The sequence below is a fragment of the Microbispora siamensis genome, from assembly GCF_016863095.1.
GTDB lineage: Bacteria > Actinomycetota > Actinomycetes > Streptosporangiales > Streptosporangiaceae > Microbispora > Microbispora siamensis.
The window spans coordinates 111,649-169,319 of record NZ_BOOF01000028.1; the positions used below are offsets into that span (position 1 = coordinate 111,649).

A 57,671-nucleotide genomic window follows, 5' to 3' on the forward strand; every position below is an offset into this window, starting at 1 on the left:
GAGACCCAGGCCATGGCGACCAGCACCCCGACGCACAAGGTGAGGGAACCGGCCCGCCCGCCGGACATCGCCCATCCGTTGCCCAGCAGGAGAGCCAGGCCGCCGAGACGGGAGGCGACCGCGTGCCCGGCCCGCCCCGCACGGGCGAAGTGCCGGCCGAGGACGAAGCAGGCCGCGATGAGCGCGGTGAAGGCCACCGAGCCGGCCGCCATGTGCAGCATCGCGTGCCAGCTCATCCCGGCCGGGGCCCCCAGCGGGGTGCCCGCGGGGAAGCCGTCCCCCGGGTCCATGCTGAAAACTCCGGCCGCTGCCAGTCCGGCGCCCTCGACGAGCAGCAGCCTCGGCGCCCACGTCCCTCCGGGAGTGCCGCGCATGACCCTGCGCAGTCCGATCGCCCCGGCGACCGTCAGGAGGGCGGTGATCCAGAAGTTGCCGATCTGCAGCCAGCCGAGATCGCCGGTGCTGAGCATGCTGAGCGGGTGACGGAGCAGGTCGAACCCCTCGCGGGTGAACGCCTGCGTCAGCGAGACGACCCCGAAGACGGGCGTGGTGAGCACGGCGCAGGTGAGCAGCGCACGCGTCGAGCCCCGCGTGGGGCGCGGCGCGGTCGGCTGCGGGGTGATCTGGGTGCTGATCTGAGTGGTGTCCTGCGTCGCGGTCATCGCCGTTCCCTTCTTCGGTGTCCCGGGCTTCGGTGGTCCGGGCTTCGGTGGTCCCGGCCGGTGTGGTGGCCGGCCTCGCTGACGCGTCGAACGGCGGCCGCGCGATTCGACCGTCCGCGCCCACTCGTGCCGCCCGCCTGCCGCCCAGCCCCGTCCACCTGCGGCGTCGGCCAGGAGTGCGCATTCCCTGTCACATGCGCATTCCCTGTCACATCACGGCAGAGGCCCAGGTCACGACGTGTCAGGATCGGAGCGTGTCGAGTCCGGCTCGTCCCGTACGACGTGTAGGTGACGGCGGGACCGGCGACCGGCCCGCCGGCCGAAGGATCAGAAAGAAGGAGATCGACGATGCGGTTCCTGATGACCACCAAGGGCGGCTCCCGGACGCCGGACGCGGCGATGATGGCCGAGATGGGCGCCTTCATCGAGGAGATGACCAGGGCGGGCGTGCTGCTTGCCACCGGCGGGCTGGAGCCGGGCGGCCTGCGGATGGTCTCCTCCGGCGGCGAGATCACCGTGACCGACGGCCCCTTCACGGAGGCGAAGGAGGCGATCGTCAGCTTCGCCCTGATCGAGGCGCGGTCCCGCGAGGAGGCGGTGGAGCTGGCCCGCCGCTTCTGGAAGATCGTCGGCGACGGTGAGAGCGCGATCCAGCAGGTGTTCGGCCCCGAAGACGGCCCCGACGCCGGCTCCCGCTGACGGCGTGATCAGGCAGGTGTCCGGCCCGCAGGCGTCCCCGGTGACGTACGCGCCGGGTTGCGCGGCGGGCGGGCCGGTGCTGTCATCGGTCGAATGACGTCCCTGGACGCCCATCGCGTCGTGGACGCGGTCTGGAAGATGGAGTCCGCCAGGATCGTCGCCGGCCTCGTGCGGATGGTCGGCGACGTCGGCCTGGCGGAGGAACTGGCGCAGGACGCCGTCCTCGCCGCGCTCGAGCAGTGGCCCGAGGCGGGCGTCCCGGACAACCCGGGCGCATGGCTCATGGCCGTCGCCAAGCGCCGGGCCGTCGACCACCTGCGCAGGGAGGAGCGGCGGGACCGCGGGCAGGAGTTGCTCGCCCACGATCTCGCCACCCGCCCGGACGACGGCGAGCGTGACGTGGACGACGTGGTGGACGCGCTCGACGGGGAGGTCGGCGACGACGTCCTCCGGCTGATGTTCGTCTCCTGTCACCCGGTGCTGTCCACCGAGGCCCGGGTCGCGCTCACGCTGCGGCTCATCGGCGGCCTGCGGACCGACGAGATCGCGCGGGCCTTCCTCGTCTCCGAGAGCGCCGTCGCGCAGCGGATCGTGCGGGCCAAGCGGGCGCTCGCCGACGCGCAGGTCCCCTTCGAGGTCCCGTCGGGGCCGGAACGGGCGGCCCGGCTGTCGTCGGTGCTCGAAGTGATCTATCTCGTGTTCAACGAGGGATACGCGGCGACGGCGGGCGACGACCTGATGCGCCCGTCCCTCTGCCTGGAGGCGCTGCGCCTGGGCCGCGTCCTGGCCGAACTGACCCCGGACGAGGCCGAGGTGCACGGCCTGGTCGCGCTGATGGAACTCCAGCAGTCGCGGTCGGCCGCGCGCACCGGCCCGTCAGGGGAGCCCGTCGTGCTGCACGAGCAGAATCGGGGACGCTGGGACCCGCTGCTGATCCGGCGCGGCTTCGCGGCGCTGCTGCGGGCGCGGCAGGCCGGCGGCCCACTCGGCCCGTACGTGCTGCAGGCGGCCATCGCGGCCTGCCACGCGCGGGCCGCCACGCCGGAGGAGACCGACTGGCCGCAGATCGCGGCGCTCTACGAGGCCCTCGTCAGGGTGCTGCCCACGCCGGTCGTCCAACTCAACCGCGCGGTGGCGCTCGCCATGGCCTACGGGCCGCGCGCCGGTCTCACGCTGGTGGACACGCTGACCGGCGAGCCGGCGCTCAAGGGCTACCACCTGCTGCCCGCCGTACGCGGGGACCTGCTGGCCCGGCTCGGCCGGCACGGCGAGGCCCGGGCGGAGTTCGAACGCGCGGCCTCCCTCACCCGCAACACCGCCGAACGGGCGGTGCTGCTGCGGCGCGCCGCGACCTGCGCCGGCGAGGAGGTCGAACCGGCGGCCACCGAGACCAGACCGGAGGCCAAACCGGAGACCGCGGAGGCCGAACCGGCGGCCGGACCGGCGGATGGGGGCGTCACCCTCGGCAAGGCCATGCGGCTCTTCCTCGCCCGGCCCGGTCTGAGCGCCGGCACCGTCCGCTCCTACGACCAGACCCTGGCGCGGCTGTGCCGGCACCTCGGCGAGGACGTCCCGCTGCGGGACGTGACCTCCCACCGGATCGCCGAGGTCTTCGCCACGGCGTGGGGCACGGCGGCGGGCGCGACCTGGAACCGGCACCGCGCGGCGCTGCGGTCGTTCGCCACGTGGGCGGCCGAGCGCGGCTGGGGCCCCGCCGACCTCGCCGCCCCGCTCGACCGGCGGCCCGAACCTCGCGACCGCACCCGCCCCATCGACCGGTCGCGGCTGGAGATCCTGTGGGAGCGGCCGGACATCCCGCTGCGCGAGCGCACGCTGTGGCTGCTGCTGTACGAGAGCGCGGCCCCGGCCGAATGGGCGCTCTCGCTCGACGTGGAGGACCTCGACCTGCCCGGCATGCGCGGCGAGGTGAAGGGCAGGCGGCACTGGCTGCGCTGGCAGTCCGGCACGGCAGCACTCCTGCCCGTCCTCGTCGGAGACCGCCGCCGGGGCCCGCTGTTCCTCGCCGACCGCAGGCCGGGGCCGGGCCGCATGCCGGCGGCGACCGACCTGTGCCCGCACACGGGCCGGGGCCGGCTGTCGTACGAGCGGGCGGAGTACCTGTTCAAACGGGCCACCGGGGACCTCGACCCGGAGGGCGGCGGCTACACGCTGCACCGCCTGCGCCACTCGCGCCTGGCCCACCTCGCCGAGGACGGCTGGTCCGCGCCGATGCTGATGTCCCTGTCCGGCCACGCCAGCGCCCGGACCCTCCACGGATTCGTCCGGGTCCCGCGACCTGCGGATACCGTTGCCTGAGTGGGGAGGAAAGCGGCATACCTCAAAGACGTCCTGCTCTGTGCCGTCCTCTGGGCCGTCCTCGGCCTGCCGGCGTTGTGGGCGGGCCTCACGACCATCCTGGCCGACAGGTACTCCTGGCCCGAGGTGATCGCGGGCCTGGTGGTGATCGGCGTCGCCGTCGCGCTCGCCCGGCCCCGGCCGCTGGGGGCGATGCTCGTCACGGCCGCGCTGTGGGCGGGTTCGGTGGCCGTGCGGGGCGACCCCACCGTCTTCTTCCCGGCCCTGGCGGTGATGAGCTACCTGGCCGGGGTGCGCATGGCCCGCGCCCGGCCCGCCCTGCTCGGCCTGTCGGCCGCCGCGGTCGTCGCCGCCGCCGTCGTCCCGTTCGTACGGTGGCTTCTCGCGGCGCAGTGGGATCTGGGCGCGTGGTTCTTCGCGGTCACGGGCATCGCGCTGTTCGGACTCGTCCCGTGGCTCGCGGGTCACGCGAGGCACCAGAGCCTGGCCCTGACCAGGGCGGGCTGGGAACGCGCCGGGCATCTGGAGCGCGAGCGGCGGATGCTCGCCGAGCAGGCGAGGCTGCGGGAGCGGGCGGCCATCGCGAGGCAGATGCACGATCTGCTCGGTCACGACCTGAGCCTGGTCGCGCTGCGGATCGGCGCCCTGGAGGTCGCCGCCGACCTCCCCGAGAGCCGGCGCCGGGCGGTGGGCGAGGCCCGCGAGGCGGTCACGGCCGCGTCGGAGCGCCTGCGCGACATCGTCGCCGTGCTCAGGGACGGCGACGGCCCCGGCACGTCGGACCAGGACCCGACGTACGCGGATCCGCCCGAGGAGAGCGTGGGCGAACTGGTCCGGCGCGCCGCAGCCGCAGGAATGCCGGTCACCCTGCACGGCGCGCAGGAGGAGGCGCGCATCCCCGCGCCGGCGCTCGCCACCGTGCGGCGGGCCGTCCGGGAGGGGCTGACCAACGCCGCCAAGCACGCGCCCGGCGCCCCGGTCACCGTACGGCTCGCGCACACACCGGGCGAGACCGTGGTCACCGTCGCCAACGCCGCGCCGCACGAGCCGGGCCGCGGCGTGACGGGCGGACACGGACTGCGGGCGCTGGCGGAGCGGGTCCGGCTGCAGGGCGGGTCCCTGGAGAGCGGTCCCGCCGGCGGCGGATTCACCCTGACCGTACGGCTGCCCCACACCGCCGCCCGGCCCGCCGGTGCCGTGCCGGCCGAGTTCCTCGTCTCCGAGTTCACCGGGGCCGAGCACGACGGCCCCGGGGTTGCGCCGCGGCCGGTGGAGCTGGATCTGGCGCTGGCCCGGCGGCGGGTGCGCCGTACGCGGCTGGCCGCGGCGCTGGTCTCCCTGGCCGCGGCGGCCGGCGTCGTCGCGTTCGTGCTGGGGTTCACGGTCTACGAGGCGGCCACCTCTGTCCTGCCGCCGGCCGAGTTCGCGAAGCTGCGGGTCGGCCAGGCCGAGCGGGAGGTCGCGGCGGTGCTGCCGGCCAGGACCAGGGTCGACCAACCGTCGTGGCCCGAGCCGCCGATCCCGCCGGGCGCCCGGTGCCGCTACTACAGCGCAAGCCCCGAGCCGTTCGGCGCGTTGCAGCTCTACCGGCTGTGCTTCGCCGGGGGCCGGCTGGTCGGCAAGGCTTTCCTGCCCGCCTGAGCGGCGCCCGGACAATCCCGGTGGTTCCGTACCATCGAGGCGTGCACGCGATCCGGGTGGTCCTGGCCGACGACGAACCGGTGATCCGGGCCGGGGTGCGGGCGATCCTGGCGGCGGACCCGGACATCGACGTGGTCGCCGAGGCCGCCGACGGGCGTGAACTGGTGGACGCCGTCCTGGCGCACCGGCCCGACGTCGCGCTCGTCGACATCCGCATGCCCGGCCTGGACGGGCTGGCCGCCGCGGCCGAGGTGCGCAGGACCGCCCCCGGCACCGCCGTACTGATCATGACGTCCTTCGGCGAGGACGCCTACGTCGCGCGGGCGCTGGGCGACGGCGCGGCGGGGTTCCTGCTGAAGACCGGCGATCCGCGCGAGTTCCCCCTGGGGGTGCGGGCGGCGGCCGAGGGCGGGGCGTACCTGTCGCCGCCGGTGGCCGCACGGGTCATCCGGGGGCTCGCCGGCGACCGGCTGTCGCGCTCGGCCGCGGCCCGCGAGCAGGTCGCGGCGCTGACCACCCGGGAGCGCGAGGTGCTCGCCCTGGTCGGCGAGGGCATGTCGAACGCGGGCATCGCCGCCCGCCTGCACCTCGCCGAGGGCAGCGTCAAAACCTACGTGAGCACGATCATGGGCAAGCTCGGCGTGCCCAACCGGGTGCGGGCGGCGGTCATCGCCCACGAGGCGGGACTGGCGGGCGGGCGGTAGTCAGCACCGCCGCCAGCGCCGGGCGCCGCCGCATCGCGGCGACCAGGGCGGTCGCGGGACTCCGCAGGGCCAGCAGGACCAGCGGCGCGATCAGCGCGCCGAACAGCAGCCCCGCCGCCACGTCGTGGGGGTAGTGGACGCCGACGAAGACCCTGGAGAACGCCTCCAGCAGCGCGAGCACCGGCGCCACCACCGCCGCGCCGCGCCACAGGGCGACCAGCGCGACGGCCGCCGCCGCGGCGAAGGTCGCGTGGTTGCTCGGCAGCGACCAGTCGCCGTACGGCGGGCAGTGCGCCACGGTGACCACGTCGGTCATGTCCCAGCAGGGCCGGCGCAGCCGCAGGACGCTCTTGACGCCCTCACTCGCAAGGTAGGCCGTCACCACCGCGACCGGTGCGAGCAGGGCGAGCGCCATCCTGCGGTCGTCCTGCCGCCGCGCCCGCCACCAGCCGAAGACGAGGAACGCCAAGAGGATCGCGGGGACGGCGTCCGTCGCGATCTCCGCCGCGTCGCGCACCCATGCGGGGGTGTGCAGGGCGAACGCGGTGACCTCCCGGTACCACTCGGCGCTGATGTCCGGGACGTCCTCGATCTCGTTGCCCACCGGTTCCCCTCCGTGCTGCGTCCTGCCGGTCCGTCCGGCCCCTCGAACCTAGGGACCGGACGGCACGGCGGGCAGTCGCGGAAAGTCGCCGGTGACCATTGACTTTCGTCAATCTTCCGCCGGGTTGGCCCGCCTCCGGCGGGTGAACCGGGCGTACGCCAGGGCGGCACCGCCGACCAGCAGCGGCCAGACGAGATAGACGCCCGACGCGGCGACCAGCAGGGCGACCGCCACGAGCGCGAGCAGGGCGGCGGCCCTGGCCCGGCCACGCGGCAGCAGCCGGATGGCGGCCGCCACGCCGATCGCGTAGACCACCACGAACGATCCGTTGGTCATCAGCACCAGCGGACGGATGCCCGTCCCCGCCGCGTACACGACGGCGAGCGCCAGGAAGGACAGCACGGCGACGACCGCGAGGCTGCGCCGGGGCACCTCCCCGGCGACGCTGCCGCGGGAGAGCCAGCCGGGCAGGGCGCCGTCGCGGCCGAGGGCCGCGCCGAGCTTGGCCGCCCCGGCCCAGTAGGCGTTCATCGCGCCGAGCGTCAGCAGCAGCGCGGCGACGGCGGCGAGCAGCCGGGCGTTGCCGCCGAGACCGAGGGCCAGCAGGTCGCCGAGGGGCGCCCGTGCGCTCCCGGCGGCCGGGCCGAGGACGGCGACGGTGGCGAAGGCGACCGACAGGTACAGCACGCCGACCAGCACGACGGCGGCCGCGGCGGCCCTGGGCAGGTCCCTGGCGGGCCTGCGGAAGTCGGCGGCGAGGTGCGTGATCGCCTCCCAGCCGGCGAAGCTCCACACCAGCAGGGCCGCCGCCGGGGCGACGGCCGTCCAGCCGTGCGGGGCGAACGGCCGCAGGTTGGCCACGTCGGTGTGCGGGAGCGACAGCGCGACGGCGACCACGAGCAGCGCGACGAGCAGCCCCGCCAGCCCGAGCTGGACCCGGCCGGTCACCCGCAGCCCTGAGGCGTTCGACACGGTCACGATCGCCATCAGCCCCGCCGCCGTCAGCGTCGCGGTGCCGGTCCCGCCGCCCACAGCGGCGGCGACGTACTCGCCGCCGAACAGCGCCGCGGCGGCGGCGCTCGGCGGGATCGCGAAGTAGAAGCACCAGCCGACGACGACCGCGGCCCGGTCCCCGAAGGCGAGGCGGGCGTAGGTCGACACGCCGCCGGAGTCCGGGTGGCGCGCGCCGAGCGCGGCGAAGGCCGCGGCCAGCGGGGCGGACAGCACGACCAGGCCGAGCCAGGCCAGCAGCGACGCCGGCCCGGCCGCCTGGGCAGCGAGCGCGGGCAGGGCGATGACTCCTGTGCCGAGCACCGCGCCGACGTACATGGCGGCGCCCTGGGCCGCCGTGAGGCGGCCCGCCGGTGTGGTGACGGGTGCGGCGGCGGATGTGACGGCGGATGTGACGGCAGGGGTGACGCTCGTCCGAGTCATGCGCGTTCACCTTCCAGTCAGGGGAGTGGCCGGCCGGGGATTCCCCGGCCGGCCCAGATCGGGGAGCTGTCTCAGGCGGAGGTGCTGAACTCGAGGCTGGCGGGCAGGTCGGAACGGCGGGTGACGTTGAGCTTGCGGTAGATCCGGGTCAGGTGCTGCTCGACCGTGCTGACCGTGATGTACAGCTTGTCGGCGATCTCGCGGTTGGTGTATCCGACCGCGGCGAGCGAGGCCACCCGGCGCTCGGCTTCGCTCAGCGTCCCCGGACCGCTGTCCGTGCGGGGCGGCTCGGCCGGCTGCGCGGGAGCGCCCTGGGTGAGCGCGTTGACCAGCGGGACGGCCTCGCACTCCTCCGCGATCCGCTGGGCCTGCCTGGCGACCGTACGGGCGCGGCGCAGCTCTCCCACCGCCTGGTAGGCGTCGGCCAGATCGACCAGGGCCCGGGCCAGCTCGTACTGGTCGCCGCTCGCCTGGAGCATGTCGGCGGCGCGGCGCAGCATCGGGGGACGCTGCTTGGGCTCGCTCGCCGCGGCCGTCAGCCGCAGACCGGTCCCACGGGCGCGCACCGGCCCGGGGGCGCAGCGCGCCACGTGCTCGTCCAGCAGCGGCCGGGCCCGCTCCGGGCGGCCCATGCCGATCAGCGCCTCGGCCGCGCCCGTCCGCCAGGAGACCAGTCCGGGCGAGTCGAGGCTCCAGGAGCCCATCAGCTCGCCGCAGGTCTGGAAGTCGCGCAGCGCCATGCCGAGGTCGCCCGTCGCCAGGTGGTAGCGGCCCCGCGCGTTCAGGTAGTGCAGGCCGTACCGGGTCTGGAGCATGGCCTCGGGCACCGGCTGGTTCACCAGTTGCACGGCCTCGTCCAGCCGGCCCATCGCGGTCACCGCCGTCAGCAGCACCGACAGCGGGGCGCCGACCGCGACCCCCCAGCTCGTCGGCGGGATGAGCCGTACGGCCATCTGGGCGAGGCCCTCGGCGCCCTCCAGGTCGCCCTGCCGCAGGCTGATCTCGGCGCGCAGCGCCGCGAGGCGGGCCTGCCTGCTGGGGGCCCGGCGGCTGGCGGCCTCCTCGAAGAACAGGTCGCACCAGGGCGCCGCCAGGTCGGGCCGCTCGCCGTAGATCAGCGCGAGCAGGGCGCACTCGACGGCGTCCATCGACATGTCGTCGAGGCGGGAGCCGCGCAGGATGCGCTCCACGTCGGCCAGCGTCTGGGGGTGCGGGCCCTTGGTCAGCACCGCCGCGAGCGCGGTGGCGGCCTCCAGCCTGCCGATGACCGGCGCGGACGGCGGCGCCTGCGTGCTCATGTCGGTGACCCTCGGGATGTGCGCGAGGAACGGAGTGTAGGAGCAGCGCAGCCACGGCCGGGCGGCGCGGATCTCGGCCACGGTCTCCGCGTCCATGATCGAGCCGATCCTGCCCAGGTGGTCGAGCACGTCGCGGGCGTCGTCGAAGCGGCCGTGCCACAACAGCGCCTTGGCCAGCACGACCGCGTCGGAGCCGCGCAGGTGGCCGCGGTGCATGGCGTCGGTGAGCTCGTCGAGGTGGGCCGCGGGAGCGCTCGGGTTGAGCCGCCACTCCGCCCGCACCAGAGTCGTCTTGATGGTGGCCCGGCGCTGGTCGTCGGTGCACGCGCCGTCGGCCAGCCGCAGGTAGTCGACGGCGGGCTCGACGCGTCCCTCGCTGAGCGCCTGCCTGGCCGCCTCCTCCAGGATCGGCACGGCCCAGGGCCCCCCGTTGTGCGAGGCGGCCAGCAGGTGCTCGGCGATCACGGCGGCCGGTGCGCCCTGGCCGTACGCCAGCTCGGCGGCCCTGCGGTGCAGGTCCGTCCGCTCGTGCCGGTCGAGGTCGGCGAGCACGGCGGCGCGCGCCTGGGGGTGGCGCAGGTGCAGGTCGGCGCCGACCAGCCCGGCGTTGTGCAGCGCGTTGAGCGCCTGGACGACGACGCCGGCGTCGAGGTCGAGCAGCCGGTCGAGGTGGCCGGGGTCGGCGGCGACCGCCAGGCCCCGCGCGACGCGGGCCGCGAGCGGGTGCCCGCGGCGCAGGCACGACTGCACCGCCTGGCGGTAGGCGTCGCCCGCGACGATCTCGTCGATCCCCGCGTCCGCCTCGGTCTCGGCCGTGGCGCCTCCGGCGTCGGCCGCGGCGAGGTGGTCCTCGATGAGCGCGCCCACGAGCAGCGGGTTGCCGCCGCTGACCGCGTGCCAGTCCGCGGCGAGCCGCCGGGCGACGTCGTCACCGACGATGTCGGCGGCCATGATCTCGACGCCCTCGCGGGACAGGGCCGACAGCGGGAGGCGGCGGCAGTGCGGCTGGCGCAGCAGTTCGGTCTGGAACAGCGTCGGGGCGTTCCACGACTCCTCCGACTGGCTGAAGATCGCCAGGATGTGGGCGAAGCGCAGCCTGCGGGCGAGGTAGGCCAGGCAGAGCTGCGAGGCGCGGTCGGCGTGCTGGATGTCGTCCACCACGATCATGAGGGGGTGCCGCTCGGCGAGTTCGAGCAGCACCATACACAGGGCGTGCACGATGTGGGCGTCCACCTGGTCGACGTAGTCGGCCAGCGGGTCGGCCGACATGGCGCAGCGGGCGCCCTCGTGCAGCAGGTTGCGGGTGCGCTCCTCCTCGTCGGGGGTGAGCGGCGCGTTGTGCAGGATCTGCGACAGCACGGCCAGTGCAAGTCCCGACTCCGCCTGCGAGCAGGTCGCGGTCAGCGGCAGGGCGCCGTGCTCCAGCGCGTCCTCGACCAGAGTGTTGAGCAGTGCGGTCTTCCCCGTCGCGACGGGCCCGCCGACGATGGCGATCTTTCCTCTGCCGGTGACGGCGTCGGCCAGCATGTCCTCAAGGGAGGCCAACACCTCTTCCCGCTCCACCAGGGCCATAATGAGCCTCCCGAATTCCGTTCGATTCTCGGCCGCGCGGCCGGTTCACAATTGCCGTGACTTCTGTAAAGCTTCAGTGTTGAGCAGCGTTCAGCCGACCAGCGTCATTCGCGCGGAAACGCTCTCGCCGGCCCGCTCCCCCGCGCCTTCCCCATCCGTTTCACCCGCGCGGGCCAGCGCCGAGCGGACGGCGGCGAAGGACGCGGCGACCACGTCGTGGTCGAGGCCCACCCCCCAGACCTGCCGCCCGTCGATCACACACTCGGCGTAGACCGCGACCTCCCGGTCCTCCGCGCTCCCGGCCGCGGCCTCCACGCCGGTGCGGTGGACCATCTGCACGTCCACGTTCCAGACCGCCAGCCGGGCGCCCAGGGTGCGAATGGCGTCGGCCCGCGGCCCGGCGACGTCGAAGCGCGCGCCGTCGACGTACAACGTGGTCTGCAGCGGCCGGCCGCCGAGCCCGAGCGGTACGGTGATCTCGGTCCGCGACAGGTACTCCTCGTCGAACAGATCGCGGACGACGGCCGGGGTGATCTCCCCGCCCGAGCCGTCCGCGTGGGCCTGCACGACGCGGGCGAACTCCGCCTGCAGGTTCTTGGGCAGGTTCAGCCCGTGCCAGGCGCTCAGGATGTAGGCCACGCCTCCCTTGCCCGACTGGCTGTTGATGCGCACCACGGCCTCGTACGTGCGGCCGACGTCCTTGGGGTCGATCGGCAGGTACGGCATCCGCCACGGCAGGTCGTCCACGCCCACGCCGGCCTCACCTGCCTCCACGGCCAGCGCGTCGAAGCCCTTCTTGATGGCGTCCTGGTGGGAGCCGGAGAAGGCCGTGTAGACGAGGTCGCCGCCGTACGGGTGGCGGGGGCTGACCTGCATCTCGTTGCAGTACTCGACGGTGCGGCGGATCTCGGTGATGTCGGAGAAGTCGATGCCGGGGTCGACGCCGTGGGTGTACATGTTCAGGCCGAGCGTGACCAGGCAGACGTTGCCGGCCCGCTCGCCGTTGCCGAACAGGCAGCCCTCGATCCGCTGCGCGCCGGCCAGCAGCGCCAGCTCGGAGGCGGCCACGCCGGTGCCCCGGTCGTTGTGCGGGTGGATCGACAGGCAGACGTGCTCGCGGCGCGACAGGTTGCGGTCGAGCCACTCGATCTGGTCGGCGAAGACGTGCGGGAGCGACCGCTCCACCGTCGTCGGGAAGTTGAGGATGATCTCCCGGCCCTCCTCCGGCTGCCACACGTCCATGACCGCCTCGCAGACCTCGAGGGCGAACTCGGGCTCGGTCTCGTTGAACAGCTCGGGCGAATACTGGAACCCCAGGTCGCAGTCGCCGAGGGTCGCCTCGGCGTACTTCATCATCAGGCGGGTGCCCTCGACGGCGAGGTCCCTGCACTCGTCGCGGGTCATGCCGAAGACCACCCGGCGGAAGAGCGGGGCCGTCGCGTTGTAGAGGTGGATGTTGGCCCGGGGGGCGCCGGCCAGGCTCTCCACGGTCCGCCGGATCAGCTCGTCCCGCGCCTGCACCAGAACCGAGATCCGCACGTCGTCGGGGATCCGGTCCTGCTCGATGAGCATGCGCACGAAGTCGTGGTCGTCCTGGCTCGCCACCGGGAACCCGACCTCGATCTCCTTGTAGCCCATCCGTACGAGGAGGTCGAACATCGCCAGCTTGCGCTCCGGGCTCATCGGGTTGACCAGCGACTGGTTGCCGTCGCGCAGGTCGGTGGACAGCCATCGCGGGGCGGCCTCGATCGTCCGGTCCGGCCAGCGCCGGTCCGCCAGGCGGACGGGGGTGAAGGCCGAGTAACGGGAAGGAGAGCTGCTCATGAGGAATTCCTTTCTCATCGGCGACCATGTCACCGAATTCGCGACCGACCGTTTTCCGAAAAGCTGTCCGCGAATCCCGCCGACTTCCTTCCGGAAGGCCGTCCGAATTTCCGGCGATTCGCTGACCGGCACGTTGCCGAAGCTACAAGCGCCCTGGTCAAGGGGCAAGGGAGAAGCAACTAGAGTGCGCCCGGCATCACCCGGACGATCGGTAGGGGTATCGAAAGTTGTAGGCCCGGTACAACCTCCCGGGCGGCCCTCTTAACGACCCCCTGAATCGGACACATACTCCGGGTCATGTCGATGAGCAGAGCAGCGTTCCCAGCCATTTCGATTCCGCCTTTCCGAATCTTCGGAATGTGCGTGACCGAGGCGCGCCCGTCCGTTCTGGCCATCTTCTTCCTGCGGTTCGCCGCCGGCGCGGCCGTGGACGCCGGACTCGCCCCCGCCGACCCGTTCCGCCTGCTGGCGGGCGCCCTGGTGTGGCAGTGCGCGATCTTCTTCGTCTACCTGTTCAACGGCGTGACGGACGTGCGGGAGGACCGCGTGAACGGCTCGCGCCGGCCGATCGCCCGCGGCGACCTCGACCCCGAACTGGCCTGGATCGTCGCCTGGACCGCCGCCGCGGCCGCCCTGCTCGGCGCGCTGCTGCTCGGCGGCGCGATGATCTGGCTGGTCACGGCGGTGCTCGTGCTCGGCTACCTCTACTCGGCGCCGCCCTTCCAGCTCAAGAAGTGGTCCAGCGCCACGGTCGTGGTCGGCGGCGTGTCCGGCCTGCTCTCCTACTGCGCGGGATACGCCTCGTACGGGACCGGCCCCGGCGGGCGCGAGATGATCGCGCTGCCCGCGTTCGCCGTCGCGGCGTCGCTGTGGATGGGCCTGGTCGGCACGCCGGCGAAGGACCTGCCGGACATCGCGGGCGACCGCTCCGCCGGGCGGGCGACGTTCGCGGTGAGCCGCGGAGAATGGCCGGTCAGGCTGCTGCTGTCGGCGGTCGCCGCCTGCGTCGCGCTCGCTTTCTGCGCGGTCGCGCTGCTATTGCGGGTGCCGCTCGGCATGGCGCCGGCCGTGATGCTCACCGGCGCCGCGCTGCTCACCGTCGTCACTCTTACTCCGCTTTCCCGGGGGTCCCGGGTGCGCCGCCGCCTGCCCTACCGGGCGTTCATGACGACGCAATACGCTGTGCATTTGGCTGTTCTTCTCCCGCTGGTGTCACAATTCTTATTGTCTGGGCGTGCGGCTTAGTCCAGGATGGAGGGCACTCGTCCGCTTCCTCTCGGAGGGTCCATTGGCGGGAGATGGAGAACTGGGACCGGCGGTCCCGGACTTCGAGGGTTTCCTCGAAGCGCATCGCTCCGAGATTCTGGAAGCGTACGCACGGAACCTGGCGGCACTGGACAGCCCGATCAGCCGCGACCCGATCGCCCTGCGGCAGGCGCTGGCGAACGCGGAGCAGATCCTCGACGACGTCGCGGAGACGCTGCGGGCCGGCAGCATCAAGGTGGGCGACTCCCACAAGATGATCGCGTGGGAGGTGGGGGCGACCAGGGCGGCGAGCGGGGTTCATCCGGACGAGTCGCTCCGCGCGGCGTCGGTGTGGTTCCAGGCGGTCGTGACCTGCCTGCTGGAGCGCATGCCCGGCGATGCCGAGTCGATGCGGCTGCTCACACTGGTCGTGCTCGGGCTGGAGCGCAGCATCACGACACGGATCAGGGAGGCCTCGGCCAGCTACTCCAGTTTCCTGCTCGACAAGGTCCACGAGGCCCAGGTCGAGGAGCGCCGCCGGATCGCCCGCGAACTGCACGACCGGCTCGGGCACGGCCTCAGCGTCGCCCACCGGCAACTGGAGCTGTACGACCTGCACCGGGCGAGCAAGCCGGCGACGGCGACCGCCAAAGTGGAGACCGCCCAGCAGGCCATCCTGGAGACCATGCAGAACCTGCGCGCGGTCACCAGCGACCTGCACCCGCAGGAGCCGCTCAACAGCCTGGAGAAGGCCCTGCTGTACTACCTCGAGACCGTGGACATGGACGAGGTGGACATCCGGCTGCGGGTCAGCGGGGACGAGACGTGGGCCTCCCCCGCCGTGCGCGACGAGTCCTTCCTCATCCTGCGTGAGGCGACCAGGAACGCGCTCAAGCACGGCAACCCCGCCAAGGTGCTGATCCGGATCGACTTCGCCCCCCACGAACTGCGGGCGTCGGTGGAGGACGACGGCATGGGCTTCGCCGAAGGAAGCGGCCGGTCGGACGGGGTGGGCCTGATGTCGATGCAGGAACGGGCCGCGATCATCGGAGGGACGACCACCATCACGAGCAGGCCGGGCCACGGCACCCACGTCGAACTGTACGTGCCCTTTCCAGGGCTCACCGCATGACCGGAACGGACAACATGATCAGTATCGCCGTCATCGACGACCACGCGCTGTTCCGGGAGGGCCTGCGCGAGATCCTCGAGGCCCAGGAGGACTTCGAGGTCGTCGGCGAGGCCGGCGACTCCGACGGGGCGGTGGCCCTGGTCGAGCGGGAGCGGCCCGACGTGGTCCTCCTCGACGTCGAGATCCCCGGCGACGACGCCACGCAGACGGTGACCCGCATGCGCGAGATCTCGCCCGAGTCCCAGATCATCATCCTCAGCATGTACGACGGCCCGCAGCTGCTGAGCCGCCTGCTCGCGGCGGGCATCCGCGGCTACCTGCTCAAGAGCGTGCACCGCCAGGAGCTGATCTCGGCCGTCAGGAGCGTCAGGAACGAGCCCGACCGGCTCGTGCTCGCCGTCTCGCGCGACTCCTTCGCGCAGGTGCAGGGCGGCGGGTCGAAGGTGGTGCTGACCGACAGGGAGCGGGAGATCCTCGAACTCGCCGCCCAGGCGCTGAGCAACTACCAGATCGCCACCCGGCTCACGCTCACCGAGGCGACGATCAAGCGGCACCTGCACAACATCTTCACCAAGCTCGGCGCGGTCTCCCGGATCGACGCGGTCAACAAGGCGCTGGCCGCCTCGCTCATCTCGCCGCGCCGCGACCAGCCGGCGCCCCGCCCCCGCCCGAACACTCCCGGCCTGCGGGGGCAGCGCTCGTTCCCCTGAGCCTCAGCCCTCCTCCAGCGGGAACGTCCTGGCGAGGTGGGCCTTGACCGGCTCGGGCAGCAGGATGCCGGTCGCGGTGAGGTTCATCTCCAGGTGGACCAGGTCGCGCGTGCTCGGCACCGGCACGATGTCGTCGCCCCGCGCCAGCAGCCACGCGATGGCCAGCCGCCCCATGCCGACGTCCATCTCGGCCGCCACCCGCTGGGCGTCGCGCAGCCGCAGCAGCTCGGCTTCCAGGTTCTCGGGCGAGAAACGCGGATCGAGGCAGCGTACGTCCCCCGGGCCGAGGTGGACCGGCGAGGTGATCCGGCCGGTCAGGAAGCCCCGGCCGAGCGGCCTGCCGGCGATGACCCCTATCCCCAGCTCGCGCGCCACCGGCAGCAGCTCCCGCTCCGCCCGGCGCTGCCACAGGGAGTACTCCACCGCGACGGCGGCGACGGGCCGCGCCGCGTGCGCGCGCCGCAACCGGTCCCCGTCCAGGGCGCGGACGCCGATGTGCGCGATCTTCCCGGCGTCCTGGAGCCGGCCGGCCACGCCCATCGTCTCCTCGATCGGCGCTCCGCTGGCGTCGGGGTCCACCACGAACAGGTCGATCCGCTCGATCCCCAGGCGGGCCAGCGACGCGTCGCAGGCGCGGCCGAGGTTCTCCGGACGGGACAGGAAGTCTCGCGCCTCCCACCGGGCCGAACCGGCCCCCCGAACCGCACCGGCCCCTCGAATCGCACCGGCCCCTCGAACCGCACTGGCCCATCGAACCGAACCGTCCCACCGAACCGAACCGGGACCGGCCGCGATCAGGGCCTCGTCGCGCCGGTGTGCGACGGCCTTGCCGACCAGGCGCTCGGCCTCGGCGTCGGCGTCGATCAGGTCGATCAGCGACACGCCGCCGTCGAGCGCGCGCCGCACCACCCGCATCGCCTCATCGGGGTCGGCCGGGCCGTACGCGCCGGTCAGCGCGGTGCAGCCGAGCCCGAGGCTCGTGGAGACGAGGCCCTGCCCGCCGAGGCTCACGCGCCGCATGACGCCGCCCGCGACTCGCGTGGCCGTGACCGCTTGAAGGGTTTCGATTTCGCTTGGTCATTCACGTGGACACCGCTGGAAGTAAAGGAGGTACGAGAAACGCGAGGATGCACCCGGTACCACTCAAGATTGTGCGAGGCGGATTTTCCACCCCTATTTTCCCCTACCGCTACGACCGTTCGTGCTGCAAATCCGACAAATCATCTGCCAGATATGCGGGAATTCCCGCCATGGAACCGCCGAACACGACGAAGCGGCTGGCGAGGTGGCCCGCGTGGGGATTGCGGGCGCCGCGCCGGACGCCCGGCGGCACGAAGACGCCGTCGCCCGGCCCCAGGTCCACCCACCGGTCGTGCAGGTAGAACTGCCCCTCGCCCTCGAAGACGAAGTACACCGCCTCGCTCTCCTCGTGCGGGCGGACGCCGAGCGTCTCCCCCGGCAGCATGATCCCGCAGCGCAGGCAGAGCCCCGCACAGCCGGTCGCCGGCCGGAACAGGACGTTCGCGGCAGGCGGGGTCAGCCAGGTCTCGCCGCTCCACAGCGAGCGGAACAGAACCGGGCCGGTGCGGGGCGGGATGGTGCGGACCGTGCCGCCCTCGGACGGCACGGCGCTCCAGATGTAGACCGTCATCTCCCGGTCGCCGGCCGACAGGGAGTACGTGCTGCCGATGGGCGAGTACAGCGCGGAGGCGGCGCGCATCCGGCTGATCTCGTAGCCGACGGTGCCGACGCCCGCGCCGGCCAGCACGACCGCGACCTGCTCGGCCGCCGCCGCGCCGGGCGGCGACCACTGACGGCCCGCGGGGATGCGGACCGCGTCGACGGCGGCGTGCCGCGCGCCGATGTGCGGGCCGGCCACCGGGCTCACCCAGCAGTCGCCATGGCGCCGATACTCCAGGTCCGCGCCCCGCAGCAGCGTGCCGATCCCTTGTGTGGTCAGGTTCATGGGGTCTCTCCCTGGTCACGCCCGCGCGAGTTCCGCGCGGGCGGCGGAGGGGGTGAGGATCGCGTGGTACTGCCAGATGATCACCAGGCCGAAGACGCCGTACAGCGCGGCCATGCCCCACGGCGGGAGGACCGAGCCGATCGTGATGCACAGCGACGCGACGACCAGGGCCACCCGGATGTTGAGGTTGTAGACCGCCATGTAGCGGGTGCGGGACGCGGCCGGGACCATGTCGGCCAGCAGGGCCTGCCGCACCGGCACGTCCATGAGCTCACCCACGGTGAGCACCAGCGCGGCCACGAGCAGGACCCAGCCGGTGTCGCTGACGGCCAGCACCATGTATCCGGCGGTGAACAGGCCCGCCCCGGCGTACAGCCGGACCCGGTCGGGCACGCGGCGCAGCACCAGGTGGGCGACGAGCGCGAGCGCCACGACCAGCACGGTGTTCTCCGCGCGGAGGATGCCGAGCATCTCGACGCCGTCCACCCGGACCGCCCAGGAGCCGATCGACAGCAGGTCCTGCGCGGGCAGGTCCCTGGCCAGCCGTACGCCGATGTAGTTGATCAGTTGCAGCTCGATGCACATGAACAGCGTGGCCGCCACCAGCAGCCGGCCGAAGGCGCGGTCCTGGAGCACCAGCCGGTAGCCGTTGGCGAAGTCCCGCAGGATCGACCCGCGCGGCTCGGCCGCCGCGCCGGACTCCGCCTGCTCGGTCTCCTCCGGCCTGGTCTCCGCGATGAGGAAGAACGTGGCCGCGGCGATCGCGACCGTGCCCGTGGCGGCCAGGGCCAGCAGCAACGTGAAGTGGCCGTTGTAGAGGAAGCCGCCGAGCAGCGCGCCGATGGCCAGCGCGAGGTTGATCGACCAGTAGTTGATCGTGTAGACGAGCTTGCGGCTCTCGGGGGTCGTGACGTCGAGGATCATCGCGTCGTTCGCCGGCATCGCGAAGCTCGCGGCGAACTTGTTGACGAGATAGCCGCAGTAGACGATCGCCGGGCTGTGCCAGGCGGGCGAGTCGGCCACCGCCATGAGCGCGAACGTCAGGCAGACGCCGGTCTCGCCGAGCAGCAGCGTGCGCCGCCGCCCGCGCGCGTCGGACATGTGCCCGCCCGCCAGCGTGCCCACGACGCCGAGCACCATGACGGTCACGACCAGCACGCCCGCGACCGCCACGCCGTACTCGAAGGCGAGGTAGATGGCCATGAACGACATGACCATCGAGTCGAGCAGCCGCTGCAGGAAGCCGACCGCGATGCGGACCCGCAGGTTCGGGTGTAACGCGGCCAGGTTCACGACGTCACGCCTGCCCCGGCCGCGACGGGCTCGCCCACCTCGGCCCGTACGAGCGAGTGGACGTGCCGCGCCCGCGCGACGGCCTGCTCCTCGGTCTCCCCGGTCACGACGACGAAGCCGTGCCGGGTGCGCCAGTCCACCGTCTCCGGGATCCGGTCGCCCGGCCGGAACGGGAACTCCAGCATGTCGACGAAGTCGAGCGCCCTTGCTTCCTCCACACCGGAGACGGCGCGGACCTCGCCGGGGGTCAGGCTGAAGTACGAGATGTGGGCGACCGCCCGGCGTTCCACCGTGCCCGGCGGCCTGCCGTCGAGGATCCGGAAGACGGCCCGCTCGATGTCGAGCCCGGTGGCGAGCTGCACCAGGCGCGGGATCTGGTCGCCGCCGAGCCGCGCCTGCGACTCGACGATCCGGGGACCGGCGGCGGTCCAGATGATCTCGGTGTGGGCCGGGCCGGTCTGGTAGCCGGTCAGCCGCAGCATCTCGACCGTCAGCTCGGCCATCGCCGCCGTGTCGGGCCCGGCCTGCGCGGGGTGCACGTGCCCGGCCTCGACGAACAGCGGCGGCGGGCCGAGCACCTTGCGGGTGACGCCCACCACCTGGTGGCGGCCGTGGTCGCTGAGGGACTCCACACTGTACTCGGGGCCGCGCAGGTACTCCTCCACCAGGACCGGGCCGCCGTAGCCGTACGAGTCGAGCAGCGCGCCCCATTCGGCGACCTGGCCGGGCTCGCGCAGCAGGTAGACGCCCCGGCTGCCGGCCAGCTCGGTCGGCTTGACGACCACGGGCAGGTCGAAGCCGCCGAGCAGGGCAGGCACGTCCTGCCAGCGCGCCGCGTGGGCGAACCGCACCGGCGACAGGTCGTGCTCGGCGAGCAGCCGCCGCAGCTGGAGCTTGTCGTTGAGCAGTTCGATCGAGCGCGCGGGGTTGACCGCCTTGCCGAGGTCCTCCGCGATGCGGTAGGTCGCGAGCATGCTCTCCTCGGCCCCGATGTGGTAGACGAGGTCGGCGCCGAAGTCGCGCACGGCCTGCCGTACGGTTCGGTCGAACGCGACGGGGTCGGCGAAGTCGGTGAGCACGAAGGCGTCGGCCAGGTCGGCGATGCCGGCCAGGTAGTCGGGCGTCTGCAGGGTGGGATCCCAGACCGCGCAGATCCGGTGCCCCTCCTCTCGGGCCTTGATGACGAACGCCCGGTAGGGCATGACCATGACGAGATCGCTCACCGGGATCCTCCCTTCTTTCTGCTGGAAGCGGCTGTGTGCTGTGAAGTGGTCAGTAGGGCAGTTCGCGGCCCGACGGCGTGCGGAGATCGGGCGAGTTCGACTGGGGTTTCCTGGTCGGCTTGCTCACGCGGATGCGACGTGCCATCGAAATCCCTCCAGATCCCGTACGAGCCGTTTCGCGGGCCCTCCGACCAGCACGCTAGGCATGGGCACAGGGCCCTACAACGGCCGCGCACCCTAATGACCGGGCCTGATGACGGAAGGGGCAGACGGCCTACAACTTTGGTTACGCGGGAGTACTACGAAAATTCACACCTGCGCGTACGCGAAGCTCGGCGCACGGCTCGGCCCGCGCCTCAGATAGGTCCACCAGGTGAGCCCGGCGAGCAGCACGTAGGAGCCGACGAAGATCCACAGGGCAGGCAGCGACCACCCCGCGTGCTCCTGGGCGACGCGGGCCGCGGCGGCGCCGGTCATGCCCTTCATCGCGCTCGCCGCATCGAGGCTCGCCAGGCGGAACACCTGCTGGATCAGGAACCCGCCGAACGCGCCGATCGCCCCCGCGATGCCGATCACGGCCGCTGCCTTGCGCTTGTAGTCCGTCGCGGTCAGCGCCGGGTCGAGGCCGCGCCTGGCCGCCTCCCTGCGCCCCAGCTCGCCGAAGATCACCGGGATCATCCGGTACGTCGAGCCGTTGCCCACGCCGGAGCAGGCGAAGACGACCAGGTAGGCGCAGAAGAACAGGCCGAAGTCGTGGCGGATCACCCCGGCCGCCGCCGCGACGGTCGCCGCGACCATCCCGCCGAAGACGGCCAGCGTGACCCGGGCCCCGCCGTACCGGTCGGACAGCCGGCCGCCGAGCGGCCGGGCGACCGACCCGGCCAGCGCCCCGACGAAGCCGAGCCCGGCGAGGTAGTCGCGCACGAACGGGTGCTGCGCGAGGAACTCGGGAAACGTCGTCCTGGTCACCAGCGGCAGCGCGAAGGAGAACCCGATGAACGAGCCGAACGTGCCGACGTAGAGCAGCGACACGATCCAGGTCTGCCCGTGCCGCAGCGCCGCGGCGTACGACCGGGGGTCGGCCTTGGCCTCGGCGAGGCTGTCCATGAACAGCCAGGCGCCGATCCCGGCCACCACGATGAACGGCATCCAGACCAGACCGGCGTACGCGAGGTGGACCCGCGTGCCCGACGCCGCCACGGGCACGCCGGCGACGACCACCAGCGGCACCAGGAGCTGGACGACCGCGACGCCGAGGTTGCCGCCGGCCGCGTTGAGGCCGAGCGCGAAGCCCTTGCGCCGCTCGGGATAGAAGAACGAGATGTTCGCCATCGACGAGGAGAAGTTGCCGCCGCCGACGCCCGCCACTGCGGCGCAGGCGAGCAGGATCCAGAACCTCGTGTCGTGGTCCTGCGCGGCCAGCCAGCCGCTCGGCACGACGAACGCCAGCAGGGAGGACGGGACCAGCAGCAGGGCCGCCGAGATCGTCGTCCACGCCCGGCCGCCGAAGCGCGGCACCGCGAACGTGTACGGGATCCGGATCGCCGCGCCCACCAGGTTGGGCGCGGAGACGAGCCAGAACGACTCCGACACGCTCATCGGCAGCCCGGCGGCGGGCAGGCTCAGCACCACCACCGACCACAGCACCCAGATGGCGAAGCCGAGGTGCTCGGTGAAGACCGACAGGATCAGGTTGCGCCGGGCCACCCGGCGTCCTGTGGTCTCCCAGAACTCCTCGTCCTCAGGATTCCAGTGCTCGATCCATGCGCGGCCGCGCCGGGCGGCCGCCGTCGTTCCGCTCATGCGAATCTCCTCGTCGGCGTGGGGGTCTCACGACTGGGCATGCGCCACCCCGGCGGCTTCTTGCTTCTCCGCCCGGGCGAGCCAGCGGGCGATGCCGCACACCGCGTCGGTGCAGGTGCCGCAGCCCGTGGTCGCCCGGGTGGCCGAGGCGAGGGCGGTCAGGTCGCGGGCTCCGGACCGCCACGCGGCGACCAGCTTGTCCTTGCTGACCGCGTTGCAGCGGCACACCACACTCGTCCCGGGCAGCGCCGCCGCGTTCCCGCCGCCGGGGGCCGCGCCCTCGCCGTACGGCATGGCCCGGCCGAGCAGCAATGCGAGCCGGTCGGGCGGCACGGGCAGACCGCGGTCGTAGAACTGGGTGATCGCGGCGGCGGCGTCGGGCACGCCGAGCGCGATGGCCCCCGCGACCCGCTCGTCGCGGACGACGAGCTTGGCGTAGCGCCCCCGGGCCGGCTCGCTCAGCCACAGCACCTCGGCGCGCGGGTCGTCCGGCCCGGCGTGCACGTCGCCGAGCGCGGCCAGGTCCACCCCGCTCGCCTTGAGCCGGGTCACCACCTTCGTGCCGCGGTACGGCGACCGCGTGCCGGTGAGCAGCGCGGCCAGCGCGGCGGCCTGCTCCCAGGCGGGCTGCACCAGTCCGGGGACCGTGCCGGGGTGCCGGGCGCAGTCGCCGATCGCATGGATCAGCGGGTCGCTCGTGCGCAGGTCGTCGTCCACCAGCACGCCGCCGTCGACGTCGAGCCCGGCCGCCGACGCCTGCGCGGTCTGCGGGCGCACCCCCGCCGCCACGACGACGAGGTCGGCGGCGACCAGCCGGCCGTCGTCCAGCTTCAGCCCGTCGCCGGGCAGGTAGCGGGCCGCCCGCGAGTTCAGCAGCACCCGCACGCCGAGGCCGCGCAGGACCTGGGCGAGCACCTGGCCCGCGCCGTGGTCGAGCTGGCGCTCCATCAGGTGGCCGCGCGGGTGGACGACGGTGACCGCGTTGCCGCACGCCACCAGGCCCCGGGCCGCCTCCAGGCCGAGCAGGCCGCCGCCGAGCACGGCCACCCGCACGCCGCCGCGCGCTCCGGCCGCGATCGCGGCGCAGTCGTCCAGTGTGCGGAACGTCGCCACGCCGGGGGCGAGAGCGCCGTCGTCGCCGGTCAGCCCCTCCACGGGCGGCACCCACGCGCGGGCGCCGGTGGCCAGCACGAGCACGTCGTAGCCGACCCGCGTGCCGCCGTCGAGCGCGACGCGGCGTCCGGCGCGGTCGATCGAGACGACCTCGCGGCCCCGCAGCACCTCGACGCCGTGCGCGGCGGCCCAACCCTCCTCCTGCAGCCGCACCGACTCGGCGGGCATCGCGCCCGCAAGCACGTTCGACAGCAGGACCCGGTTGTACGGCGGGTGCGGCTCGTCCCCGATCGCGACGATCGCGACGCGCTCCCCCGCCGGATCCCGGCGGCGGATCTCCTCCGCCAGCCGGGCGCCGGCCATGCCGTAGCCGGCGATCACGACTCTGGTGCTCACTGCGCCTCCCGTTCCCCCGCCGGCGACAGCCGTACGGCGCAGACCTTGAATTCGGGCATCCGGCTGACGGGATCGAGCGCCGGATTCGTCACGAGGTTGGCGCGCTGGGCGCCCGGGAAGTGGAACGGCAGGAAGACCACGTCGGGCCGCATCGACGGCACGCAGCGCACCGTCGCGATGACCCGCCCGCGCCTGCCGGCGACCGCCGCCGTCGCGCCGTCGCACAGCCCGGCCCGCCGCGCGGTGTCCGGGTGCACCTCGACGTACGCCTCGGGCACGGCAGTGCGCAGTTCCTCCACCCGCCGGGTCTGCGCGCCCGACTGGTAGTGCTGGAGCACCCGGCCGGTGATCGCGTAGAGGGGGTACTCCTCGTCCGGCGGCTCGGCCGGCCCTCTGTGGTCCACGGCGGCGAACCTGGCCCGCCCGTCGGGATGGGCGAACCGGTCCAGGAACAGCCGCGGCGTCCCCTGGTGTCCCGGCGTTCGAGGTACGGGCCAATGGAGCCGCTCCCCGGCCCGCAGCCGGTCCCAGGTCACGCCCGAGTAGTCGGCGGGGCCGCCCTCCGACGCGGCCCGCAGCTCGGTGAAGACCGTCTCGGGGTCGGAGGGGAAGCGCTCGGGCGGCTGCCCGAGCCGTACGGCCAGGTCGTGCAGGACCTCGAGATCGGTGCGCACCCCGGGCGGCGGGGCCAGCGCGCGGCGGCGCAGCAGCACGCGCCCTTCGAGGTTGGTCAGCGTGCCGTCCTCCTCGGCCCACTGCGTGATCGGCAGCACCACGTCGGCGGCCCTGGCGGTCTCCGACAGCACGATGTCGGCGACCACGAGAAGGTCGAGCGCGGCCAGCCGGTCGGCGACCCGGGCCGAATGCGGCGCGGACACGACCGGGTTGCTGCCGAAGACCAGCAGCGCGGACGGGCCGCCGGAGGTGCCGAGCGCGTCGAGCAGTTCGAACGCCGACCGTCCCGGCCCGGGCAGCGCGGACGGCTCGACCCCCCACACCCGCGCCACGTGCGCGCGGGCCGCCGGGTCGTCGATCCGCCGGTAGCCGGGAAGCTGGTCGGCCTTCTGCCCGTGCTCGCGCCCGCCCTGCCCGTTGCCCTGGCCGGTCAGGCAGCCCCAGCCCGAGCCCGGGCGGCCGGGCAGGCCCAGCGCGAGCGCCAGGTTGATCCAGGCCCCGACCGTGTCCACGCCCGTGGCGTGCTGCTCCGCCCCCCGGGCGGTCAGCACGTACGCGCTCGCGGCCTCGGACAGGATCGCGGCGGCCCTGCGCTGGTCGGCGGCGGCGACGCCGGTCACCCGCTCGACCCGCTCGGGCCACCAGGCGGCGGCCACCCGCCAGGCCTCCTCGAAGCCCGTCGTGCGATCGGCGACGTACGCGTGGTCGAGGCGGCCGTCGGCCACGGCGGCGTGCAGGATGCCGAGCGCCAGCGCGAGGTCGGTGCCCGGGGCGGGCGCGAGGTGCAGCGCCGCACGCTCGGCCGTGGGGGTGCGCCGGGGATCGACCACGATCAGCCCCCCGGCGTCCGTCGCGCGGCGCAGGTGTGACAGGAACGGCGGCATCGTCTCGGCCGGGTTGGCGCCGGCGAGCAGCACCGCGTCCGCGCCCTCCAGGTCGGCCAGGGGGAACGGCAGCCCCCGGTCGAGGCCGAAGGCGCGGTGCGCCGCGGCCGCCGCCGACGACATGCAGAACCTGCCGTTGTAGTCCACTTGCGAGGTGCCGAGCGCCACCCTGGCGAACTTGCCGAGCAGGTACGCCTTCTCGTTGGTGAGCCCGCCGCCGCCGAAGACCGCGACGGCGTCCGGCCCGCGCTCCGCGGTGATCTCCTTGATCCTGCGGGCGACCAGGCCGAGGGCCTCGTCCCAGCTCGCCGGGCGCAGGGTCCCGCCGTCCCGGACGAGCGGGGTGGTGAGCCGGGCCGGCGAGCCGAGCAGGGCCGCGGCGGTCCAGCCCTTCTGGCACAGTCCGCCGGCGGACGGGTCGCGGGGCCGTATCCGCACCGAGGCGCGGCCCGCCGGGCTGAGGGTCATGCCGCACTGCAACGCGCAGTAGGGGCAGTGAGTGTCGACGGCACCGACAGCGGCGTCCGCCGGGCGCGTGCTCGTCGCCGCGCGCATCGCTCCACCTCCTCGACCGGCACTCGTACGCAGCTAGACGACGTCGGGGGTGAGGGCGTCGTGGATTTCGGAGTAGTCGGCGGCCGGGGCCGGAGCCAGCCGGCGGCCGACGCCGAGCGCGAGCATCTCCAGGCGGCTCATCAGCCGGGCGAAGTCCTCGGGAAGCAGCGCCTGCTTGCCGTCGCACAGCGCCTGCTCGGGCTGGACGTGCACGTCGATCAGCAGGGCGTCCGCGCCCGCCGCCACGGCGGCCAGCGTGAGCGGCTCGATGAGCTCGGGGATGCCGAGCGAGTGGCTGGGGTCGACCATCACCGGCAGGTGGGTGCGCCGCTTGAGCAGCGCCACCGCCGACAGGTCGAGCGTGAAGCGGGTGGCCCCCTCGAACGTCCTGATCCCCCGCTCGCACAGCACGACCTGGTCGTTGCCCTCGGCGAGGATGTACTCGGCGGCGGTGAGCAGCTCGTCCACCGTGCAGCCGAAGCCGCGCTTGAGCACGGCGGGCATGCCGCTGCGGCCCACCTCGGTCAGCAGCTCGAAGTTCTGCATGTTGCGGGTGCCGATCTGGAAGCCGTCGATCACCTCGGCCATCCGGTCGACGTGCCGGGGATCGACCACCTCGGTGAGGATCGGCAGGCCGGTCTCCTCCCTGGCCTGCACCAGCAGGTCCAGGCCCGCCCACTTGAGGCCCTGGAAGGAGTACGGCGTGGTGCGCGGCTTGAACGCGCCGCCGCGCAGGCCGACCGCGCCGTGCCGGGCGACGGCCCTGGCCGTGGACATCATCTGCCCGGGGTTCTCGACCGCGCAGGGTCCGGCGAAGACGGCGATGTCCCCGTCCCCGATCACGGCGGAGCCGATCGTCACGGCCGTGCCCGAGGGGAACAGCTCGCGCCGGCCGAGCCGGAAACCGCCGCTCGCCCGTGCCGTCTGCCGGGGCCCGGGCAGGTCGGCCGGGAGAGGCAGCAGGGTGCCGGGCCCCTGCGCCACCATCACGTACGCCCCGCCCAGCCGGTACGTCGTGGCCGTGGTGCCGGTGGAGTCGAAGTGCTGGGCCCATCCGGCGATGCCGGACGGATCGATCGTCGAGTCGAACACCAGCAACAGCTCGGCGTCGGTCATGGGAATCTCCTCCACATCCGTGTGGTCGGGTCGGAGCGTCTTCTGCGTGTGCGCCGCCGGGCCGGGCCTTGGGGGGGAACCTCCGGCCCGGCGGCGCGGATCGGGTGCGGATCGCCGTTGATCCGCGTGCGGGTCGCGGGAATCGGGGGGCCGGGCGGATCAGACGAAGACGTCGGTGAGGATCGTGCCGAGCTGCCTGCCGCTGTTCTCCCGGATGTAGGTGGACAGCGAGCTGTACTTCTCCCGCAGCCGGCGCTTGAGGACCTTGCCGGTGACGCCGACCGGGAAGTCCTCCTCGGTGCGCGCGACCTCCAGCATGGTCAGCTCGGGGTGGCCGGCGGCCTTCAGCTTCTCGTTCGCCTCGTTGAGCAGCTTCTGCGCGTCCGGCCTGGCGGCGCTGGACGTCACGACCGCCACCGGGACCGTGCGGCCGCGGTGGATGCCCGCGACCACGGCGCAGTCGAGGACCTCGGGCAGGTCGTTGAGCAGCAGCTCCTCCATGAAGACCGAGTAGCCGGTGCCGGTCGGGGTCTCGATCGCGTCCACCGCCCGGTCGACCTGGAAGTAGTTGCCCGCCTCGTCGCGGTAGGCCATGTCGCCGGTCAGCCAGTAGCCCGACAGCTTGCTGCGGTAGGTGGTGTCGGAGTCGCTCCAGTATCCGGCGGTGATCGCCGGGCCCTTCGCGCCGAGCAGCCCGACCTCGTTGACGTCGGCGATCGTGCCGTCCCTGCGCAGCACGGCGACCTCGGCGACGCCGACCGGCTTGCCCACGCACCGGTCGTTGCGCTCGTCGGCCAGCGTGCGGACCTTCAGCAGCACGCCCCAGCCCAGCTCGGTGGTGCCGAGGCGGTCGAAGAACGCGGCCGGCGGCAGCGACGGGTCGCGCTTGGCCAGGATCCCCTTGATGTGCTTCTCGTGGACCGCGTCGCCGATGGAGATCCAGACGTTGACGGAGTCGATCGCCCCGGCCGGCAGGTCCGCGCCCGCCAGCTCGGCGTACGCGTGGCCGAAGGCCATGACGGTGGTCGGGCGGTACTTCTCGACGGCCTTGGCCAGCTCCGGGCCGCTGGTGTCGTACCACGGCACGATCGGCGTGCCGCCCAGCACGGCGTACGTCGTGTAGGCGATGCAGCCGAGGTGTGACTGCGGCAGCGCGGTCATCATCACGGCGCCCGGCTGCTCGTGGTGGTCCACGAGGCGGAAGCGCGGCCCGGCCACGCACGAGCGGTGGGTCTGGATGACCGGCTTGGGCCGCCCGGTGGTGCCGGAGGAGTGCAGGATCGAGACCGGGTCCTCGCCGACGTGGCGGAAGCGGGCCTCCTGCGGCAGCACGGCCGGCGGGGGCGCGGGCAGCTCCTCGGCCACCTGCGTCCACCGCAGGCCGGGCAGCAGGTGGAACTCCTCGCCGAGGATCTCCAGGTGGGCGAGGTCGGTGTACATGCCGACCGGGCTGGTCTGGCGGCACAGCTCGGTGGCGATGTACCGCGACGCCTTGCTGTTGACCAGCACCGCCACCGCGCCGATCTGGGCCAGCGCGTAGAAGTGCAGCGAGTAGGCGAAGGAGTCCTCCAGGTAGATGGCCACGCGGTCGCGGGGCCGCACGCCCTGGCGCAGGTACCACACCGACCAGCTCTGGGCCAGCTCGTCCAGGTCGAGCAGGCTGAACTCGGTCTGCTGCTCACCCTTGGTGTTGGTCAGCGGCCTGCCCAGGTGGATGAACGGCAGCTCCGGGTGGGGGTTGGCCTCGATGGCCTTCGTCAGCAGGTTGCCGCCACCGAGGTCCGGGTCCGCGGCGAACCTGGCGCGCTGCTCCGGCGTGAGGACGGTCTCGTGGGAGATGGAGATGGTCATCGGTCTCACCTTTCGGTCGTGACGGGAGGTGACGTGCTCGTGGTGGGGCTGGGCTCGTACGGGGTCGGGGGGCGCTCGAAGGGACGCAGTGCGCCGAACATCTCGGCGCAGGTGTCGCGGTAGAAGCCGAGGTCGGGGCCGAGGAGGTCGCGCAGCCTGCCCAGAGCCGCCGCGAACTCCGCCTCCCCGTCCGCCCGGCCGTCGAGGAGACCGGCGAGCGTGCGCACGCCTTCGGCGAGGGCCTGGCGGGCGGCTGCGGCCTGCGGGTTGGCCCACTGGACGTCCCAGTAGACCTCCGGGGTGCCCGAGGCGATCCTGGCCAACAGCGCGAGCATCGTCGCGTGCGGCGGCGGGGCGACCGCGGCCAGTTCCGCGACACCGACGCCGAGGCGGGCCAGCGCGAGCCCGAACGACAGCACCGCCGCGTGGGTGAGCGCCTGCGTCGCCGCGGCCAGCCGGTCGTGCTCGTGCGCGCCGAGCCGTACGGCACGGCCGCCCCAGGTTTCGACCAGCCGCAGCAGCGCCCTCGTGCGGGGACCGTCGTGGACCACGACGGCGGCGACCGGCCGTCCCGCGAAGCCGAGCGACGGGGCGAACATCGGGTTGAGACCGGCCGCCTCGACGTCCCCGGCGTGCGCCAGGATCTCGTCGGCGATCGGGCCCTTGACCGAGAGCGTGTCGGCGAGCAGCGCGCCCGGCCGCATCGCGGCGGCCACCTGCTTCACCGCCGCAAGCGCCACCTGCTCGGGCACCGCGAGCAGGACGAGGTCGGCCCGCCCGATCTCCTCGCGGAGATCGGGCCCGATGTCCGTGATGTCGCCTCGCAGGAACCTCGCCTCGCCGTGCCCTGTCTTCTCGGCCGGCCCGCCGGACAGTGCCTTCTCAGCCGGCCCGCCGGCGAGGGCCGCCCCGGCGCCGGGGTCGACGACGAGCACCTCGGCCCCGGACCGCAGCAGGTGCTCGGCGAACAGGCCGCCCACGGCGCCCGCGCCGCCGACGACGACGCAGCGCCGCAGCAGGTCCGTCGTGTGGTCCCCGCGAGTCATCGTCAGGCCCCCACGGTCTGGGCCGCGGTGGCCAGCACCGCGGTGATCATGGCGCGGGACTTGACGACCGTCTCCTCGAACTCCTCCTCGGGGTCCGACAGGGCCACGATCGCGCCGCCGACGCCGAAGCTGACCCGGTCCCGGGTGGCGACGAGGGTGCGGATGATGATGCTGAGGTCGGTGGCCCCGCTCAGGGAGAACCAGCCGAGCGCGCCGGAGTAGGCGCCGCGCGGGCCCTCCTCCAGGCGGTCGATGATCTCCATCGTGCGGATCTTGGGAGCGCCGGTCATCGATCCGCCGGGGAAGGCGGCCCGCACACAGCTCACCACCGACTCCTCCGGCCGCAGCGTGCCGCGGATCGTGGAGACGAGCTGGTGCACCGGCGCGTACGTCTCGACGTGGAAAAGCCGGGGCACGTGCACCGACCCGACCTCGCAGACCGTGTTCAGGTCGTTGCGGATCAAGTCCACGATCATGAGGTTCTCGGCGCGGTCCTTCTCGCGGCTGAGCAGGTCGTGGCGGAGCGCCTCGTCCTCCTCCGGCGTCGCGCCGCGCGGCCGGGTGCCCTTGATCGGCTTGGACTCGGCGACCCGGTCGGGGCCGATCGTCATGAACCGCTCGGGCGAGGCGCTGAGCACCGCGACGTCGGGGAAGTCGAGCAGCGCGCCGTACGGCACCGGGCTGATCTTCCGCAGGTGGCTGTAGGTCCGCAGCGGGTCGATCTCGGCGCGGACGGTGACGGCGTTGGTCAGGCAGATCTCGTAGGACTCGCCGTGGTAGATCTCCTCCAGGCAGTCGCCGATCCGGCTGAGGTAGCCCTGCTTGTCGTGCCGCATCTCCACCGCGCCGGCGATCGCCGGATCGGTCATGCCGACCCCCGCGAACGCGACCGGCTCGGCCGTCTCACGCCTGGGCAGGGAGAACAGCCGCGCGGCGGTCTCGTCCAGCCAGGCGAGCGCGCCGCCGTCCGCGCTCTCGTCCGTGTTTCCGGCCAGCGCGAGCAGGTAGCAGACGCCCTCCACGTCGTCGAGCACGAGCATCCGGTCGGCGAACAGCAGCGCCGCGTCGGGCTCCTCGGCCTGGTGCGCGGCCTGGCCGCCCGCCTCGGCCTTGAGCTCGTAGCCCAGGTAGCCGACGTACCCGAGGTTGAAGTCGAACGGCAGGCCCTCGGGCGCCGGAACGGCGCGCTCGCGCAACCGCTCGTCCAGGTATTCGAAGAACGGCTGCTCGACCCGCTGCCGCGACCCGTCGGACCGGCGTACGGTGACCGTTCCCTCCGCCACCCGGTAGGTGACGTACTCGGCGAGCGGGCCTGAGCCGTCGCCCATGAACGAGAACCGCGACAGCCCCTCGATCACCGAGCTGCTGTCGAGCCAGAAGCCGTGCTCCTTGCCCGCGAACAGCTCCCGGTAGGCGCTCTCCGCGTCCGGCAGCAGCGGCAGCCTGCGCACGTGCACCTGGAAGGGCGAGCGGGCGGCGGCGGCGCGCTCCTGCCTGGCCCTGCGGTGGGCCAGTGCGAGGTCGCGGAAGTTGGCCAGCAGCTCGCGGCCGTGCTCGCTGCTGATCGACTCGGGGTGGAACTGGACGCCCCAGATGGGCTCGGTGCGGTGCCGCACTCCCATGACCACGCCGTCGTCGGTCCAGGCCACGGCCTCCAGCTCGTCCGGCAGGTCGGTGGCGGCCAGCGAGTGGTAGCGCACGACCGAGAACGGCGAGGGCAGGCCGGCGAAGATGTCGGCGCCGGTGTGACGCACCTGCGAGACGCGGCCGTGCATCGGCTGCGGCGCGTGGGTGACGGTCCCGCCGAACAGGTGGCAGATGCCCTGGTGGCCGAGGCAGACGCCGAGCACGGGCAGCCCGCTCTCGCGGATGGCCCGGGCGCTCACGCCGAAGTCGCGGGCCCGCTCGGGCCGACCGGGACCCGGGGAGATCACGACGCTGTCGAACTCGTGGATCGGCACCTGGGACCAGTCGGCGTCGTTGCGCACCACGACCGGCGGCTGCCCGTTCACCTCACCCAGGAGCTGATAGAGGTTGTAGGTGAACGAGTCGTAATTGTCGATCAGGATCGTTCTCATTCCGGGGTTCCTCCAAGCCGTGTCGGAATAGCCGGGTGAGCCGCCGGCGCCGCGTTCACCGAGCGGCGACATCGCCGATCACCAGGTCCTCGACCCTGCAGGTCTCCGCGATGACGAGTTCGTAGAGGCGGCGCAGGAAGTCGGGGTCGATTCCGTGGTCCTGCGCGTATCGGGCGGCCCGCCGCTGCACGATGCCGATGCGGTGGGGCTGCATCATCGGGACGTTGTGCTCGCGCTTGAAATGCGCGATTTCCACGCAGCACTCGATGCGCCTGCGCAGTGTGTCGAGCAGCGACTCGTCGATACGGTCGAGCGAGGCCCGCAGCGTCTCCAGACCGTCTTCTCCGGCGCCGTTGCCAGCCATGTCAACAGCCCTCCAATCCGGGGTGCACGGATGTTCCGGCTAATTCAGGATTCGATCCGGCGCGCATTTGTCACAACCCCTAACGGCCCCACAGCACAGCCGGACAATCCGGGATGACCTCGGACTTCTCGGTACCCCCGAGGCCGCGTTGACGAAGAGCGGCCGGCGACCCCGGTTCACCCCTATCGGGAAACGGCTCATCCCGAATGATCGGGAAATTTCATTGACCGTCCGAAAATGGGGGAACTAATCTCCGATCGCGAAGTGCCTGTGAGCACGTGCGAGAAACGGCGGTGACGAAAGTGAAACCTCGAGCATTCGTACTTACCGGATCATTCCTGGTGATCTGCCGGGCCCCTCTTTATCTGCGCGAACTGTCCCGCCGGGGGCTGCGGATCCTCGTGGTCACGCCGGCCTCCTGGCGGGAGCAGGCCCTGGCCCAGATGCGCGATCCCTCGCACCCGGCCTCGGTCATCGAAGAGATCGCCTTCACCGACGGCGACGTCAACACGGACAACTCGTTCACCGCGGGCGTGATCTCCGGCGTACGGGCCTGGCGGGACCGCTACGACATCGCCGGCGTCTACGCGGTGGGCGAGACGCTGGTCGAGCCGACCGGCCTGCTCGCCGACGCCCTGGGGCTGCCCTCCCCCGGCCTGCGGGCCACCCGCGCCTGCCGCAGCAAGTACCTCCAGCGGTGGTACCTGCCGGAGTTCAGCCCGGCCTCGGTGGTCGTCCCCCCGGCCGCGCGCGCGACGTTCTCCGCCGCCGGCGTGTCGTTCCCCGCCGTGGTCAAGCCCGCGAGCCGGCACTCCAGCTCCGGCGTGGAGACCGTGCGCGACCCGGCCGAACTGCGCGCCCAGCTCGACGCGTACCTGCCGCACGAGACGGTGCTGGTGGAGGAGAAGGTGACGGGCCAGGAGTTCTCCGTGGAGAGCCTGGTGCAGGACGGCCGCGTCGTCTTCGCCTCGGTGACCCGCAAGGAGACGACCGAGTCGGGCACCCGCACCTTCGTCGAGCTGTCCCACTCGGTCCCGAACGAACTCGACGGCGTGAACGAGGTCATCCTCGACGCCAACCGGCGCATGCTCGAACGGCTGGCCTTCGGAAGCGGCATCGCGCACGCCGAGTGGCGGGTGGACGGCGCGGGCCGGACCTACCTGATGGAGGTGGCCGCGCGCACTCCCGGCGACGGCCTGTCGATCCTCTACTCGCTCGCGACCGGCGTCCCGATGGAGCCGGAGATCATCCGCATCGCCCTCGGGGAGCCCGCCGCCTATCCCGCGCCGCGCCGGTACGCCCGCCAGGTCTACCTGGAGCACGAGCCCGGGCTGCTCGGCGACGTGACGGTGGACTGGCCGGGGATCTCACCGGCCTGGGTGGGCGAGGGCGGCCTGTGGCCCGAGATCGAGCCCGGCGCCCCGGACGACCCGCCCACCCTGCGTGCCGTGCTCGTGCTCAAGGACCGGGGCGCCGAGCTCGGGCCGCTGCGCAGCTCGGACGACCGCGCCGTGACGTTCCTCATCGACGCGCCCACCCCGGCCGAGCTGGACGAGCTCGAAATGCGCGTACGGCACGCCGTGCGGATCCACACGCTCGCCCCCGAACCCGCCGGCGCCCGGATGTGACGGTTCCCGTGAACGCGCGAGGCACGGCGGGAGGCGATGAGCCTCCCGCCGCGCCCGCTTGTCAGGGGGTGTGGACCGTCAGGGGTAGCTGACCACGTTGACCGGGACGGTGGCCGTGCCCTGAGCCGGGCCGCCCGTGTCGTTGATGACGTGGGCGATCGTCCCCACGCCGCCCAGCGACACCGTGAGCAGGTCGTGGAACTTCACGCCCGACCTGTTGGGGGCCTCGAAGCCGCGCTCGGCCACGATCGAGGGGTCGGTGCTGAAGTTGCAGTAGCTGCCCATGCCCCAGGCCTCGTGGCTGGTCACGCCGTCGGCCACCTTGTAGGCGGCGTAGCCCCGGGTCGAGCCGTTCATCCAGGACGCCTGGTTGGGCGGGTCGTAGGGCAGCTCGTTCTGGAAGAAGATCGTCTTGCCGCCCTGGCCGTTCCAGATCACCTCGTACTTCTTGTAGTGCTCGACGAACAGGCCGTACGCGGTGACGTTGTCGCCGTTGACGATCAGACCGGTGTCGGCGGGGTTGGTGTTCCAGCCCACGCCCGCGCCGTGGTCGGCCCGCCACGCCCAGATGTGGTCGATGATCGTGTTGTTGCTGTTCACCACCAGGCTGGTCGTGGCCGAGCCGGGTCCCGCGCCGCCGATCCGGAAGAACACGTCCTGGATCGAGGTGGGGTTGGCGGCGTGGCTCGCGGACGCGCCGTCGGGGCCGACCCGCAGCAGCACCGGCGAGTTGACCGTGCCTGCGTCGAAGAGCAGGCCGCCGATCTTCACGCCGTCGACGTCGGCGACGTTCATCGCGACGACCCCGTTGTCCGGGATCAGCGTGGCGTAGCCGAGCCCGAGGACCACCGTGTCGGCCCGGGTCACGTTCAGCGTCTGGTCGAGGTGGTAGACGCCGGGCGTGAACAGCAGGTTCAGGCCCTGGCTCAGCGCCTGGTTGAGCGTGGCGGCGCTGTCGGACGGCTTGGCGACGTAGAACTGCGTCAGCGGGATCGACGTGCCGGGGGTCGCGCCGTTCGCCCAGCTCACGCCGCTGGAGTTCGTCCGCAGCGACGGGACGAACACGCGGTAGGCGCCGCCCGAGTCCACGTACAGGTACGGCTTCTCCCGGGTGACGGGGCTGGTCGCGAGCGTCGTGTACGGCGGGTTCGGGAAGCTCTGCGCCGGAGCGCCGACGACACCGGAGAACACCATGTTCCAGACGCCGTTGGTCCAGCCGCCGATGGTGCTGTCGCGGGTGAACCACTGCTGCTGGGAGTACGGGCCGACCGTGCCGTCGATCTTGCTGTCGGCGATGTAGCCGCCGCTGGCCCAGCCGTACCCGTTGGGGGCGAGGTTCAGCCCGCCGCGCACGTGGATCCGCCGGAACGGCGCGGCCTGGGCCACGGCCCACCGGTCGGTGCCGTTGACCGGGACGACCGCCAGGTTCTCCGCCGACCGCCAGAAGTTCTGGGTGGCGTTGCCGTTGAACCACCCGGCGTCGACGGTGATGTCCCCGTTGATCGTCACGTTGTCGGGCGACTGGCCGAGACCGGCGATCGAGGTGTAGAAGCCGATCTGGGCGTTGAGGCCGCTGTAGGTGCCCGGCTTGAACAGCAGCGCGTAGCGCTGGCTGCCGAACTGGTTCGACTCCTGCTGCTTGAAGATGGTGTCGAGCGTGCTCTGGATGCTCGCGCTCGACATCGACGGGTCGAAGACCTTCACGTTCGGCCCGAGGTCGCCGCCGCCAGGGAGATTGGGGCCGCCGTCGCCGCCGCCGGTGGTGTTCACGGCGAACTCCCAGAGCGAGTAGCCGTACGCGGTGGCGCGGGTGAGGCCGTACATCCGGACGTAGCGGCCGGTGGCCGACACGTCGAGCGACTGCGTCCCGCTCACGCCGTTCACCGTGGCCGTCGCGTCCGACCAGGCCGAACCGTCCGGCGAGACCTGGATCTTGAACGTCTTCGCGTAGGCGGCCTCCCAGTTCAGGATCACCTTGCAGATCTGCTGTGAGCTGCCGAGATCCACCTGGATCCACTGCGGGTCGCTGAACGCGCTCGACCACCGGGTGCCGGTGTTGCCGTCGAACGCGGCGGACGCCGGGGACGCGGCGTTCTCGGTGGAGGAGGCCGACGACGGCTTGCCCTGCGCGACGTTCGCGGTGCCGCAGGTGTTCCCGCCGCCGGAGGCGACGTTGACGGCGAACTCCCAAAGCGAGTAGCCGTACGCGGTGGCGCGGGTGAGCCCGTACATCCGGACGTAGCGGCCGGTGGCCGTCAGGTCGAGCGACTGCGTCCCGCTCGCGCCGTTCACCGTGGCGGTCGCGTCCGACCAGGCCGAGCCGTCGGCCGACACCTGGATCTTGAACGTCTGGGCGCGGGCGGCCTCCCAGTTGAGCACGACCCGGCAGATCTGCTGTGAGCTGCCCAGGTCAACCTGGATCCACTGCGGGTCGCTGAACGCGCTCGACCAGCGGGTGGAGGTGTCGCCGTCGAACGCGGCCGACGCGGGCGTTCCGGCGTTCTCCGTGGAGGAGGCCGACGACGGCCTGCCCTGCGCGACGTTGGTCGTGCCGCAGGCCGCCGCCGCGGCGCTGTAGGTGGCGGGGACGACGCCGGTCACGGCCGCGAAGGTCGCCAGCGCGACGAGCGCGGCGGCGACCAGGCCGGAGCGTCCGCGCCGCCGGCGCAGTCGTCCGGGCGCGGGGTGAGGCGGGGAGGAGGGAGGCATGCACGTCTCCTTGGTGCGGAGCCCCTCGGGCGAGGGTCGGGGGGATGAGAGAGGTCCAGCGGCATGAGCGTGCGCCTGCGGCTCCGCTTATGTCAAGGCTTAGTTCACGATCAGAAATATCTATTGACCGTTTCTGTAACAGTGGTGGTACTCTCCCTTGGAGAGCGCTCTCCCAGTCCTGGACACACGAGCAGGGAGACCGATGTCGAGGACGTCCGGCGTCACCGGCCGCGTGCGGGGTCTTTCCGCACGGCTTGTCCTGCCGTCAGCCGGCGGCGGTGATCCTGGCCACCTGGGGCGCGTTCAGGAACTCCTCCAGGACCAGCGTGGCGGCCCCCAGCGCGACGGCGTCGGGACCGAGGCGGCCGAGGACGATCGACGTCGCGGCGTACGGCTCGGCCAGCGAGTTGGCCGCGGTGGCGCGGCGGATGTCGGGCAGCAGGCTCTCGCCGAGCTGGACCCCAACCCAGCCGCCGATCACGATCTTCTCGGGGTTGATCAGGTTGACCAGGTTGGCCAGGCCGACGCCCAGATAGGTGACGGTCTCCTCGACCACCGGGGACTTCGACGCCAGCACGCCGGCGAGGTCCTCCTCCCAGTCGCCCCGCGAGGTGACGCCCGCCCGGTCGAGGATGGCCTCGATCCCGACGTACGCCTCCAGGCAGCCGCGTCCGCCGCAGCGGCAGGGCCGCCCGTTCGCCACGATCTTCGTGTGGCCCCACTCGCCCGCGCTGCTGCTGACCCCGCGGAACGTGGTGCCGTCGGCCACGATCGTCGCGCCGACCCCCACGCCGAGCAGCACGATGACCGCTTCCGAGGCGCCCCGGCCCGAGCCGAACCACAGCTCGGCCTGGCCCATCGTCTTGGCGCCGTTGTCCACGTACAGCGGGAGCGAGGTCCCGCGCCGCAGGAGCGCTCCAAGCGGAACGCCGTCCCAGCCGAAGGTCTTGGCGTGGATGACGCCGTCGGCGCCCGGCTCGACGATGCCGGGAACCCCCACGCCGATGCCGAGCACCTGCTCGGGGGACACGCCCGCGTCCGACAGCACGACCTCGACCCCCGCGAGGATGTGCCGGGCGACCAGTTCGGGGTCGTGGCGGGCCGGCCGCAGCATGTAGTCCACCTTGGCCCGCTCGGTCATCTCCAGGTCGAACAACCCCACCCGGACGTGCGTCTCGGCCACGTCGACGCCCACCGCGAAGCCGTACTCGGGGTTGACCCGCAGCAGCACGCGGGGCCGACCGCCGTCGGACTCCACCTGGCCGGCCTCGACGACGATGTTCTCGCCCAGCAGGTCGGCGGTCATCGTGCTGACCGTGGCGGCGCTCAGGCCGGTGCGCGCGGTGAGGTCGTTGCGGCTGGTCGGGCCGGAGAAGTAGAGCGCGCGCAGCAACACGGCCCGGTTCCCTCTGCGGATGTCCCGTACCGTCCTACGCTGAGGCCTCGCCATGACCCACCCTCCCCGTCGCGACAGGGTCATCTTAGTTCAGAGGCGAAAACAAGCACCTCCGCCCTCTGCCGGCCTCTTCACGGTCGCATCTCCGGGTTACCCGCCCATTAAGCCGCCGTATCGCCTCGCTCTTCCTCCGACTCTTGAACGAACGTGTCAGGCGCGGGCGGCCGCGAGTTCCTTCATGAGGGTCTCGACGAGGGCCGCGGCGGGGAGGTCGCGGCAGCGGCGGTATCCCCGGCCGCACCACAGGGCCATCGCCTCGGGGTCGCCGTGCTCCGCCGCCGCCCGGCGCAGCCCCTTCGTCAGGTGGTGCACCTGCGGGTAGTACGCGGGCGCCGACGCCTCGTGCTCGGCCATGAACCGGTTGGCCAGGCCGCGCGCCGTACGTCCGGAGAAGGCCCGGGTGAACGCGGTGCGGGTGAACCGGGGATCGGCGAGGGCGGCCTTGTGCACGGGGTGCGCCCCGCTCTCCGGGGTGCGCAGGAAGGCGGTGCCCAGTTGCGCCGCGACCGCGCCCGCGGCGAGGACGGCGGCGACGTCCGCGCCGTCCATGATTCCCCCGGCGGCCACGAGCGGCACGTCGGTCGCCTCCCGCACGAGGGCCACGAGTTCCGGCAGGTCGTCCGGCGCCTCCCAGGAGGGCGGCGGGGGCAGGAAGGCCGCCTGGTGCCCGCCCGCGCCGGAGCTCTGGACGACCACGGCGTCTGCGCCGGCCTCGGCCGCCGCGACCGCCTCCCACGGGGTGTTCACCATGATCGTGATCACGGCACCGGCGTCGTGGAGGCGGGCCGTCACCTCGGGCGGCGGGCAGCCGAAGGTGAAACCGGCCACCGGAACCCGTTCGTCCACCAGCAGGTCGATCTTGGCGTCCCACTCGTCGTCGTCCCACGCGGGGGCCTCCGGCAGCGTCACGCCGTACCGCTCGGCCTCGGGGGCGAGCTCCTCGCGGTAGCGGGCCACCGCCGCGGCGGCGCCCGGCTCCTCACGGACGACCTCGAAATCGGGGACGAAGACGCTCACGCCGAACGGCCGGTCCGTCCGCTCACGCACCGCCGCGATCTCCCGGCGCACGTCCTGCGCCGTACGGTAGCCCGCCGCGAGGAACCCGAGGCCGCCCGCCCCGGACACCGCCGCCGCCAGGGCCGGGGTGGATCCGCCACCCGCCATGGGGGCCTGGATGATCGGGCTCGACGGCCCGAAGGGAAGGACGCGACCGGTCACGCGAGACCTCCTCACTCGTCTGGACAGCAGCGTAGAACGCGGTCGACGAGCGCTCCGGCCGCCCCCGTGTACTCGGCGGGATCGAACAGCCCGGCCAGGTCCAGCCCCTCGGGCACGGGCAGGAGTTCCTCCAGCGCCTCGGCCACGGGACGCCCGGACTCGGCCGAGATCGCGGACGCCTCCCCGAGCAGCCGCTTGGCGGCGCCCTTCCCGAGGACCGGCGCGAGCACGGCGGCCGCCCGTTCCGTGACGGTCAGGCTGCCGGTGAGCGCGAGGTTGGCCCGCATGCGCTCGGGGAACGCGACGAGTCCCTCGGCCAGTTCGGCCGTCACGGCGGCGGCCCCGCCGACCAGCCGCAGGCACTCGCGCAGCGGCTGCCACTCGGCGTGCCAGGCGCCCGCGGGCCGTTCGTCCTCGGCGAGCAGGCACTGGTGGAGACTCGCGGCGAGCGCGGGCACCTGGATCGCCGCCGACCGGACGAGCGTGGCGAAGACCGGGTTGCGCTTGTGCGGCATCGCCGACGACACACCCCGGCCGGGGGCGGCCGGCTCCACGACCTCGGCCACCTCGGTGCGCGACAGCGACTGCACGTCCACGGCGATCTTCCCGAGCACCCCCGACGTGAGGGCGAGCGCCCCGGCGAGGTCGGCGATCGGGATCCGCAGGACGTGCCAGGGGACCACCGGCTCGGCCAGCCCCACCTCGGCGGCGAACGCGGCGATCAGCCGCTCCGGGTACGCCCTGGGGTCGGGCACCCCGGCGATCCGCGCGTACTCCACGTAGCCCGCCAGCGTGCCGGCCGCGCCGCCGAGCTCGGCGGGCAGCTCCGCGCGCACGCGGCGCAGCCGCACCAGGGCGGTCCGTACGGCGTGCAGCCACCCGGCCGCCTTCAGGCCGAACGTGGTGGGCACCGCCTGCTGGGTCAGCGTGCGGCCCGGCATCAACGTGTCGCGGTGCCGCGCCGCGAGCCCCTCGAGCGCGGTCGCGGCCCGGTCCAGGTCGACGGTGATCAGGTCGAGGGTCCGGACGGCCACCAGCATGGCGGCCGTGTCCATGATGTCCTGGCTCGTGGAGCCGCGGTGCACGTATTCGGCCGCGGCCGGGTCCACCACCGCCACGGCGGCCGTCAGGTCCTCGACCAGCGCCACGACGGGGTTGGCCGCCTCGCGGGCGCGCAGGGCCAGGGCCGCCAGGTCGAGGTTGCCCGCCTCCGCCACCGTGCCGATCGTCTCCGCGGCCTCCATCGGGACGACCCCCAGCCGGGCCTGCGCGCGGACCAGGGCGGCCTCCGCGTCGAGCATCGCGCGCAGCCACGCGCCGTCGCCGGTCGCTCGCTCCGCCGCCGAACCCACCCGTACCGGGGACAGCAGGCCCAGATCGAGGTCGCTCATCGGACGCCCGTCCGCGTCGCGCCGCAGGAGGCGGCGAGAGCCGTACGCGGTCCGGCGGGCACGCGGGCGGCGCGGCGGCGCGGAAGGGCCCGCGCGGGCGTCAGCGCGAGGACGCTGCGGGCGATGGCGTCGGAGTCGCCCAGGATCACGGAGTTCACCCCCGGCCGCACGCCCGCCGCCGTCACCCAGTGGACCGACTCTGTGGGCACGCCGTACGCGAACCGGCGCGGGTGGGCCCGGCCGTCCGCGTCCAGGAGCCGGTAGGGCCGGCGGGTGACCGCGAGGCCGCCCGTCTCGTGGCCGTCCTCGCCACGCCGCCCGCCGATCACGTACGCCCTGCACTGGCCGGTGCCGAGCAGATGGCGCAGCAGGGGGTCGGCCGTGCGCCGCAGGTCGATCTCGGGCAGGCGCGCCTCGACGAGCACCCTGGCCCGTACGGCGGAGCCCGGCACGGCGGCCGACTCGGCCTCGAAGGCGCCGTCACGGGCGTGCACTCGCATGTCGGGGCCGACGACGGTCAGCACGCCCGCCTCGGTGAGCGCGATCATCTGCTCGACCCGCTCGGCCGGCGGCCCGATGGACAGGAACGCGTTGAGCGGCGTGTACCACCGGTCGAGGTCGTCGCGGTGCGACCGCCCGGTGAGCCCGCCGTGGTCGACCACCTGCCTGACCTCGTTGCGCAGGTCGCGCAGCACGTCGAGGGCGGCCTTCAGCGGCCCGCTGACGTTGCCTTCGCGGGCCTGCGCCAGGTCGGTGCGCAGATAGGCGGTCAGCCACTCGCGGAAGTCGTCCGGCCCGCCGAAGCCGATCCCCCGGTACGGCTCGGCCACGCGCTCCCAGTCCCACCGCAGCGCCGGGCCGATGCCGAAGGCGTCCAGCACCATGGCCTCCCCCGCGTCGCCCCACGCGTGGGCGAGGTAGGCGGTGCGGAAGCGGCCGGCCATGCACCCGCAGTCCCGCCGCGCCAGGAGGGTGGCGTAGTAGACGGTCTCCACCTCCTTGGCGATCAGCGGCCACAGGTCGGCGCGGAAGTCGAGCCCGCCGCGGGCGGCCGAGCGCGCGGCCAGCGACTCGATCCTGCTCGGCGTGAGCACCAGAGGCTCGTGCCTGCCCTCGACGCCCTTCTGGTTCTCCCCCCGGGACTGGTACGGAATGCCCCGGCGCGATCCGGCGTACAGGCGGGGCTCGCGGCCGGAGGGCCGGTAGACGAGGCGGCCCGCCTCGTCGCGCTCGAACCGGCCGCCGCGGCCGAGCGTCAGCAGGGCCATGTGGTCGAAGAAGTTGAGCCCGAGCCCGCGGAGCACCACCGCCTCCCCCGGCCGTACGGCGCTCAGGTCGGCGTCGGCGGGGTTGGCGGGCGGTACGTGGACCAGGCCGTGGGCGGCGGCGTACGCGGCCGCCTCCCGCTCGGCGGCCGACGGCTCGACCGGCAGGTGCCCCTGGGCCAGGACCACCGCGTCGAGCGAGCCGAGCACGGTGCCGTCCTCGAGCACCACCCGCTGCGCGCCGGTGCCGGGCACGTCGTCGAGCGCGGTCGCCCGCGTGGCGTGCACCCGCACCTCCACCTGCCGGGGCGCCCGCGCGACCACCCGCTCGAACACCCAGCGCAGGTAGCGGCCGTAGAAGGCGCGGGTGGGGTAGGTGTCGGGCCCGAGCCGCCGCGCCTCGGCGAGCACGTCCTCCGTGACGCCCTCGGGTGAGAGCCCGCTGTCCGCGAAGAGCACCAGGTGCCGGGCCCACTCGTACAGGCTGGGGCCCGTCTCCAGCGGCCCCCGGATGTCGACGCTGGGATCGGTGAAGAGCGTGACCTGCGAGGCGACGGTGTTCATGAGCAGCTGGCCCGGCTGGTCGGTGCGCCACACCTGCCCGGCCCCCGGCGGGTACGGATCCACGACGTGCAGCAGGACGCGGGCCCGCGGCGGCAGCCGCCGCGCGTTGGCGCACAGCCGCTCGATCACCGACATCCCGCGCGGTCCCGCTCCGATCACGCACACCTCGAACGGCCGGGTCGATCGTGTTGTGGTCATCCGCTCCTCCAGTTCCCCTCGGGTCGTGAGTCGAGGATGCGGCAGCGGAGCCTTCGTGAGGTATGTCACATTTGGCGAGGCGGTGTTAAGCATTGCTTCATGCACGATGTGACGCGCCTCGCGGCGCTGGTGGCGGTCGCCGAGGCCGGTTCCATCACCCGGGCCTCCGCCCGCCTCGGTTACACGCCGCCCGCGCTGTCGCAGCAGATCGCCAAGCTGGAGCGGGAGGCCGGAGCCGTACTCGTGATCCGGCACCGTCGCGGCGCCACGCTCACGGCGGCCGGCGAGCTGCTGGTGGAGCACGCCCGGCGGGTGCTCGACGAGCTGGAACGGGCCCGGCACGGCCTGGCCGCGCTCGCCGGCCTGTCCGGCGGACACATCACGATCGGCACGTTCACGACCGCCGGCATCCACCTGTTGCCGCCGGTCCTCGCGGCGTTCCGGCGGGCTCACCCCGCCGTGGAGGTGAATGTGAAGGAGTACGAACCGCCGTCCGGGCTGCCCGCGCTGGCCGCGGGCGAGGCGGATCTCGTGCTCACGCACACCTACGAACACCAGCCCGCCCCCGCGTTGCCCTCGGGGGTCACCGTCGAGGCGCTGCTGGTGGAGGAGCTGGTGCTGGTGGCCGCCCCCGGGCACGCGCTCACCGATCCGGCCGAGCCGCTGCCGTGGCCGGAGCTCGCCGGCCGGCCGCTGATCAGCGGCTCGCGCGGGCTGGCCAACCGGGAGGCGCTGGAGGCGCTGTTCCGCCGCGAGGGGCTGGCGCCGCCCGTCGTGGCGTACGAGACGGGCAACTACGGCATGTCGTGCGCCCTGGCCAGCGGGGGGATGGGCCTCGCCCTCGTGCCGAGGACCGTGGCCGAGCTGGCGGAAAACCCCCTCGGCGTACGGCGCCTCGCCCCGCCGGGCCTGCACCGGACGATCAGCCTGGCCAGGCGGTCCGACGACAGGTCCCCCGCGCTGGCGACCATGCGTTCGCTGTTCAGGAGCACGGGCAAGGCGGCGCCCCGGCGGCCCCCGGAGGAGCCGCCGAGGTGACAGGCGCCGCCCGGCCGCGAGTGCGTCAGTCGAATTCGGGGTCGGTGTTACGGCTGCGCTTGATCTCGTAGAAGTACGGGAACTTCGCCATGGCGACGGCGCCGTCGAAGATGCGGGCGGCCTCCTCGCCCCGCGGGATGCGGGTCATCACCGGGCCGAAGAACGCCACGCCGTCGATGTGGATCGTGGGCGTGCCCACCTCGTCGCCGACCGGGTCCATGCCCTCGTGGTGCATCCGGCGCAGGGCCTCGTCGTACTCGTCGGTGCCGGCGGCGTCGGCCAGTTCGACCGGCAGCCCGACCTCGGCGAGCGCCTCCTTGGCCACCACCCCGTAGTCCTTGTTGTCCTGGTTGTGGATGCGGGTGCCCATCGCGGTGTACAGGTCGCGCAGCACGCCCTCGCCGTGGTGCTGCGCGGCGGCGATGCACACCCGGACCGGGCCGCGCCACCTGGGCACCGCCTCGCGGTAGAAGTCGGACAGGTCCTTCTTGTTCTCGTTCAGCACGGAAAGGCTCATCACCCGGAACCGCAGGTCGATGTCGCGCTGCTTCTCGACCTCCAGGATCCACCGCGAGGTGACCCAGGCGAAGGGGCAGACGGGGTCGAAGTAGAAGTCCACTCGGGGACGGCTGTCCGCCCCGGCCTGGTCGGCGGCGCTGTCGATGTCGCTCATGAAACTCTCCTGACGAGATGGGGTCGGGGGATCGGGGGGCCGGTTTCGCGAGCGTATCCAATGGCAGGAGGGCCACGACACCGGACTCGACCCCTCAAACCACCGGCGGTTTCCCCTGATTACCGGGCAACCGCTGGCGTTCCTGCCTGCCGGGCTCTCTAGTGTGTCCGTATGGCTGACATCCACGACAAGGCGGCGGCCCTGCGGGCGCTCCACGTGCCCGGCGACCCCGTCGTGCTGCCCAACGCCTGGGACGCCGCGTCGGCGCGCGCCGTCGAGGCGGCGGGATTCCCCGCCGTCGCCACCGGAAGCGCCGCCGTCGCCGCCGTCCTGGGCTACGAGGACGGGCACGACACGCCGGTGGACGAGATGTTCGCGGCCGTGGCCCGCATCACCCGGACCGTGACGGTCCCCGTCACCGCCGACGTCGAGCGCGGCTACGGCCTTGAGCCCGCCGAACTCGTCGAACGGCTCGCCGCCGCGGGCGCCGTGGGCTGCAACCTGGAGGACTCCGACCCGGCGACCGGAGCGCTGATCGACCCCGGTGAGCAGGCGGACTTCCTGGCCGCCGTACGGGCGGCGGCGGCCGAGGCCGGAACCGGCCTCGTGATCAACGCCCGCGTGGACACCTTCATCCACGGCTCGGGGACCCCAGGCGAGAGGCTCGCGGAGGCGCTCGACCGGGGCGGCCGCTACCTCAAGGCGGGCGCCGACTGCGTCTACCCCATCCTCGCGAGCGACCCCGAGGTGATCGGCACGCTCGCCCGGGAGATCGGCGGCCCGATCAACGTGCTGTTCCGGCCCGGCGTGCCGGCCATCCGCGACCTCGCGGCCCTCGGCGTCGCCAGAGTCAGCTTCGGTCCCGGCATCCACCGCGCCGCCCAGGCGTTCACGGCCCGCATGCTCGACACGATCGCCCGGGGAGACGACCCCTTCCCGACCGCCTGACCACGCCCTCGCTACCTGATTCGTCCGCAGCGCTCCGGCCTTCAGGCCGGGGGTGAAGCGGACTCTCCCGCGTAGCGGTGCAGGGAAACTGGTGAACACCGGATGCCGGAACTTGGTGACGAAAACCAAATGGGCGTGCAGGACGAAAACGCAGTGCCTGCTTGTTTTAACGCTCCGTACTCGCCGATCAACCAATGGTAAAACCATACTGTGCAGCTCCGGTACAACTTCCGCCTCTACCCGACGCCGGGCCAGCGTGCCGCGCTGGCACGGGCGTTCGGGTGCGCGCGGGTGGTCTTCAACGATGGGCTGCGCGCACGGCAGGACGCTCGGGAACAAGGCGTGCCGTACATCGCGGATGGGGAGTTGTCCAAGCGGGTCATCACGCAGGCGAAGAAGACCCCGGATCGCGCCTGGCTGGGCGAGGTGTCCGCCGTGGTGCTCCAGCAGGCGCTGGTGGATCTGAACACTGCCTACCGAAACTTCTTCGCCTCGGTCACCGGTAAGCGGAAGGGGCCGAAGATCGCCCCGCCCCGCTTCCGATCCCGCAAGGACAACCGGCAGGCGATCCGCTTCACCCGCAACGCCCGCTTCTCCATCACGCCCGGCGGAAAGCTGCGCCTGCCGAAGATCGGTGAGGTTCCGGTCCGCTGGTCACGGGACCTGCCCGCCGAACCGTCCAGTGTGACGGTGGTCAAGGACGCGGCCGGCAGGTACTTCGCCTCGTTCGTCGTCGCAACTAGCGATGTCCCGCTCCCGGAGTCGGCCGCCGAAGTGGGGATTGACCTGGGCCTGTCCCACTTCGCGGTCACCTCCGACGGTCGGAAGGTGGACAACCCGCGTTTCCTCCGCAGAGCCGAGCGACGTCTGCGCAAGGCGCAGCAGGATCTCAGCCGGAAGGCCAAGGGATCGAACAACCGCAAGAAAGCCGTCGTGAAGGTAGCCAAGGCGCATGCCCGTGTGGCCGACACGCGCCGCGACTGGGCGCACAAGCTCTCCACCCAGATCGTCCGCGATAACCAAGCGGTGTACGTGGAGAACCTTGCCGTGTCCGGCCTCGGCCGTACCCGCCTCGCGAAGTCCGTCCATGACGCGGGCTGGTCATCCTTCGTCGGCATGCTGGAGTACAAGGCGGCCCGGTACGGCCGCCACTTCACCAAGATCGACCGATGGTTCCCCTCGTCCAAGCTCTGCTGGGAGTGTGGGGCACTGGCCGAGTCGATGCCGTTGAACGTCCGGTCGTGGGAGTGCCCGTGCGGGGCGATTCACGACCGGGACGTCAACGCGGCCCGTAACATCCTGGCCGCCGGACGGGCGGACAGGCTAAACGCCTGCGGAGGGACCGTAAGACCCGCCGCTTAGCGGAGGGCAGGACCTGATGAAACAGGAAGCCACAGAGGTGCCGCACGCGCGGCACGGGCTGAATCCCCAGCCTTAGGCTGGGGAGCGCGTCAAACCTCGCCGTACGACCAGCCCGACCAGCGATCGACCCGGACGAGGATCGCGGGCCCGGCCGGGGGACGCTCGCGATACCGGGCGTACCTGCGCACCAGCCACGCCACGGCCCGCTCACGCTCGTCGCCGCCCTCCACGACGTGGGCGTGCCCGTCGGCGCGCACCCACCACAGCCGTTCCCAGTCGTCCTCGTAGTGGTCGGCCAGCAGGCAGACGCGGGGATTGTCGCGGATGTCGCGCAGCCGCCGCAGGTCGGTGGTGGCCTTCGGCTTGTGGTCCACCGCCGTCACCACGGTGCCCTTCTCGCCGTCGGGCAGCACGGCGAACGTGACGGGGACGAGCCGCGGCGCGCCCTCGGCTCCCGCCGTCGCGAGGCGGGCCACCCGGGCCGCCTCGAACAGCTCCCGCGCCCGCCCCTCGGGCATTCTCACCGGCCCAGCCTACGCAGCGTGAGCCCCCCGGTCGCGCCCCGGGCGCGCTTGATCGTCTTTGTACGGCGGCCTATGGTGTCCGCCATGGAGGCATCTGAGTTACTCGAGCGAGCCCGCTCGCGCGCATCCGACCCCGAAGACCCCCTGGAAGTCCTGTCCGCCGCGATCGCCCTGTGCCGGGAACTGCCCGGCGAACCGGGCGGCGAGGTGGACGCCCTGCTCGACCTCGCGGTGCGCCGGGCCCGTGAGGCCGGCACGTCCTGGACCGCCATCGGTGAGCGGTTCTGGTACATCAGGCGGAGCACGCGCAGGCGTTTCACGCCCGCCTTCGCCCACCGGCACCTGGTCAACCGCCGCATGAAGCGCGACGCCGCCTGCTCCTTCTGCCGCAGGCCACCGGGCCCGCGCGTCCACATGGTCCACGGCGAGGGCGGGCGCATCTGCGACCGCTGCGTGGCACTGGCCGGAGACATCGTCGCCGGGCTGGCCCGCCGCGGCCGTTGACGCAGGTCAGGTGACGGTGAGCCGCCGCGCGTAGCGCTCGTCCCGCCACAGCTCCTCGCCGAGCACCTCGGCCAGCGCCGTCGCCGCGTCGTACACATCGACGTAGCGCAGGTACAGCGGGGCGAAGCCGAACCTGACGAAGTCCGGCTCGCGGTAGTCGCCCACCACCCCCCGGTCCGCGAGTGCGCGCACCACGGGGTAACCCTGCGGGTGAAGGTAGCTGACCTGGCTTCCCCGCCGCTCCGGGTCGCGCGGGGTGGCCAGGGTCAGCCCGAGCCCGGGATCGACGAGATCGTCGAGCAGATCGATGAACAGCGAGGTCAGGGCCACGCTCTTGGCTCTGACCTCGCTCAGGTCCACCCGCTCCCAGATGTCGAGGGACGCGTTCAGCGCGGCGTACGACAGGATGGGCGGGCTGCCCGTGGCGAAACGGCGCACACCGGGCGCGGGGCGGTAGTGCGGTTCGAAGTCGAAGGGCGCGGCGTGGCCGTGCCAGCCCGACAGCACGTTGTGGACGGCGTCCTGGTGGCGCGGCGCGACGTACAGGTAGGCGGGGGCGCCGGGCCCGCCGTTCAGGTACTTGTAGGTGCAGCCGACGGCGAAGTCCGCCTCGCCCACCCGCACGGGCAGCGCACCGGCGCTGTGGCACAGGTCCCAGACCATGAGCGCGCCGGCCGCCCGGACCAGCTCCGTCACCGCCGCCATGTCTCTGGCCGCGCCGGTCCGGTAGTCCACGTGCGACAGCAGCACGAGCGCGACGTCCTCGCCGAGGGCGTCCTCCAGCGAACGGCCGGTCTCGCCGATGTCCCGGATCTCGTACGCGCCGAGCGCCCGGGCGGCGCCCTCCACGACGTACCGGTCCGTGGGGAAGTTGTCGAGATCGGAGACGATCACACGACGGCCGGGCCGCAGCGGAAGGGCGGCGGTCACCACCTTGAAGATGTTCACCGAGGTGGAGTCGCCGGCCAGCACGTCGCCGGGGCGTGCGCCGATCAGCGGCGCGATGCGGTCGCCGGTGCTCTGCGGCATGTCCCACCAGCCGGCGGTGTTCCAGCTCGCCCCGAGATGCACCCCCCATTCGGTCTCGACCGTGTGGGCCACCCGTTCCGGCGTACGCCTGGGCAGCGCGCCGAGCGAGTTGCCCAGCAGGTAGACGACCCCCGGAGGCAGCGAGAACTCGTCCCGGAACCCCCCGAGCGGGTCCTTGGCGTCGAGGTCCTGGCATTCGGCACGGCTGAGAACCATCGGCAACTCCTTCGTCACCGCATTATGTACCGAAATATCCGATCTTGTCGTGATGGCGATGACGGAGCGTTCCCGGTGCCGGCAATACCGGAGGGGACCGTTCCACGGTAGCGGACGGCTATAACCCCCAGAGATCGCCACACCGGCACGATCAGCTCAAAGTAAGCACAAGACGCACCCAAGACTCTGTGCGATCGTGGACAAGACGGGGCAAGTTCTCTGGAGACGCCAAACCCCCGTTGGTGACAGAGGGTGATCAAACGTGACGGAAAGCCCGGTGCATCACGAGTCCCCGATCTATCGCCGCATCGCCGATCGGCTGCGCGATCAGATCCTGTCCGGAGCGCTCGGTGATGGGGATCGGCTACCGGGCGAAAACGCGCTCATGAAAGAGCACGGCGTCGCACGGGCCACGGCACGGCAGGCGCTCGCCGTGCTGATCAACGAAGGGCTGGCCGTGCCGAAGCGGGGATCGGGCGTGTACGTGCGCCTGTTTCGCCCCATCCGCCGCCACGGATCCCGCCGGCTCTCCCGGGAGCAGTGGGCCCAGGGCCTGGCCATCTGGGACTCCGACACCCGGGGGCGGTCGTACGTCGTGGACGAGGTGACCATCCTGCGCGAGCCGGCGAGCGAGCAGGTCGCCCGCGTGCTTGGCACTGGCGAGGTGTGGGTGCGCCGGCGCCGCTACTCGGTGGACGGCCGTCCGGTGCAGCTCGCGGCCTCCCACTTTCCCGCCGATCTCGTGGAGGGCACGGCGGTCGTCCTGCCCGACACGGGTCCCGGCGGGGTGTACGCCCGGCTGGGCGAGCTCGGCCGGCCTCCCGTCCACTTCAGCGAGGAGGTGCGGGCGCGGATGCCGCTGCCCGGGGAGGCCGAGTCGCTGAACCTTCCGGCCGGCACGCCGGTGATCTCCGTCACCCGGGTGGCCTTCGCGGAAGGGGGCGTGCCGGTCGAGGTCAACGAGATGATCCTGGACGCGGCGTCGTATGTACTCCAGTACGACTTCGACGCCTAGGTCAAGAGGCAACGTTGACCTGACCGTCCCGATCATTGATTTCTCTAGAGATGTCCCGCACCTTGAGGAGGAGACGTCAAGAACACCGGGCATACGGCGAGGGAAGGTGTACGGATGTCCTTGGACCGACGCCTCGCCGAGATCGCCCGGGAGTTCCCGGAGTGGACGATCTGGCGGAGTGACGCGGGCCGGTGGTGGGCGACCCGGCACCACCCGCTCACCTCGGCGCAGCGGACGGCGGGATGCGCGATGACCATCGACGCCGACGAACCCGACGGACTGCGTGAGCTGTTGCGCGAGCAGGAGGCCCGCGCCGCCGATCCATGAGCGCGGAAGCCCCCGACCCGATCGGGGGCGGGGGCTTCCGCTACCAGTCATCACCCGCTCCGTCCGAAGGCGGGCCAGTCTGAGGGCGAAGCAGTGCGATCTCGAAGCCTCGCACCGGCCCGGCACCCCGGCGCGGCACGCCGCGCGTGAAGCACCACGCCGGGCTCAGTTGTTGGCCACCGACTCCCCGTCCGGCAGGGCACGCCGCACGCGGCCGAGGTTGACGTCGGTGTCCTCGGGAGACGGCGTCGCGTCGTGGCCGTTCTCGTGGCGTCCGTCGTCCACGATCAGGACCGCGTCGTCCTCGTCTCCCTCGATCCGGCCCCGGCCGGCGGCGTCATGCGCCTCGTGCCCGGACGGCGCGGCCTCCAGGGCCTGCCTCGGGTCCTCCTCGACCGGCTCGTGCGGCAGACCGTGCTGCTGGTCGTGCTGCAGATCGTGCTGCTGGCCGTACTGCTGGTCCGGCGCGCCCGCGGCGATGGCGTGCACCTGCGGCGCGGGCGGCAGCACGGCGGCCTCGTCGATCAGCGGGCCGGCCGCGGCCTCGCGGTGCATCAGGTCGCCGAGCACCGAGCCGATCTCGTTGAGCCTGCGTACGACCTCCGCGTGGGTGTCGGTGAGGTAGGCCACCCGGCGGCCGGTGTGCTCGTCCAGCGCGTTCACCCGCTGCTGCGCCGCCGCGAGCATGGCCTCGGCCTGCCCGCGCGCCTCGACGAGCAGCCGCTCCGCCTCCATCCGGGCGACGGTGAGCTGCCGCTCCCCCTCGGCGCGGGCGGAGCGCAGGGTCTCCTCCGCCTCCGCGCGGGCCGTGCCCAGCGTCTCCTCCGCGTCCGCGCCCGCCTGCGCCAGCAGCCGCTCCGCCGTGGCGGTGGCGTCGGCGACACGGCGCTCGGCCTCCTCCTGGGCGGCGGCCCTGATCGCGTCGGCCTGCTCACGCGCGGACGTCACCAGCCGTTCGGCCTCGGCCGCCGAGGTCTCGCGCAGCATCCTGGCCTCCGCCTCGGACGCCTCCTTGTTGGCCGCCGCCTCCTCCTGCGCCAGCTTGAGTATCTGGCTCAGCCGTTCCCCCAGCTCGTCGGGGTTCTGCGGCGACTCCGCCATCCTCCGCCGCGCCTCGGCCAGCTCCAGGCGGCTCTGCTCCGCCTGGTCGATCGTGCGTGCGAGCCGTTCCTCCAGGTCCCGGATCTGGTTGCGGGTCCGGACCATGTAGTCGTGGACCTGCCTGCGGCTGTACCCACGCATCACGACTTCGAAGGAGTCGTCACTCATCAGGTCGGGGAAGTTGTCGGTCTGATTCGTCATGAGAAACCCTGGGGTTGGAGATAACGACGGTAACGCAGCCAGGACACGACTTTCCTGCTATCCGTCGCACATCGCAACCTGAACGCCTCAGGCTGCCGGCGAAACCGGAGGCCGCGCCGAGCCCGGCACGGGGCTCATGGGATCATGGTGCCATGCCGTACATCGCCGACCTGGACGACGACGCCACGCCGATCATCCATCCCGAGGCATGGGTGGCCCCGGGGGCGGTGGTCGTCGGGAGGGTGCGGCTCGGACGCGGCGCGAACGTCTGGTACGGCTGCGTGCTGCGCGGCGACGACGAGCGCATCGAGGTCGGCGACGAGGTCAACATCCAGGACCTGTGCTGCCTGCACGCCGATCCCGGCGAGCCGGCGATCCTGGAAGACCGGGTGAGCCTCGGCCACCGGGCGATGGTGCACGGCGCGCACGTCGAGACCGGCGCCCTCGTGGGCATCGGGGCGGTCGTGCTCGGCGGAGCGGTCGTCGGGGCCGGGTCCCTGATCGCGGCCGGGGCCGTCGTGCCGCCCGGCCGTCGCGTCCCGGCCGGCGTGCTGGTCGCGGGCGTGCCGGGGAAGGTCGTCCGTGAGCTCACCGACGACGACCGCGCCTCCTTCGCGCGTACGCCGGACAACTACCTCGCCAAGGCCCGCCGTCACGCCGCGGCCTCGGTTCGGTCCCGATGAGCGTGCCGGCCAGCGCCAGGTGGTCCGACAGCTCCGGGTCGGTCCTGATGACCTCGGCTCCGCCCGGGCGGTAGTCGGCCTCGGTCGCGAAGATGTAGTCGATCTTCCGGCCGCCGCGCGTGGTGGGCTCGCCGCCCCGCCGCGCGACCCCGCACGATTCGGCGTCGACCTCGGTGTAGCCGCCGTCGCCCAGGCCCATGCCGTACACGTCGGTGAGCTGGTCGTGGCCGGGCTCGCGGTTGAAGTCGCCGGTGAGGATCACGGGGGCGTTCCGGGCGTACGCCGACACCAGCCCGGTGACCTGCCGCGGGGTCTCGGTGTCGGAGATGTGGGTCACGCAGCAGACCGAGCGGCGGGGGCCGACCCGGCCGGTGGCGCACAGCAGGCCGCGCGGGTGGATCGTCTCGCCGGGCACGGCCGGGGCGTGGTCGGCGCGCAACAGCCGCCGCAGCGGCGGGCCTTCGGCGCCGTTCTTCAACGCCAGCGCCATGCCGAAGGTCTTACCGTCCGGCGGGGCCGTGTCCGGCGTGAGGTCGCTCCACAGCGTGCGGCAGCGGTCCTCGCGACCCGGCCCGCCGCCCTTGGCGTACCCGTACCAGACCAGGCGATAGCCGGGCAGCTCACGCCGGAGCAGGCCCACCTGGGCGTAGCACATCTCGGTGAACGAGGCGACGTCCACGTCTCTCGACCGGATCAGTGCGGAGACCTGTCCGGCCCAGGTCCTGCGGCGCTGGGGCGTGAGGTCGCGTACGCAGGTGCCGGCGCTGTTGCCCGCCGCGCAGACGTTGTAAGTGAGGACGTTCACCCGGTAGGTGTCGGCCGCCGATGGAAGACCGGCCACCACAAGCGCAACGACCGCCACTCCTGCGACAAATGCCCCCATATGTGGCGAAGCTAGTCAGAGGTGGATCAACCAATCCAGGCGCCTGTGGTGAAATTTCCGACATTGATTGCCCACACCGGCGCGGCGACCGCGAGGTAGGCCATCATGACCCAGGGCCTTCGGCTGCCGACGACGCCGACGGAGATGTAGAGCGGCCACCACAGCAGCGACGCCCGGCCCACGGACATGTAGAACGACGACATCGCCAGCAGCGCCACCGCCTGCGGCGCCAGATAGGCGACGTCGGGCCAGTTGCGCCGGACCAGCCGCGCGATGATCAGCAGGACCAGCACGAGCGCCGACAGGATCTCCTCGCGGTACGACGTCGCCAGGACGGGCTCGTTGAGCGACCTGTGCCAGGTGTCGATGAACACGTTCCAGGGCGCCACGGGATAGCGGCCCCAATACTGCGCCTCCGCCGCCTTCCAGGCCATCAGGTCGCCGGTGCGGTGCCAGAGATAGATCATGTAGGCCAGCACCGGCACCCCCGGCAGCACCAGCCACGGCGCGTTCCGCCATCCCCTCGGGGCACGCAGCCCGTCGCGCGAGACGAGGAACTGCACGAGCAGGCCGAAGGCGAGGAAGAGCCCGGTGATCCGGATGGACGACGCGAATGCGGCGCACACGGCGGCGGCCTCCCACCGGCCCCGGCGCGCCAGCAGCCACGCGGGGATGGCCAGCGCGAGGAACAGCGCCTCCGTGTAGCCGGCGAGCAGGAACACGGCGAACGGGCTGAGTAAGAACGCCAGCACGGCCCAGGGGCCGCTGCCCTCCCGGTACGACTCGCTCAGCCGCGACAGCGCCACCGCCACGACCGCGCTCGCGACGAGCGAGATCAGGACGAGGGCGAGCCTCAGGTCCGGGATGACCAGGTGCAGGGAGCGCAGCAGCAGCGGCAGGCCCGGGAAGAACGCGACGAGCCGCGGCGCGTCCGGGTCGTCCGGCCGGCCGTCGTAGCCGTACTTCGCGATGTCCATGAAGTTGTAGGAGTCATACCGGTTGAACCGGTCGAGGATCGCGTCCTCCGTACGGCCAGGCGCCGCGAGGATCAGGTAGATGTACGACGCGACCTGCCAGAAGAACCAGATGAGCAGGGCCGTGCGGTCGGGCGAGTGGCTGAGCCACCACATCGCCAAGCGTCTCCGGCCCGAGTGCGGCTCCGTCTGCTCGCCGCTCGCCGTGTCGCCAGAGGTGTCCACGGGCGCCATCTTCTCCGATGCCTCGTCCGCACCCCGCTCGCGGGCGGCCCCGGCCTGCTGGATCTCCGTCACGAGCACCTATGGAATACGCCACGGCAGCCCGTGCCAAGTGGCCGGCGCGTCCCGAGATACCCCCCAACCCGGAGAAATACGCATATGCACTGCTCAGCGCCACGCGACGCGTGAAACTTTCACCAACGGTCTCACCGCACCATGCCTGCGTGCCAGGCGCTCCCGCCGCCTCCGGGACCGGCGAGCTACCATCGGATCCAGCGAGGGGACCACCGGAGTTCGTCCCGGCATACGTGTGCCCCGGAGGGGCATCGGTCAATGCCTGGCCGCCGTCCACCCGGGTCGCCTCGACCGGGATGAGCGAGAAGCCGTCCTCTCCGGAGGCCGGAGGAGTCACTGCCGCGTGTACTGGGACGGGTTCACGACGATGGAGCGCGACGTGCGCGCCGTCGTCGGCGACCCCCGGTGGACGCTGCTCCCCCCGGTCACCCGGGCGCACACCCTGGCCCAGCGGGCGCTGGTCACGCCGGACGGCGCCCGGTGGCTGTTCGGCGCGCACGCCCGCTGGTATCGCCTCGACCGCGTCGACGGCCGCTGGCACCTGTCAGCGCCCCCGCTGCATCCGGCCGTCCGCTCCGGCGCACGGCCGAGCCCTCCGGGCGTGGCGATCCCGCCCGCGCTGATCCCCGCGGGTCCCGACTTCGCGTACGACCGCGGGTCCACGCAGGCGTTCGTCGGCCCGGACGTCCCGCACGAGATCACCGAACGGCTCCGTGCCCTGCTGCTCGCCCACCGCGGGCTGCGCCGGGAGGACTTCCCCCTCGGCGGCAGCGTCTACCAGCAGGTCTTCGCCCGCGACGTGGCCTCCACGGTGGCCGCCGTGTGGGGCACGATCATGTGGTGCGCCTACGCGCCCGCCTTCGACGGCAACGAGGTCATGCTGTCGATGTTCGGCGAGTTCCTGGCCCGGCCCCTGCCCGGGGACGACTGGGTGCGCTGGCTGCCCATGGGTTCGCTCGACGCGCTCGTGGCCCTGTACACCGAGCGGATGCGCTCCGGCGCGCGGGAGGCGGGCCTGCGCCTGGCCGGGCTGATGGCCGAGGCCGCCACCGTGCTGCGCGCCGACCCCCGGTTCCGGCCGCGCGCCGACGCGCTGATCGCGATGGCCGAGCCGCTGCTCGGCAGCCCCTGGCTGGACCAGCACGCCATGCCCGGCGGCGCCGTACGGCAGGCCTGGCTGGCGCGCTGCCCGCCGCACCTCGTCCCGGCCACGCTTTCCGAATGGGCGCCGGGCGAGCACTTCCGGCACACCCTGTACGACCTGGTCGAGGCCCTGGGCTACACGGCCGCGCGCGGGATGGATCCGCGGGCCGTGGCGGCCTCGCTGCTCGCCGCCGACGTGGCGGGCGTGTGCGGCGTGTCCGAGCCCGCCTGGGCGGCGCCGGGCAGCTCACGCACCGCGCAGGTGGTCACCGCGCTCTATCCGTGGATGGACGACGAACTCCGGCAGGCCCTCTATCTCGCGCTCGCCGAGCCCGCCCACCCGCTGCGGGGCTGCTGGCCGGCCGGCGGGGAACTGCCGCCCGGGCTGGTCCCGCCCGACCGCGGGACGGCCGCCGCCCTGCTCGGCTCCGCGTACGCGACCGGCCTGGCCTGGTGCGCCCTGACCGGCACACCCGCGCCGCCCGAGGGCTTCGCGGTATGCTCCGCGGTCGTCAAGTGCCTGATCCACCAGCGGGACGACCCGCGCCCGCAGGAGGTGGCGGAGCGGCGCAAGCCCGACCTGGACGAGTCCGGTGGGTGGCTGTTCGAAACATCCAATTCGGATATTTCGTCCTTACCTCCGCTTTAGCAATCCCTTCCCCCCATGACCGTCTTTTTCATCGAATTGTGATCTCGGTATCGGGGAAATGGTCCCGGAGGGACGAGGGGTGCGGGTCGGAATGGTCACGATGGGCCATGTCGCGGCAAGGTACCCGGACGTAACCTCGTGATGGGTGTGGGCTGCGGAAGGAAGGACGACGCGGTGGGGCACGACGACCTGGACTCTCGGGTCCACGACCGTGTCGCGTTGGACGAAATCGCGCTCTACGCCGAGGTGCTGGAGGCCGTGAACATCACGGAGAACCGACTGACCTTGGAAGAGCTCGACAACGCGCTCGGATTGCGGACTTCGGCGAGCCGCTGAAGACACTGAGAGCACGGACCGTCCCGGGCATCTGGTGGCCCGGGACGGTTGCTCACCCGGGATGATCCGTCCGGCCGCCCTGGCGGGCGATCGTCACCAGGCCGTCACGAACGGGTCGCCACGAAATGGCGGTCACGAACAGGCGGTGACGAACCGGAGTCACGACCTGACGAGCCGGGCGATGGCCGCAGAGGCCTCCTTCACCTTCTCGCCGGCCTCCGGGCCTCCACTCTTGACCGCGTCGGCGACGCAGTGGGCGATGTGGTCCTCCAGCAGGCCGAGCGCCACCGCCTGGAGGGCGCGGGTGGCCGCCGAGACCTGAGTGAGGATGTCGATGCAGTAGGCCTCCTCGTCCACCATCCGCTGCAGCCCGCGGATCTGTCCCTCGATCCGGCGCAGGCGGGTGAGGTAGGCCTGCTTGTCCCCGCTGTACCCGTGCATCCTTCAACGATACCCGTTACCGGTATTCAGCGTCGCCGTTCCGATACTCCGGGTAGGACACGCGGGGTCCCGGGAATGCATGCGTGGACGGGCTCGTAGCGGCGCGGGAGTCGCGGATGGGAACCCAGGATGTCCTCCGTACGCTGCCGGTCGCCGCCATGGCGGCGGTGGTGGTGCTCGACCTGCTCGCCGGGCCGTCCCTGGGCCTGCTGCCGTTACTGACCCTCGGGCCCGCGCTGGCCGCGGTGGTGGGGGGAGTGCGCCACACGGCGTTGGCCGGGGTGGCCGCGCTCGTCCTGTCCGTGCCGCTGGCCTACCACGACCACCTGCTCGGCCGCCCGCAGATCATCGTCACGCTGGTCGCGATCGTCGGTGTCACCGCGGCCGCCATGCTGGCGTGCCGGCTCCGGGCAGAGGGCGAGCGGAAGCTGGCGGACGTCCGTCTCGTCGCCGAGGCGGTCCAGCGCGTGCTGCTGCACCCGGTGCCCCGCCGCGCGGGCGACCTGCGCATCGCCCTGTCCTACATGTCCGCCGCCGTGGACGCCCGCATCGGCGGGGACCTGTACGACATCGCCAGGGCGCCGGGGGGCGTCCGGCTGATCGTCGGCGACGTGCAGGGCAAGGGCCTGGGCGCGGTGGAGACGGCGGCCTCGGTGCTCGGCGCCTTCCGGGAGGCCGCCTACGACGAACCGTC

At 72.7% G+C, this 57,671-nt stretch carries 46 protein-coding genes and 2 pseudogenes (2 of these 48 only partly in view); 19 read left to right on the forward strand and 29 right to left on the reverse strand.

The window, feature by feature from the left end:
- Window positions 1-662, reverse strand: partial view of a DUF998 domain-containing protein gene (locus Msi02_RS23235; protein ID WP_204050240.1) — the 5' portion only. The gene continues 70 nt to the left of window position 1, outside the view; only the first 662 of its 732 coding nucleotides appear in the window; the start codon lies at window positions 660-662; its stop codon lies beyond the left edge, outside the window.
- A 348-nt stretch (window positions 663-1,010) separates the two neighbouring features.
- Here Msi02_RS23235 and Msi02_RS23240 point away from each other — a divergent pair, with 348 nt between their 5' ends.
- The 5 genes and pseudogenes from Msi02_RS23240 (at window position 1,011) to Msi02_RS23255 (ending at window position 6,022) form a co-directional block, all read left to right on the forward strand.
- A complete protein-coding gene (locus Msi02_RS23240; RefSeq protein WP_204050241.1) occupies window positions 1,011-1,361 on the forward strand; it encodes a YciI family protein in 351 nt (116 codons plus the stop codon).
- Window positions 1,362-1,454: 93 nt separating this feature from the next.
- Window positions 1,455-2,717 (forward strand): annotated as a pseudogene (locus tag Msi02_RS44575) (RNA polymerase sigma factor); the annotation flags it as partial.
- 153 nt (window positions 2,718-2,870) lie between these two features.
- Window positions 2,871-3,677: pseudogene (locus Msi02_RS44580) on the forward strand (tyrosine-type recombinase/integrase); the annotation flags it as partial.
- The gene (locus Msi02_RS23250) at window positions 3,678-5,318 is read left to right on the forward strand and encodes a sensor histidine kinase (protein ID WP_204050243.1); all 1,641 of its coding nucleotides are present in this window, start codon (window positions 3,678-3,680) and stop codon (window positions 5,316-5,318) included.
- Window positions 5,319-5,359: 41 nt separating this feature from the next.
- On the forward strand, window positions 5,360-6,022 hold the full coding sequence (locus tag Msi02_RS23255) for a response regulator transcription factor (protein ID WP_275414163.1): 663 nt from the start codon (window positions 5,360-5,362) through the stop codon (window positions 6,020-6,022).
- Here the strand turns inward: Msi02_RS23255 and Msi02_RS23260 are convergent.
- The 4 genes from Msi02_RS23260 to leuA form a co-directional block, all read right to left on the reverse strand.
- Window positions 5,985-6,626: a phosphatase PAP2 family protein gene (locus tag Msi02_RS23260; RefSeq protein ID WP_079314387.1), complete on the reverse strand. Its 642-nt coding sequence runs from the start codon at window positions 6,624-6,626 to the stop codon at window positions 5,985-5,987. The genes Msi02_RS23255 and Msi02_RS23260 overlap by 38 nt on opposite strands.
- A gap of 108 nt (window positions 6,627-6,734) precedes the next feature.
- On the reverse strand, window positions 6,735-8,060 hold the full coding sequence (locus Msi02_RS23265; protein WP_204050244.1) for an APC family permease: 1,326 nt from the start codon (window positions 8,058-8,060) through the stop codon (window positions 6,735-6,737).
- Between the two features lie 71 nt (window positions 8,061-8,131).
- Window positions 8,132-10,930, reverse strand: coding sequence for a helix-turn-helix transcriptional regulator (locus Msi02_RS23270; RefSeq protein ID WP_079314386.1), 2,799 nt, complete (start codon window positions 10,928-10,930; stop codon window positions 8,132-8,134).
- Between the two features lie 90 nt (window positions 10,931-11,020).
- The gene (gene leuA, locus Msi02_RS23275; protein ID WP_239108638.1) at window positions 11,021-12,754 is read right to left on the reverse strand and encodes a 2-isopropylmalate synthase; all 1,734 of its coding nucleotides are present in this window, start codon (window positions 12,752-12,754) and stop codon (window positions 11,021-11,023) included.
- 363 nt (window positions 12,755-13,117) lie between these two features.
- Here leuA and Msi02_RS23280 point away from each other — a divergent pair, with 363 nt between their 5' ends.
- Genes Msi02_RS23280 through Msi02_RS23290 form a run of 3 tightly spaced genes read left to right on the forward strand, consistent with a single transcriptional unit; the run spans window position 13,118 to window position 15,841 of the window.
- Entirely contained in the window at window positions 13,118-13,999 is an 882-nt protein-coding gene (locus Msi02_RS23280; protein WP_204050246.1) for a UbiA family prenyltransferase, read from the forward strand.
- A gap of 43 nt (window positions 14,000-14,042) precedes the next feature.
- On the forward strand, window positions 14,043-15,131 hold the full coding sequence (locus Msi02_RS23285) for a sensor histidine kinase (protein WP_079314383.1): 1,089 nt from the start codon (window positions 14,043-14,045) through the stop codon (window positions 15,129-15,131).
- Entirely contained in the window at window positions 15,128-15,841 is a 714-nt protein-coding gene (locus Msi02_RS23290; RefSeq protein WP_079314382.1) for a response regulator transcription factor, read from the forward strand. The genes Msi02_RS23285 and Msi02_RS23290 overlap by 4 nt, the downstream gene beginning before the upstream one ends.
- A gap of 3 nt (window positions 15,842-15,844) precedes the next feature.
- Here Msi02_RS23290 and Msi02_RS23295 read toward each other — a convergent pair whose 3' ends face one another.
- The 12 genes from Msi02_RS23295 to Msi02_RS23350 all read right to left on the reverse strand — a co-directional run bounded on the left by Msi02_RS23295 (window position 15,845) and on the right by Msi02_RS23350 (window position 32,204).
- The gene (locus Msi02_RS23295) at window positions 15,845-16,861 is read right to left on the reverse strand and encodes an aldo/keto reductase (RefSeq protein WP_204050247.1); all 1,017 of its coding nucleotides are present in this window, start codon (window positions 16,859-16,861) and stop codon (window positions 15,845-15,847) included.
- Window positions 16,862-17,030: 169 nt separating this feature from the next.
- Entirely contained in the window at window positions 17,031-17,807 is a 777-nt protein-coding gene (locus tag Msi02_RS23300) for a cupin domain-containing protein (protein ID WP_204050248.1), read from the reverse strand.
- A gap of 15 nt (window positions 17,808-17,822) precedes the next feature.
- Window positions 17,823-19,100 (reverse strand): MFS transporter, encoded by a 1,278-nt coding sequence (locus tag Msi02_RS23305; RefSeq protein ID WP_079314379.1) that lies wholly within the window; start codon window positions 19,098-19,100, stop codon window positions 17,823-17,825.
- Complete coding sequence (locus tag Msi02_RS23310) at window positions 19,097-20,323, reverse strand: ATP-grasp domain-containing protein (RefSeq protein WP_204050249.1); 1,227 nt, start codon at window positions 20,321-20,323, stop codon at window positions 19,097-19,099. The genes Msi02_RS23305 and Msi02_RS23310 overlap by 4 nt, the downstream gene beginning before the upstream one ends.
- Before the next feature lie 309 nt (window positions 20,324-20,632).
- Entirely contained in the window at window positions 20,633-22,126 is a 1,494-nt protein-coding gene (locus tag Msi02_RS23315) for an MFS transporter (RefSeq protein ID WP_204050250.1), read from the reverse strand.
- 27 nt (window positions 22,127-22,153) lie between these two features.
- The gene (locus tag Msi02_RS23320; protein WP_204050251.1) at window positions 22,154-23,635 is read right to left on the reverse strand and encodes an FAD-dependent oxidoreductase; all 1,482 of its coding nucleotides are present in this window, start codon (window positions 23,633-23,635) and stop codon (window positions 22,154-22,156) included.
- Window positions 23,632-25,749, reverse strand: a complete 2,118-nt coding sequence (locus Msi02_RS23325; protein ID WP_204050252.1) for a molybdopterin oxidoreductase family protein — start codon at window positions 25,747-25,749, stop codon at window positions 23,632-23,634. The genes Msi02_RS23320 and Msi02_RS23325 overlap by 4 nt, the downstream gene beginning before the upstream one ends.
- Before the next feature lie 33 nt (window positions 25,750-25,782).
- Window positions 25,783-26,865, reverse strand: a complete 1,083-nt coding sequence (aroF, locus tag Msi02_RS23330) for a 3-deoxy-7-phosphoheptulonate synthase (protein ID WP_079314375.1) — start codon at window positions 26,863-26,865, stop codon at window positions 25,783-25,785.
- Between the two features lie 159 nt (window positions 26,866-27,024).
- Window positions 27,025-28,716: a class I adenylate-forming enzyme family protein gene (locus Msi02_RS23335; RefSeq protein WP_204050253.1), complete on the reverse strand. Its 1,692-nt coding sequence runs from the start codon at window positions 28,714-28,716 to the stop codon at window positions 27,025-27,027.
- A gap of 5 nt (window positions 28,717-28,721) precedes the next feature.
- Window positions 28,722-29,762 carry a prephenate dehydrogenase/arogenate dehydrogenase family protein gene (locus Msi02_RS23340; RefSeq protein ID WP_204050254.1) on the reverse strand — a complete coding sequence of 347 codons (1,041 nt, stop codon included), beginning with the start codon at window positions 29,760-29,762 and terminating at the stop codon, window positions 28,722-28,724.
- A gap of 2 nt (window positions 29,763-29,764) precedes the next feature.
- On the reverse strand, window positions 29,765-31,840 hold the full coding sequence (gene pabB / locus Msi02_RS23345; protein ID WP_204050255.1) for an aminodeoxychorismate synthase component I: 2,076 nt from the start codon (window positions 31,838-31,840) through the stop codon (window positions 29,765-29,767).
- 55 nt (window positions 31,841-31,895) lie between these two features.
- On the reverse strand, window positions 31,896-32,204 hold the full coding sequence (locus tag Msi02_RS23350; protein ID WP_030509683.1) for a chorismate mutase family protein: 309 nt from the start codon (window positions 32,202-32,204) through the stop codon (window positions 31,896-31,898).
- A gap of 302 nt (window positions 32,205-32,506) precedes the next feature.
- Between Msi02_RS23350 and Msi02_RS23355 the strand changes: the two genes are divergently transcribed.
- Window positions 32,507-33,832: an ATP-grasp domain-containing protein gene (locus tag Msi02_RS23355; RefSeq protein WP_204050256.1), complete on the forward strand. Its 1,326-nt coding sequence runs from the start codon at window positions 32,507-32,509 to the stop codon at window positions 33,830-33,832.
- 78 nt (window positions 33,833-33,910) lie between these two features.
- Here the strand turns inward: Msi02_RS23355 and Msi02_RS23360 are convergent, their stop codons facing one another.
- From Msi02_RS23360 to Msi02_RS23380, 5 genes are all read right to left on the reverse strand, one after another.
- A complete protein-coding gene (locus Msi02_RS23360) occupies window positions 33,911-36,541 on the reverse strand; it encodes a discoidin domain-containing protein (RefSeq protein WP_204050257.1) in 2,631 nt (876 codons plus the stop codon).
- A gap of 265 nt (window positions 36,542-36,806) precedes the next feature.
- Complete coding sequence (locus Msi02_RS23365) at window positions 36,807-37,937, reverse strand: ROK family protein (protein WP_239108639.1); 1,131 nt, start codon at window positions 37,935-37,937, stop codon at window positions 36,807-36,809.
- A gap of 210 nt (window positions 37,938-38,147) precedes the next feature.
- Complete coding sequence (locus Msi02_RS23370) at window positions 38,148-39,215, reverse strand: nitronate monooxygenase (RefSeq protein ID WP_275414164.1); 1,068 nt, start codon at window positions 39,213-39,215, stop codon at window positions 38,148-38,150.
- Between the two features lie 11 nt (window positions 39,216-39,226).
- Window positions 39,227-40,606, reverse strand: coding sequence for a nitrosuccinate lyase (locus Msi02_RS23375; protein ID WP_204050258.1), 1,380 nt, complete (start codon window positions 40,604-40,606; stop codon window positions 39,227-39,229).
- Window positions 40,603-42,633, reverse strand: a complete 2,031-nt coding sequence (locus Msi02_RS23380; RefSeq protein WP_204050259.1) for an FAD/NAD(P)-binding protein — start codon at window positions 42,631-42,633, stop codon at window positions 40,603-40,605. Before Msi02_RS23380 ends, Msi02_RS23375 begins: the two co-directional genes overlap by 4 nt.
- Before the next feature lie 99 nt (window positions 42,634-42,732).
- On the opposite strand from Msi02_RS23380, the gene Msi02_RS23385 reads away from it, so the two are divergent.
- Window positions 42,733-43,671: a LysR family transcriptional regulator gene (locus Msi02_RS23385; protein WP_204050260.1), complete on the forward strand. Its 939-nt coding sequence runs from the start codon at window positions 42,733-42,735 to the stop codon at window positions 43,669-43,671.
- A gap of 25 nt (window positions 43,672-43,696) precedes the next feature.
- On the opposite strand, the gene Msi02_RS23390 is transcribed toward Msi02_RS23385, so the two are convergent.
- On the reverse strand, window positions 43,697-44,344 hold the full coding sequence (locus tag Msi02_RS23390) for a mycothiol-dependent nitroreductase Rv2466c family protein (protein ID WP_079314370.1): 648 nt from the start codon (window positions 44,342-44,344) through the stop codon (window positions 43,697-43,699).
- 171 nt (window positions 44,345-44,515) lie between these two features.
- Here Msi02_RS23390 and Msi02_RS23395 point away from each other — a divergent pair, with 171 nt between their 5' ends.
- Both Msi02_RS23395 and Msi02_RS23400 read left to right on the forward strand, forming a co-directional pair.
- Complete coding sequence (locus Msi02_RS23395) at window positions 44,516-45,292, forward strand: isocitrate lyase/PEP mutase family protein (RefSeq protein ID WP_204050261.1); 777 nt, start codon at window positions 44,516-44,518, stop codon at window positions 45,290-45,292.
- A gap of 210 nt (window positions 45,293-45,502) precedes the next feature.
- Window positions 45,503-46,654, forward strand: a complete 1,152-nt coding sequence (locus tag Msi02_RS23400; protein WP_204050262.1) for an RNA-guided endonuclease InsQ/TnpB family protein — start codon at window positions 45,503-45,505, stop codon at window positions 46,652-46,654.
- 89 nt (window positions 46,655-46,743) lie between these two features.
- Here the strand turns inward: Msi02_RS23400 and Msi02_RS23405 are convergent, their stop codons facing one another.
- Window positions 46,744-47,172 (reverse strand): TIGR03668 family PPOX class F420-dependent oxidoreductase, encoded by a 429-nt coding sequence (locus Msi02_RS23405; RefSeq protein WP_204050300.1) that lies wholly within the window; start codon window positions 47,170-47,172, stop codon window positions 46,744-46,746.
- A gap of 90 nt (window positions 47,173-47,262) precedes the next feature.
- On the opposite strand from Msi02_RS23405, the gene Msi02_RS23410 reads away from it, so the two are divergent.
- Window positions 47,263-47,682, forward strand: a complete 420-nt coding sequence (locus Msi02_RS23410; protein ID WP_204050263.1) for a ClpX C4-type zinc finger protein — start codon at window positions 47,263-47,265, stop codon at window positions 47,680-47,682.
- Window positions 47,683-47,688: 6 nt separating this feature from the next.
- On the opposite strand, the gene kynU is transcribed toward Msi02_RS23410, so the two are convergent.
- Window positions 47,689-48,927: a kynureninase gene (gene kynU, locus Msi02_RS23415; protein ID WP_204050264.1), complete on the reverse strand. Its 1,239-nt coding sequence runs from the start codon at window positions 48,925-48,927 to the stop codon at window positions 47,689-47,691.
- A gap of 262 nt (window positions 48,928-49,189) precedes the next feature.
- Between kynU and Msi02_RS23420 the strand changes: the two genes are divergently transcribed.
- Entirely contained in the window at window positions 49,190-49,942 is a 753-nt protein-coding gene (locus Msi02_RS23420) for a GntR family transcriptional regulator (RefSeq protein WP_079314366.1), read from the forward strand.
- 114 nt (window positions 49,943-50,056) lie between these two features.
- A complete protein-coding gene (locus tag Msi02_RS23425; protein ID WP_079314365.1) occupies window positions 50,057-50,269 on the forward strand; it encodes a hypothetical protein in 213 nt (70 codons plus the stop codon).
- Between the two features lie 165 nt (window positions 50,270-50,434).
- On the opposite strand, the gene Msi02_RS23430 is transcribed toward Msi02_RS23425, so the two are convergent.
- Window positions 50,435-51,571, reverse strand: a complete 1,137-nt coding sequence (locus Msi02_RS23430) for a coiled-coil domain-containing protein (protein ID WP_204050265.1) — start codon at window positions 51,569-51,571, stop codon at window positions 50,435-50,437.
- 152 nt (window positions 51,572-51,723) lie between these two features.
- Between Msi02_RS23430 and Msi02_RS23435 the strand changes: the two genes are divergently transcribed.
- Window positions 51,724-52,254 carry a gamma carbonic anhydrase family protein gene (locus Msi02_RS23435; RefSeq protein WP_204050266.1) on the forward strand — a complete coding sequence of 177 codons (531 nt, stop codon included), beginning with the start codon at window positions 51,724-51,726 and terminating at the stop codon, window positions 52,252-52,254.
- On the opposite strand, the gene Msi02_RS23440 is transcribed toward Msi02_RS23435, so the two are convergent.
- Both Msi02_RS23440 and Msi02_RS23445 read right to left on the reverse strand, forming a co-directional pair.
- Window positions 52,160-53,137, reverse strand: coding sequence for an endonuclease/exonuclease/phosphatase family protein (locus tag Msi02_RS23440; protein ID WP_204050267.1), 978 nt, complete (start codon window positions 53,135-53,137; stop codon window positions 52,160-52,162). The two genes, Msi02_RS23435 and Msi02_RS23440, sit on opposite strands and share 95 nt — an antisense overlap.
- Before the next feature lie 26 nt (window positions 53,138-53,163).
- Window positions 53,164-54,408 (reverse strand): mannosyltransferase family protein, encoded by a 1,245-nt coding sequence (locus Msi02_RS23445; protein WP_204050268.1) that lies wholly within the window; start codon window positions 54,406-54,408, stop codon window positions 53,164-53,166.
- Window positions 54,409-54,751: 343 nt separating this feature from the next.
- On the opposite strand from Msi02_RS23445, the gene Msi02_RS23450 reads away from it, so the two are divergent.
- Together Msi02_RS23450 and Msi02_RS23455 are read left to right on the forward strand one after the other, a co-directional pair.
- The gene (locus Msi02_RS23450; protein WP_204050269.1) at window positions 54,752-56,200 is read left to right on the forward strand and encodes a hypothetical protein; all 1,449 of its coding nucleotides are present in this window, start codon (window positions 54,752-54,754) and stop codon (window positions 56,198-56,200) included.
- Window positions 56,201-56,374: 174 nt separating this feature from the next.
- Window positions 56,375-56,536: a hypothetical protein gene (locus tag Msi02_RS23455; RefSeq protein WP_167538777.1), complete on the forward strand. Its 162-nt coding sequence runs from the start codon at window positions 56,375-56,377 to the stop codon at window positions 56,534-56,536.
- 159 nt (window positions 56,537-56,695) lie between these two features.
- On the opposite strand, the gene Msi02_RS23460 is transcribed toward Msi02_RS23455, so the two are convergent.
- Window positions 56,696-56,977: a metal-sensitive transcriptional regulator gene (locus tag Msi02_RS23460; protein WP_079314359.1), complete on the reverse strand. Its 282-nt coding sequence runs from the start codon at window positions 56,975-56,977 to the stop codon at window positions 56,696-56,698.
- A gap of 116 nt (window positions 56,978-57,093) precedes the next feature.
- Here Msi02_RS23460 and Msi02_RS23465 point away from each other — a divergent pair, with 116 nt between their 5' ends.
- A protein-coding gene (locus Msi02_RS23465) for a PP2C family protein-serine/threonine phosphatase (RefSeq protein WP_204050270.1) crosses the window boundary here: on the forward strand, window positions 57,094-57,671 show its 5' portion. 466 nt of this gene lie beyond the right edge of the window; the window shows 578 of its 1,044 coding nt (coding positions 1-578); its start codon is at window positions 57,094-57,096; its stop codon lies off the right edge, out of view.

What these genes read in the sequence shown, in the direction of transcription:
- Msi02_RS23240 (WP_204050241.1), top strand. Translation starts at nt 1,011, where the DNA reads ATGCGGTTCCTGATGACCACCAAGGGCGGCTCCCGGACGCCGGACGCG.
- Msi02_RS23265 (WP_204050244.1), bottom strand. Translation starts at nt 8,060, where the DNA reads ATGACTCGGACGAGCGTCACCCCTGCCGTCACATCCGCCGTCACATCC.
- Msi02_RS23270 (WP_079314386.1), bottom strand. Translation starts at nt 10,930, where the DNA reads ATGGCCCTGGTGGAGCGGGAAGAGGTGTTGGCCTCCCTTGAGGACATG.
- leuA (WP_239108638.1), bottom strand. Translation starts at nt 12,754, where the DNA reads ATGAGCAGCTCTCCTTCCCGTTACTCGGCCTTCACCCCCGTCCGCCTG.
- Msi02_RS23290 (WP_079314382.1), top strand. Translation starts at nt 15,128, where the DNA reads ATGACCGGAACGGACAACATGATCAGTATCGCCGTCATCGACGACCAC.
- Msi02_RS23295 (WP_204050247.1), bottom strand. Translation starts at nt 16,861, where the DNA reads ATGCGGCGCGTGAGCCTCGGCGGGCAGGGCCTCGTCTCCACGAGCCTC.
- Msi02_RS23300 (WP_204050248.1), bottom strand. Translation starts at nt 17,807, where the DNA reads ATGAACCTGACCACACAAGGGATCGGCACGCTGCTGCGGGGCGCGGAC.
- Msi02_RS23315 (WP_204050250.1), bottom strand. Translation starts at nt 22,126, where the DNA reads ATGAGCGGAACGACGGCGGCCGCCCGGCGCGGCCGCGCATGGATCGAG.
- Msi02_RS23325 (WP_204050252.1), bottom strand. Translation starts at nt 25,749, where the DNA reads ATGCGCGCGGCGACGAGCACGCGCCCGGCGGACGCCGCTGTCGGTGCC.
- aroF (WP_079314375.1), bottom strand. Translation starts at nt 26,865, where the DNA reads ATGACCGACGCCGAGCTGTTGCTGGTGTTCGACTCGACGATCGATCCG.
- Msi02_RS23335 (WP_204050253.1), bottom strand. Translation starts at nt 28,716, where the DNA reads ATGACCATCTCCATCTCCCACGAGACCGTCCTCACGCCGGAGCAGCGC.
- Msi02_RS23340 (WP_204050254.1), bottom strand. Translation starts at nt 29,762, where the DNA reads ATGACTCGCGGGGACCACACGACGGACCTGCTGCGGCGCTGCGTCGTC.
- pabB (WP_204050255.1), bottom strand. Translation starts at nt 31,840, where the DNA reads ATGAGAACGATCCTGATCGACAATTACGACTCGTTCACCTACAACCTC.
- Msi02_RS23350 (WP_030509683.1), bottom strand. Translation starts at nt 32,204, where the DNA reads ATGGCTGGCAACGGCGCCGGAGAAGACGGTCTGGAGACGCTGCGGGCC.
- Msi02_RS23360 (WP_204050257.1), bottom strand. Translation starts at nt 36,541, where the DNA reads ATGCCTCCCTCCTCCCCGCCTCACCCCGCGCCCGGACGACTGCGCCGG.
- Msi02_RS23375 (WP_204050258.1), bottom strand. Translation starts at nt 40,606, where the DNA reads ATGAGCGACCTCGATCTGGGCCTGCTGTCCCCGGTACGGGTGGGTTCG.
- Msi02_RS23380 (WP_204050259.1), bottom strand. Translation starts at nt 42,633, where the DNA reads ATGACCACAACACGATCGACCCGGCCGTTCGAGGTGTGCGTGATCGGA.
- Msi02_RS23385 (WP_204050260.1), top strand. Translation starts at nt 42,733, where the DNA reads ATGCACGATGTGACGCGCCTCGCGGCGCTGGTGGCGGTCGCCGAGGCC.
- Msi02_RS23390 (WP_079314370.1), bottom strand. Translation starts at nt 44,344, where the DNA reads ATGAGCGACATCGACAGCGCCGCCGACCAGGCCGGGGCGGACAGCCGT.
- Msi02_RS23395 (WP_204050261.1), top strand. Translation starts at nt 44,516, where the DNA reads ATGGCTGACATCCACGACAAGGCGGCGGCCCTGCGGGCGCTCCACGTG.
- Msi02_RS23405 (WP_204050300.1), bottom strand. Translation starts at nt 47,172, where the DNA reads ATGCCCGAGGGGCGGGCGCGGGAGCTGTTCGAGGCGGCCCGGGTGGCC.
- Msi02_RS23410 (WP_204050263.1), top strand. Translation starts at nt 47,263, where the DNA reads ATGGAGGCATCTGAGTTACTCGAGCGAGCCCGCTCGCGCGCATCCGAC.
- kynU (WP_204050264.1), bottom strand. Translation starts at nt 48,927, where the DNA reads ATGGTTCTCAGCCGTGCCGAATGCCAGGACCTCGACGCCAAGGACCCG.
- Msi02_RS23425 (WP_079314365.1), top strand. Translation starts at nt 50,057, where the DNA reads ATGTCCTTGGACCGACGCCTCGCCGAGATCGCCCGGGAGTTCCCGGAG.
- Msi02_RS23430 (WP_204050265.1), bottom strand. Translation starts at nt 51,571, where the DNA reads ATGACGAATCAGACCGACAACTTCCCCGACCTGATGAGTGACGACTCC.
- Msi02_RS23435 (WP_204050266.1), top strand. Translation starts at nt 51,724, where the DNA reads ATGCCGTACATCGCCGACCTGGACGACGACGCCACGCCGATCATCCAT.
- Msi02_RS23440 (WP_204050267.1), bottom strand. Translation starts at nt 53,137, where the DNA reads ATGGGGGCATTTGTCGCAGGAGTGGCGGTCGTTGCGCTTGTGGTGGCC.
- Msi02_RS23460 (WP_079314359.1), bottom strand. Translation starts at nt 56,977, where the DNA reads ATGCACGGGTACAGCGGGGACAAGCAGGCCTACCTCACCCGCCTGCGC.